Source organism: Acidimicrobiales bacterium (assembly GCA_041394265.1).
Taxonomy (GTDB): Bacteria; Actinomycetota; Acidimicrobiia; order Acidimicrobiales; family SZUA-35; genus JBBQUN01.
The window spans coordinates 4,132,037-4,187,563 of record JAWKIO010000005.1 but is presented as its reverse complement, the minus strand read 5'-3'; the positions used below and the strand labels follow the sequence as shown (position 1 = coordinate 4,187,563).

56 protein-coding genes (1 of these 56 running past the window's edge) are annotated in these 55,527 nt (G+C 66.1%); 23 read left to right on the top strand and 33 right to left on the bottom strand.

Annotated elements, in window-relative coordinates; translation table 11 throughout:
* From R2733_20200 to R2733_20170, 7 genes are all read right to left on the bottom strand, one after another.
* Window positions 1-536: the 5' portion of an acyl-CoA dehydrogenase gene (locus R2733_20200; protein ID MEZ5378834.1), read on the bottom strand. It extends 526 nt beyond the left edge of the window; 536 of the gene's 1,062 nt are visible here — the first part of the coding sequence; its start codon is at window positions 534-536; its stop codon lies beyond the left edge, outside the window.
* The gene (locus R2733_20195) at window positions 533-1,690 is read right to left on the bottom strand and encodes an acyl-CoA dehydrogenase family protein (protein MEZ5378833.1); all 1,158 of its coding nucleotides are present in this window, start codon (window positions 1,688-1,690) and stop codon (window positions 533-535) included. Before R2733_20195 ends, R2733_20200 begins: the two co-directional genes overlap by 4 nt.
* A 119-nt stretch (window positions 1,691-1,809) precedes the next feature.
* Window positions 1,810-2,694 (bottom strand): LLM class flavin-dependent oxidoreductase, encoded by an 885-nt coding sequence (locus R2733_20190; GenBank protein MEZ5378832.1) that lies wholly within the window; start codon window positions 2,692-2,694, stop codon window positions 1,810-1,812.
* A 94-nt stretch (window positions 2,695-2,788) separates the two neighbouring features.
* On the bottom strand, window positions 2,789-3,586 hold the full coding sequence (locus R2733_20185; GenBank protein ID MEZ5378831.1) for a TauD/TfdA family dioxygenase: 798 nt from the start codon (window positions 3,584-3,586) through the stop codon (window positions 2,789-2,791).
* 631 nt (window positions 3,587-4,217) lie between these two features.
* On the bottom strand, window positions 4,218-4,469 hold the full coding sequence (locus tag R2733_20180) for a hypothetical protein (protein ID MEZ5378830.1): 252 nt from the start codon (window positions 4,467-4,469) through the stop codon (window positions 4,218-4,220).
* Window positions 4,466-5,131 carry a hypothetical protein gene (locus R2733_20175; protein ID MEZ5378829.1) on the bottom strand — a complete coding sequence of 222 codons (666 nt, stop codon included), beginning with the start codon at window positions 5,129-5,131 and terminating at the stop codon, window positions 4,466-4,468. The genes R2733_20180 and R2733_20175 overlap by 4 nt, the downstream gene beginning before the upstream one ends.
* Window positions 5,132-5,257: 126 nt before the next feature.
* Window positions 5,258-6,151 (bottom strand): hypothetical protein, encoded by an 894-nt coding sequence (locus tag R2733_20170; protein ID MEZ5378828.1) that lies wholly within the window; start codon window positions 6,149-6,151, stop codon window positions 5,258-5,260.
* Window positions 6,152-6,261: 110 nt separating this feature from the next.
* On the opposite strand from R2733_20170, the gene R2733_20165 reads away from it, so the two are divergent.
* Entirely contained in the window at window positions 6,262-6,768 is a 507-nt protein-coding gene (locus R2733_20165) for an FxLYD domain-containing protein (protein MEZ5378827.1), read from the top strand.
* 304 nt (window positions 6,769-7,072) lie between these two features.
* Window positions 7,073-7,363, top strand: coding sequence for a hypothetical protein (locus tag R2733_20160; GenBank protein ID MEZ5378826.1), 291 nt, complete (start codon window positions 7,073-7,075; stop codon window positions 7,361-7,363).
* 29 nt (window positions 7,364-7,392) lie between these two features.
* Here the strand turns inward: R2733_20160 and R2733_20155 are convergent, their stop codons facing one another.
* The 7 genes from R2733_20155 to R2733_20125 form a co-directional block, all read right to left on the bottom strand.
* Window positions 7,393-7,677: a hypothetical protein gene (locus tag R2733_20155; protein ID MEZ5378825.1), complete on the bottom strand. Its 285-nt coding sequence runs from the start codon at window positions 7,675-7,677 to the stop codon at window positions 7,393-7,395.
* A gap of 118 nt (window positions 7,678-7,795) precedes the next feature.
* On the bottom strand, window positions 7,796-8,188 hold the full coding sequence (locus R2733_20150; protein MEZ5378824.1) for a Rid family hydrolase: 393 nt from the start codon (window positions 8,186-8,188) through the stop codon (window positions 7,796-7,798).
* A 55-nt stretch (window positions 8,189-8,243) separates the two neighbouring features.
* Window positions 8,244-9,242 carry a phosphotransferase family protein gene (locus R2733_20145; protein MEZ5378823.1) on the bottom strand — a complete coding sequence of 333 codons (999 nt, stop codon included), beginning with the start codon at window positions 9,240-9,242 and terminating at the stop codon, window positions 8,244-8,246.
* Window positions 9,242-9,628, bottom strand: a complete 387-nt coding sequence (locus R2733_20140) for a DUF6285 domain-containing protein (protein ID MEZ5378822.1) — start codon at window positions 9,626-9,628, stop codon at window positions 9,242-9,244. Before R2733_20140 ends, R2733_20145 begins: the two co-directional genes overlap by 1 nt.
* Window positions 9,629-9,736: 108 nt before the next feature.
* Window positions 9,737-10,063, bottom strand: coding sequence for a hypothetical protein (locus tag R2733_20135; protein MEZ5378821.1), 327 nt, complete (start codon window positions 10,061-10,063; stop codon window positions 9,737-9,739).
* A 122-nt stretch (window positions 10,064-10,185) separates the two neighbouring features.
* The gene (locus R2733_20130) at window positions 10,186-11,475 is read right to left on the bottom strand and encodes a hypothetical protein (protein MEZ5378820.1); all 1,290 of its coding nucleotides are present in this window, start codon (window positions 11,473-11,475) and stop codon (window positions 10,186-10,188) included.
* A gap of 302 nt (window positions 11,476-11,777) precedes the next feature.
* Window positions 11,778-16,061 carry a carboxypeptidase regulatory-like domain-containing protein gene (locus R2733_20125; GenBank protein ID MEZ5378819.1) on the bottom strand — a complete coding sequence of 1,428 codons (4,284 nt, stop codon included), beginning with the start codon at window positions 16,059-16,061 and terminating at the stop codon, window positions 11,778-11,780.
* Between the two features lie 433 nt (window positions 16,062-16,494).
* Here R2733_20125 and R2733_20120 point away from each other — a divergent pair, with 433 nt between their 5' ends.
* Window positions 16,495-17,211 carry an HNH endonuclease gene (locus tag R2733_20120; GenBank protein MEZ5378818.1) on the top strand — a complete coding sequence of 239 codons (717 nt, stop codon included), beginning with the start codon at window positions 16,495-16,497 and terminating at the stop codon, window positions 17,209-17,211.
* A 128-nt stretch (window positions 17,212-17,339) separates the two neighbouring features.
* Window positions 17,340-17,474, top strand: a complete 135-nt coding sequence (locus R2733_20115; GenBank protein MEZ5378817.1) for a hypothetical protein — start codon at window positions 17,340-17,342, stop codon at window positions 17,472-17,474.
* 286 nt (window positions 17,475-17,760) lie between these two features.
* On the opposite strand, the gene R2733_20110 is transcribed toward R2733_20115, so the two are convergent.
* Complete coding sequence (locus tag R2733_20110; protein ID MEZ5378816.1) at window positions 17,761-18,108, bottom strand: hypothetical protein; 348 nt, start codon at window positions 18,106-18,108, stop codon at window positions 17,761-17,763.
* Between the two features lie 226 nt (window positions 18,109-18,334).
* Here R2733_20110 and R2733_20105 point away from each other — a divergent pair, with 226 nt between their 5' ends.
* On the top strand, window positions 18,335-19,366 hold the full coding sequence (locus R2733_20105) for a phosphotransferase family protein (GenBank protein ID MEZ5378815.1): 1,032 nt from the start codon (window positions 18,335-18,337) through the stop codon (window positions 19,364-19,366).
* Between the two features lie 452 nt (window positions 19,367-19,818).
* Window positions 19,819-21,069 carry a DUF222 domain-containing protein gene (locus R2733_20100; protein MEZ5378814.1) on the top strand — a complete coding sequence of 417 codons (1,251 nt, stop codon included), beginning with the start codon at window positions 19,819-19,821 and terminating at the stop codon, window positions 21,067-21,069.
* A 180-nt stretch (window positions 21,070-21,249) separates the two neighbouring features.
* Here the strand turns inward: R2733_20100 and R2733_20095 are convergent, their stop codons facing one another.
* The 6 genes from R2733_20095 to R2733_20070 all read right to left on the bottom strand — a co-directional run bounded on the left by R2733_20095 (window position 21,250) and on the right by R2733_20070 (window position 26,291).
* Window positions 21,250-21,441 carry a hypothetical protein gene (locus R2733_20095; protein ID MEZ5378813.1) on the bottom strand — a complete coding sequence of 64 codons (192 nt, stop codon included), beginning with the start codon at window positions 21,439-21,441 and terminating at the stop codon, window positions 21,250-21,252.
* Window positions 21,442-21,583: 142 nt separating this feature from the next.
* Window positions 21,584-23,206, bottom strand: coding sequence for an alpha-glucan family phosphorylase (glgP, locus tag R2733_20090; GenBank protein ID MEZ5378812.1), 1,623 nt, complete (start codon window positions 23,204-23,206; stop codon window positions 21,584-21,586).
* 23 nt (window positions 23,207-23,229) lie between these two features.
* Window positions 23,230-24,261: a 2-oxoglutarate and iron-dependent oxygenase domain-containing protein gene (locus tag R2733_20085; protein MEZ5378811.1), complete on the bottom strand. Its 1,032-nt coding sequence runs from the start codon at window positions 24,259-24,261 to the stop codon at window positions 23,230-23,232.
* 70 nt (window positions 24,262-24,331) lie between these two features.
* Entirely contained in the window at window positions 24,332-25,045 is a 714-nt protein-coding gene (locus R2733_20080; protein MEZ5378810.1) for an endonuclease/exonuclease/phosphatase family protein, read from the bottom strand.
* 29 nt (window positions 25,046-25,074) lie between these two features.
* Window positions 25,075-25,815, bottom strand: a complete 741-nt coding sequence (locus tag R2733_20075; GenBank protein ID MEZ5378809.1) for an RES family NAD+ phosphorylase — start codon at window positions 25,813-25,815, stop codon at window positions 25,075-25,077.
* A complete protein-coding gene (locus R2733_20070) occupies window positions 25,812-26,291 on the bottom strand; it encodes a hypothetical protein (protein MEZ5378808.1) in 480 nt (159 codons plus the stop codon). The genes R2733_20075 and R2733_20070 overlap by 4 nt, the downstream gene beginning before the upstream one ends.
* Window positions 26,292-26,450: 159 nt before the next feature.
* On the opposite strand from R2733_20070, the gene R2733_20065 reads away from it, so the two are divergent.
* The 3 genes from R2733_20065 (at window position 26,451) to R2733_20055 (ending at window position 29,211) form a co-directional block, all read left to right on the top strand.
* Window positions 26,451-26,843, top strand: a complete 393-nt coding sequence (locus R2733_20065) for a hypothetical protein (protein ID MEZ5378807.1) — start codon at window positions 26,451-26,453, stop codon at window positions 26,841-26,843.
* A 135-nt stretch (window positions 26,844-26,978) separates the two neighbouring features.
* Window positions 26,979-28,613 (top strand): DHA2 family efflux MFS transporter permease subunit, encoded by a 1,635-nt coding sequence (locus R2733_20060; protein MEZ5378806.1) that lies wholly within the window; start codon window positions 26,979-26,981, stop codon window positions 28,611-28,613.
* Window positions 28,614-28,623: 10 nt separating this feature from the next.
* Window positions 28,624-29,211, top strand: coding sequence for a TetR/AcrR family transcriptional regulator (locus R2733_20055; GenBank protein ID MEZ5378805.1), 588 nt, complete (start codon window positions 28,624-28,626; stop codon window positions 29,209-29,211).
* 17 nt (window positions 29,212-29,228) lie between these two features.
* On the opposite strand, the gene R2733_20050 is transcribed toward R2733_20055, so the two are convergent.
* Window positions 29,229-29,633, bottom strand: a complete 405-nt coding sequence (locus tag R2733_20050) for a nitroreductase family deazaflavin-dependent oxidoreductase (GenBank protein ID MEZ5378804.1) — start codon at window positions 29,631-29,633, stop codon at window positions 29,229-29,231.
* 37 nt (window positions 29,634-29,670) lie between these two features.
* On the bottom strand, window positions 29,671-30,381 hold the full coding sequence (locus R2733_20045) for a BON domain-containing protein (protein ID MEZ5378803.1): 711 nt from the start codon (window positions 30,379-30,381) through the stop codon (window positions 29,671-29,673).
* A 176-nt stretch (window positions 30,382-30,557) separates the two neighbouring features.
* Here R2733_20045 and R2733_20040 point away from each other — a divergent pair, with 176 nt between their 5' ends.
* Window positions 30,558-31,688, top strand: coding sequence for a protease inhibitor I42 family protein (locus R2733_20040; GenBank protein ID MEZ5378802.1), 1,131 nt, complete (start codon window positions 30,558-30,560; stop codon window positions 31,686-31,688).
* A gap of 68 nt (window positions 31,689-31,756) precedes the next feature.
* Here R2733_20040 and R2733_20035 read toward each other — a convergent pair whose 3' ends face one another.
* The 4 genes from R2733_20035 to R2733_20020 all read right to left on the bottom strand — a co-directional run bounded on the left by R2733_20035 (window position 31,757) and on the right by R2733_20020 (window position 35,521).
* Window positions 31,757-32,911, bottom strand: coding sequence for a hypothetical protein (locus R2733_20035; protein ID MEZ5378801.1), 1,155 nt, complete (start codon window positions 32,909-32,911; stop codon window positions 31,757-31,759).
* Window positions 32,912-33,024: 113 nt separating this feature from the next.
* Entirely contained in the window at window positions 33,025-33,843 is an 819-nt protein-coding gene (locus R2733_20030) for a hypothetical protein (protein MEZ5378800.1), read from the bottom strand.
* Window positions 33,843-34,166, bottom strand: coding sequence for a hypothetical protein (locus tag R2733_20025; GenBank protein ID MEZ5378799.1), 324 nt, complete (start codon window positions 34,164-34,166; stop codon window positions 33,843-33,845). Before R2733_20025 ends, R2733_20030 begins: the two co-directional genes overlap by 1 nt.
* Window positions 34,163-35,521 (bottom strand): cytochrome P450, encoded by a 1,359-nt coding sequence (locus R2733_20020; GenBank protein MEZ5378798.1) that lies wholly within the window; start codon window positions 35,519-35,521, stop codon window positions 34,163-34,165. Before R2733_20020 ends, R2733_20025 begins: the two co-directional genes overlap by 4 nt.
* Before the next feature lie 91 nt (window positions 35,522-35,612).
* On the opposite strand from R2733_20020, the gene R2733_20015 reads away from it, so the two are divergent.
* The 9 genes from R2733_20015 (at window position 35,613) to R2733_19975 (ending at window position 46,548) form a co-directional block, all read left to right on the top strand.
* A complete protein-coding gene (locus tag R2733_20015; GenBank protein MEZ5378797.1) occupies window positions 35,613-36,446 on the top strand; it encodes a hypothetical protein in 834 nt (277 codons plus the stop codon).
* Window positions 36,447-36,571: 125 nt separating this feature from the next.
* Complete coding sequence (locus tag R2733_20010; protein MEZ5378796.1) at window positions 36,572-37,603, top strand: ABC transporter ATP-binding protein; 1,032 nt, start codon at window positions 36,572-36,574, stop codon at window positions 37,601-37,603.
* Complete coding sequence (locus R2733_20005; GenBank protein MEZ5378795.1) at window positions 37,600-38,709, top strand: ABC transporter ATP-binding protein; 1,110 nt, start codon at window positions 37,600-37,602, stop codon at window positions 38,707-38,709. Before R2733_20010 ends, R2733_20005 begins: the two co-directional genes overlap by 4 nt.
* A complete protein-coding gene (locus R2733_20000; protein ID MEZ5378794.1) occupies window positions 38,706-39,656 on the top strand; it encodes an ABC transporter permease in 951 nt (316 codons plus the stop codon). The genes R2733_20005 and R2733_20000 overlap by 4 nt, the downstream gene beginning before the upstream one ends.
* Window positions 39,657-39,666: 10 nt before the next feature.
* The gene (locus R2733_19995; GenBank protein MEZ5378793.1) at window positions 39,667-40,641 is read left to right on the top strand and encodes an ABC transporter permease; all 975 of its coding nucleotides are present in this window, start codon (window positions 39,667-39,669) and stop codon (window positions 40,639-40,641) included.
* A gap of 114 nt (window positions 40,642-40,755) precedes the next feature.
* Window positions 40,756-42,495 carry an ABC transporter substrate-binding protein gene (locus tag R2733_19990; GenBank protein ID MEZ5378792.1) on the top strand — a complete coding sequence of 580 codons (1,740 nt, stop codon included), beginning with the start codon at window positions 40,756-40,758 and terminating at the stop codon, window positions 42,493-42,495.
* A gap of 179 nt (window positions 42,496-42,674) precedes the next feature.
* Window positions 42,675-44,597 (top strand): NADH-ubiquinone oxidoreductase-F iron-sulfur binding region domain-containing protein, encoded by a 1,923-nt coding sequence (locus tag R2733_19985; protein ID MEZ5378791.1) that lies wholly within the window; start codon window positions 42,675-42,677, stop codon window positions 44,595-44,597.
* Between the two features lie 27 nt (window positions 44,598-44,624).
* Window positions 44,625-45,410: an NADPH-dependent F420 reductase gene (gene npdG / locus R2733_19980; protein MEZ5378790.1), complete on the top strand. Its 786-nt coding sequence runs from the start codon at window positions 44,625-44,627 to the stop codon at window positions 45,408-45,410.
* Between the two features lie 67 nt (window positions 45,411-45,477).
* Window positions 45,478-46,548, top strand: coding sequence for a Vms1/Ankzf1 family peptidyl-tRNA hydrolase (locus R2733_19975; protein ID MEZ5378789.1), 1,071 nt, complete (start codon window positions 45,478-45,480; stop codon window positions 46,546-46,548).
* Window positions 46,549-46,561: 13 nt separating this feature from the next.
* On the opposite strand, the gene tsaA is transcribed toward R2733_19975, so the two are convergent.
* Window positions 46,562-47,008, bottom strand: coding sequence for a tRNA (N6-threonylcarbamoyladenosine(37)-N6)-methyltransferase TrmO (gene tsaA, locus R2733_19970; GenBank protein ID MEZ5378788.1), 447 nt, complete (start codon window positions 47,006-47,008; stop codon window positions 46,562-46,564).
* A gap of 14 nt (window positions 47,009-47,022) precedes the next feature.
* Window positions 47,023-47,973, bottom strand: a complete 951-nt coding sequence (locus tag R2733_19965) for a PfkB family carbohydrate kinase (protein ID MEZ5378787.1) — start codon at window positions 47,971-47,973, stop codon at window positions 47,023-47,025.
* A gap of 428 nt (window positions 47,974-48,401) precedes the next feature.
* Here R2733_19965 and R2733_19960 point away from each other — a divergent pair, with 428 nt between their 5' ends.
* Both R2733_19960 and R2733_19955 read left to right on the top strand, forming a co-directional pair.
* Window positions 48,402-48,596: a hypothetical protein gene (locus R2733_19960; GenBank protein ID MEZ5378786.1), complete on the top strand. Its 195-nt coding sequence runs from the start codon at window positions 48,402-48,404 to the stop codon at window positions 48,594-48,596.
* Window positions 48,580-48,921, top strand: a complete 342-nt coding sequence (locus R2733_19955) for a type II toxin-antitoxin system PemK/MazF family toxin (protein ID MEZ5378785.1) — start codon at window positions 48,580-48,582, stop codon at window positions 48,919-48,921. Before R2733_19960 ends, R2733_19955 begins: the two co-directional genes overlap by 17 nt.
* A 115-nt stretch (window positions 48,922-49,036) precedes the next feature.
* On the opposite strand, the gene R2733_19950 is transcribed toward R2733_19955, so the two are convergent.
* The gene (locus tag R2733_19950; GenBank protein MEZ5378784.1) at window positions 49,037-50,263 is read right to left on the bottom strand and encodes an IS256 family transposase; all 1,227 of its coding nucleotides are present in this window, start codon (window positions 50,261-50,263) and stop codon (window positions 49,037-49,039) included.
* Window positions 50,264-50,683: 420 nt separating this feature from the next.
* The gene (locus tag R2733_19945; protein ID MEZ5378783.1) at window positions 50,684-51,235 is read right to left on the bottom strand and encodes a DUF6174 domain-containing protein; all 552 of its coding nucleotides are present in this window, start codon (window positions 51,233-51,235) and stop codon (window positions 50,684-50,686) included.
* 818 nt (window positions 51,236-52,053) lie between these two features.
* On the opposite strand from R2733_19945, the gene R2733_19940 reads away from it, so the two are divergent.
* The gene (locus R2733_19940) at window positions 52,054-52,359 is read left to right on the top strand and encodes a methyltransferase (protein ID MEZ5378782.1); all 306 of its coding nucleotides are present in this window, start codon (window positions 52,054-52,056) and stop codon (window positions 52,357-52,359) included.
* A 211-nt stretch (window positions 52,360-52,570) separates the two neighbouring features.
* Here the strand turns inward: R2733_19940 and R2733_19935 are convergent, their stop codons facing one another.
* Window positions 52,571-53,800, bottom strand: coding sequence for an IS256 family transposase (locus R2733_19935; protein MEZ5378781.1), 1,230 nt, complete (start codon window positions 53,798-53,800; stop codon window positions 52,571-52,573).
* A gap of 139 nt (window positions 53,801-53,939) precedes the next feature.
* Here R2733_19935 and R2733_19930 point away from each other — a divergent pair, with 139 nt between their 5' ends.
* Window positions 53,940-54,296, top strand: a complete 357-nt coding sequence (locus R2733_19930) for a hypothetical protein (GenBank protein MEZ5378780.1) — start codon at window positions 53,940-53,942, stop codon at window positions 54,294-54,296.
* Between the two features lie 287 nt (window positions 54,297-54,583).
* Here R2733_19930 and R2733_19925 read toward each other — a convergent pair whose 3' ends face one another.
* Complete coding sequence (locus tag R2733_19925; protein ID MEZ5378779.1) at window positions 54,584-54,964, bottom strand: hypothetical protein; 381 nt, start codon at window positions 54,962-54,964, stop codon at window positions 54,584-54,586.
* Window positions 54,965-55,527: the final 563 nt, after the last annotated feature.

Below are 55,527 nucleotides of genomic sequence, written 5' to 3'. Positions count from 1 at the left end.
TCGAAGGTGAGCGAGTCGCGCGGTTCGCCGGCGAGCGAGGTCTGCGGCTCGACCTTCGCCTGCTCCGCTGCGACCGACACGACATGGCCATCGACCAGCACCGCCAGTCGTTCCGCCGCTCGTCCCCACGGGACCATGTGCACGGTGCCGCTGAGGGTGCCGTCGTCGGCGAGCGTGAGGCGGTCAGCTCGGTGGCCCGGTGCGACGGTGACGATGCCCTCGGGGATCGCCAGACCGGCTGATGCCAGCAGCCAACCGCCGAGCATGCCGGTCTCAGCGGCCGGGATCGGTGCGGCGTGGTAGCCGACGAGCCGCAGCACCTCGAGTGCGTCGAGCAGCGAACCACCCGAGCCACCCGCCTCCTCGGGAATCGAGATCCACGGGAACCCGGTCTCGGCGAAGGCCGACCAGATCTCGGGCGCCGACCCTAGCTCCTCGGCCCGTTGGATGGCCTCGTGCGTGCAGAGCCGGGCGAAGAGCCGATCGGCGGTTTCGGTGATCAGTGCGTCGACGGCATTCAGGTTGGTGGTGCTCATGACGGCAGCCCCTGGAGTCCCTTGCTGGCGACCGATCGCAGGATCTCGATCGTTCCGCCTCGAATGGTGTTGCCCGGACCCGTGAGAACGCACTGGGCGAGCAGCCGCTCGAACAGCGACGACGACTCCAGCGACAGCTCGGTGTCGACCAACTCGACGAGTCGTTCGATCGTCTCGATCTCGAAGCGGGTGCCCATCTCCTTGACCAGCGCGGACTCGACGGTCGGCGCCTCGCCCGAGTCGATCAGTCGAGCGACCGACAGCGACAGGTTGCGGATCCCCCACCACCGAGCCGCCAGTTCGCCGAACAGTCCGACCACCCGGCTGTCGAGGTCGGTGCCCTGTACTTCACGCAGCAGCTGCTCGACCGTGGAGAAGGTCGACAGCCAGCGGTCGGGGCCACCCCGCTCGTAGGCCATCTCGGTGGTGTTCTGGTTCCAGCCCATGCCGGGCGTGCCGACCACGTTCTCGTCGGGGACGAACACGTCGTGGAACGACACCTCGTTGAAGTGGTGCTCGCCGTTGAGGAACGGGATCGGGCTGAGTTCCAGGCCGGGCGTGTTGTGCAGGTCGATGAGGAACTGGCTGAGGCCCTCACGCTTGTTGCCCACTTCGTCGAGCGGCTGGGTGCGGAGCAAGCAGATGAACCAGTCGTTGGTGTGGGCGTTGCTGGTCCAGATCTTGGTGCCGTTGACGATCCAGCCGCCGGTGTCTCGCTCGGCCTTGGTCGTGACCGAGGCGAGATCGGAGCCGGAGTCGGGCTCGCTCATCCCGATCGAGAACCCGAGCTCGCCGGCGCAGATCTTGGGCAGGAAGCGGGCCTTCTGCTCGTCGTTGCCGAACTTCAAGATGACGTTGCCGGTCTGGCGGTCGGCCACCCAGTGGTAGCCGACCGGGGCGCCCCATCGCAGCATCTCCTCGACCACGATGAAGCGGTCGACGGCGTTGCGGTCGCTGCCGCCCCATTCGGTCGGCAGGGCCATGCCGACCCAGCCCCGCTCGGCCATCTTCTTGGAGAACGCCGGGTCGTGGGCGGCCGACATGCCGAGGCCCGGTTCGTGGGAGCCCGGCGGCAGCTCCTCGGCGAGGAATGCCCGGACCTCGGCCTGGAGGGCAAGCTCCTCAGCGGTCAGTTCGGTGGGTGTGAATCGCATCGTCTGTCATCAGAGCGCACGATCCGCACGGTGTCGAACCGCTCCGTCGTTTGGCAACTTTGGTGCTGGGAGCCTCGTTTTGCTGTCGCCAGCACCAAAGTTGCTTGGGGTTCGGCGGCTCAGGGGAGGATCGCCGGGGCGAGGACGTCGAGTGAGTCCGGGGTGTAGGGCGTGAGCAGCACCCGGTCGAACCCGAACCGCTCGAGATCGAACAGTGCGTTGGCGACTCGATCGGGCTCACCGATGAACCGCCCGAGGAACGACCCTTCGAGATCGCGCTGCAGGGTGACGAGTCGCTCTCCGTTGCCGCACCCGACCTGGATGAAGGTCGACAGCGCCGCGTCGGGGTTGGCGCGGCGGACCCGCTCGACGAGGTCGACCACGTGGGCGTCGTCGATCGATGCCAGGTCGCCGTAAGCCAGCGTGCCGCCACGAGTGACTCGACCCGTGATCTTCACCTCGACCCGGGACACCAGCGCTGCGCAGAGAGCGATCGAGCGGGGGCCGCCGAGCGACGCGGTCAGCGTTGGTGGGGTGTCGACCGGCGGACCAATTGGGCCGATGTCGATCTGGTAGTACGTGCCGCTGAAGCGACAGTGGCGAGTCTCGAGCAACGTCGACACGATCTGCAACGCTTCGGCGTACCGCTCGACTCGTTCGCCCGGCGGCGGGTAGCGCAGCCCACTCCCCTCCACCTCGGGTTGTGACCAGCCGGCGCCCAAGCCGAGCTCGAACCGGCCGCCCGATGCCTGCTGCACAGCGAGACCGGCGTGGGCGACATCGACGGGCGAGCGCAGCAGGTTGTTGGCGAACGCCGAGGCGATGCGGACCGTAGAGGTGGCCGCAGCCATCGCCCCGGCCGCCACCCAGACGTGCGGATAGGTGCGGCCACGATCGGCCACGTGATCGGCGACGGACACGACGTGCCAGCCTTCGTCCTCGCGGACCTGGGCCCAGGCGGCCGGATCGATGCTGCTGTCGACGAGATTGGCAACGAACTCCACGGACTCCCCTTCGCCTGTCGGTCGGCGAGCCGAGTCTGGCTCAGCCTCGACGGGCGTGGCGAGATGGTGGGGTCTGCTCTGCGGCGCGATCGCCTCAGGCGGCGGTGTGCCGGTTGTCGGAGTGCAGTGGAACGCTCGGCGCGCCGTAGGCGGAGTCCTCGGTCCAGAGCCACAGTCGCCACAGGGTGCGACGCTGGTCCTCGTAGGGCTCACGACCGTGGAGCACCCGGTAGTTGTCGATGATCAACGCCTCACCGTTGCGCAGCTTCGGGTGTTCGACACGCTCGGCGGCGGCGTCGAGGAGGTCGTACCACCGTTCGATCATCGCCAGGTCGGCGACGGGGTTCGAGCTGTCGAGGCACGGGCGGATGTGTTCGACGTTGGCGGTGACGAGCATGCGGCGGCCTCGGTCGGTCGTGCTCACGATCGGTCGGATCAGCGGCTGCATGCCGGGGTCGGTCTGGTCGACCGGTGTGGTCGCCAGCCGCGCCGCCAACGGTGCGTACTCGGGGTCGTCGATCATCAGCTCGAACAGCTTGTAGCCGTCGACCAGAATCGAGGCCCCGCCGACCTCGCTCTGCCACTGGCAAAGCAGGACCACGGCGTCGGGGTAGTGCTGACCGTAGGAGTAGCCCGAGGTGTGGCACTGCGACCGAGTGGCATTGGAACTCCCCGACGGGCGCTGCCCTCGGTCGCCGGCGTCGCTGACCTTCACACCCGACGGCACCGCGAGGAGCGTCCGGTTGAAGATCGAGAACCCGACCGCCCGGGCGTCGGCTTCACTCAACCCGGCCCGGGTCAGGATGGCGGCGCCGTCACGCTGCACCAGTCGCAGCGCCTTGGCGGGATCCGACGTACGTTCCGGGGTGACACCGACGGTGGCGAGGTCCATGAGCAACTCCTTCAGCGTGGGACCCGGAGCCGGGCGACTCGTATACCGCCGAACGATTCGGGGCCGGGTCCCACGCAAGAAGTGAACCTCGGGGACTTTTCCGGTTCGTGTGTCGACGATGAACGTCACGAAACACGAATCTGGCGTGGATCTGACGTCCGTTGCGGCCTCGTCGTCCCCCTGGTCTCCTCTACGTGAGTACCGCGAACGACACCATGGTGTCGCAGTTGCCGGCGGGCAGCGGAGGCGGGCCGGGTCTCCTCTACCAGAGCGCCGCGAACGACACCCTGGTACCGCAGACGCCGGCGGGCAGCGGAGGCGGTCCGGGTCTCCTCTACCAGAGCGCCGCGAACGACACCCTGGTACCGCAATTGCCGGCGGGCAGCGGAGGCGGGCCGGGTCTCCTCTACCAGAGCGCCGCGAACGACACCGTGGTACCGCAATTGCCGGCGGGCAGCGGAGGCAGTTCGGGTCTCCTCTACCAGAGCGCCGCGAACGACGCCCACGCACCGCAATTGCCGGAGCGCAGCGGAGGCGGACCTGGTCTTCACTACGTGGGTGCCGTGAACGGCACCGTGGTACCGGAGATGGCTGTGACCGGCCCGGGCGATCGGGCCGGGGCTGTGCCAGGTCAGTCGATGGCCGGGGGCTCGATCGCCGACCGCAGTTGCGGTGGCAGGTCGTCGAGCGCCGTCTCGCCCGCCTCGGCGGCCTGGAGGTCGGCGAGGCGGATGCGAAGCTGCCGGGCGTAGGTGCGCTGATCGCAGCGAGTCGCTCCTCGAGCAGCCAGCACAGCGGCCGCAACGGCGGGGTGGCGGACGCCACCTTGTTGCAGACGTTCTGCCAGGTGCTCGAGCAGGTGCTCGCGGTTGAGGGAGTTCATGCCAACCACCGGAGGTCTCCGATCTCGGAGTAGGTGCTGTCGGTTTCGGCCAGACGCCGAAGCTTGCGCCGCATTCTCGCATCGATCTGGCGCACGTTGGCCGGTTGCAGACCGAACTCGTCGGCGACCGTGTTGGCCGGGCTCGGATCACCGGCGGCGTTCTGCACCCGGTATTCGGTGTGCACCGCGGCGTCTCGGGCACTGCCGACCAGGGCAATGGCCTCGATCAGCTTGGCCACCGCCGGGTCTCGCTCGGCCACCACCGCCAGGGTGGCGTCGACCTCGACCACGAGCGACGGAGCCGCAACTGAAGCCGCCGAGCGGTCACGATCGAGGTCGTCGATCTCGACCGCTCGGTGACCGAGGTCGGCGTAGACGATCCGCTCGATCGCCTTGCGGGCCCAGACCCACGGGAGGGCGCCGCCCTGCGGATCCCACGAGCCGGCATCGTGGAACAGGTGCAGGGCGATGTCGACGACGATGCCCTCGATCCGACCGTCGTCGGTGAGGACCTCGCGCCGACCGGCGCCGGCGATGATCGAGCGGGCGACCTTGGCCAGGTCGTCGCCGAAGTCTTCGACGAGTGACCAGACCGCTGCGGGGTCGCCCGTGCCGAGTCGGCACATGGTCTCCTCCAATCGGAGGCGTCGGGTGGGGTGCATGGATGGGCTCCTTTTTGGGATGCGAACGGTGGCTGCCGGGAGTGGCAACCGCCGAACATCCATCATGACGAGGGCCTATGACATTGATGATCGAGTGGTGATCGACTGGCGCCTCGACCTCGCCCCTCAGCCCTTGGCGACGAGCTCGACCTTGCGGATCGTGAAGTCCGGGATCTCATTGGTGCCGCCGGCGGCAGTGTCGTAGCGGAACGTTCCCGTCGCGGTTGCCCACACCTTCAGCAGGTCGTCCTGATCGGCGTCGGCCAGACCCTCGGCACACACCGATGGGTCGGCCCGGAAGACGCCGTCACCGTCGTACTTGTAGCGATAGCGGACACCGAGGTTGTTCGGGTCCCACGAACCGAGGAAGGCACACTCGCCCGTCCTCGAGTCCCACTGCCACGGGATCACGAACATCACGAGGCAGCTGCCGGCGAAGCTGTCGGTGTCTCGCAGTACGGCGTCCACATCACCGGGTGTGCACTCGGCGTCGAGCTTCTCTGCCTCCGTACGGCTTCGCAGCGGCTCGGCGCAGGCCGTGACGGCGTCGATCAGTTCGGCCCGTGTCCCGACGGCCTCCATCTCGTCGGTGTGGTCGACGTAGCTGGCGATCAAGCCGGTGCCGGCGCCGGCCTCCGCGCAGGCTCGTGGCAGCTCGACATCCCAGGCGGTCTGCGCTGCCGCCTTGATCTCCGGGTCGAACCGCAGTCGGAGCTCTCGTAGCTCCGCCTCTCCGGCGGCGACCTCCCCCTCGAGTCGTTCGACCGTTTCCCGCAACTCGCCGGCCGCCTCCTGCTCCGCCTCGAGCGAGGCCGTCGCCGTGTCGAGCTCGTCTTCGAGCGATTCAATCGTCGCCGTCGACGTGTCGAGTTCGACCTGGACCTCAACGATCTCTGCTTGCGCAGCGCGTAGGTCTGCTGCTGCAACGTCGGGTTCGGTCGTGTCGGCTCTGCATCCGGCGAGGAGGACGATGGCGCCGGCGAGCAATGCCGGTCGGTACATGCGCTTGTTGAGTCTCATGCCCCTCCGTGGGGCGTGGCTGTGACGCATGGGTGCAAGGCCGCCCGACCGAGTTGTCACAGCTCGTCGCCATAGGGGTGCGCAACAACGACGAACCCAAGGAGCGCATCATGAGCGACCAACCACTTCCCCCACCGGCACCGGGCCAGGGGCCGATCCCACCGCAGCAGATCATCATCCAGCAGAAGAAGGGCGGCACCTGGTGGAAGGTGCTGCTCGTCCTCTTCGGACTGCTCGTACTCGGCACGGCAGGGTGCGTCGCCCTGATCGGTGGCGCCGCGAAGGAGGTGTCCGACTCGATCGACGAGGCCGAGGATCAGCGGGCCGCCGATGAGGCGCTCGTCGAGGACAACGCCGTCGTGACCGCTTGTGTGCTCGCCGAGTTCGGCACGGCAACGGCGACCGTCGAGTTCACCAACCCGCTCGACGAAGAGAAGGGCTACGTCTCGATCGAGGTCGGCTTCCTCGACGACGAAGGCACTGTCGTCGGCTCGGGCACGGTCGTGTTCGAGAACCTGTCACCGGGCCAGAAGGCGGTCGGCGAGGCCACCGCCTTCGACCTGGCCGACGGGACCACCAGCGTCAACTGCGAGGTCACCGACGGGACGGTGTTCTGACCGTGTCCTGCGCCTCGTAGCGAGATCTCGGGTGTGTGGCCCGTGCGGCGGCCGGGCCACACACCCGAACCTATGTTGCGAATGAAAGTATTTACAAGTATTTGACCGTATTTTGAAGATATTGAGCTACGTTGTCGGAGCCGGACTCACCGTGGGTGCGCCTTCCCCAGCGACACGGACACAAAGCGAGCAATCAATGACCACCGACGAACACACTGCCGCCTGCACCGCCCTGGGAAGGTTCATCAGCAGCGGTCTCCACACGATCGATGAGTAGGACCTGGCGACCCACCTTCTCCGTTGGATGAACCCCGATCCGCAAGAGTCCAACCGCCGGTCCAGACTCGCAAGGGCTGCATCAGCGATCGAGTACGCCGAGGTCTTCTCACAGGTCGACAAGAGTCCCAATGACCTGATCGCCGAACTACGCACCCGGTCTGAGTTGGCAGGGCGGCAGGAACTCGAAAGTACAATCGCTGCGACATCGATACGTGAGCTGACGCCCGAGCTGCGATCGATCATCGAGCGTCGGGAGACCCAGGATCTCGAGGGGCCTGCATACGTCGTCGAGCTACTCAGCGCTCTCGACTCCTGAGCCGCACCAGACTGCGAGCTCGTTGTCGATCAGTGCATGGCGGCGACCCAGGCGCCGAGCATGACCATGGTGGTGAGCTGGCCGAGCAGGAGTTGTCGGCCCAACGTGACGATCTCGCCCCGCACGGCCGTGATCTCGAGCTTCAATTCGCTTCGTAGCTCGACGCCCAGGGCAGCGACGTCGTCCTTCGTAGCGAGCCGGTCGTAGTCGATTGGTGGCATGGCTTCCATCGCGATCTCGGCGAAACGCCTGTTGGAGAAGACGCGCTCGAGTTCCTGCCGCAGGTCGAGACGGTCTTTTTCGGTGGCGGCCATTTTGGGTGCTTCCTTCGGATGCTGCAAGGAGTTCGACGGGAGCACCAGCTCCGATGACGCCAGTCTGCCCGCCCGGTATGACACGGGCGAGCAGATCGGCGTTCGACCCCGAGGCGCTTCAGCCGTCGAGGACGGCGGTCGCCTTCACCTCGACCCGGGCACCGGGCTGGGCCAATCCGGTGCAGCCGATGGCGGTCCATGCCGGATAGGGCTCGCCGATCGCGGCGTCTTTGGCTTTCATGAAGGCGCCCATGAGTGACATGTCGGTGTGATACGAGGTGAGCTCGACCACATCGGCGATCGACCCTCCGGCAGCGACGAGCGTGGCGTCCATCAAGGAGAACACCGCTGCGAACTCCTCGGCCGGATCGTCGGGTATCGGCGCCCCGGCAGGGGCGCCGACGATGCCCGACAGGTAGACGGTGTTGCCCACCTTCATGGCCGGAGCGAAGTGGAACCGCTCGTAGTAGGCCTCTTGGCCGGCGGGAATGATCGGCGTGCGGTCGCTCATCTGCGAGATGTCAGCACCTTTGCCGTGGGGCCGCAAGCGACCTCGAACGAGCGAGCTATCGGCCGGGACGAAGCAGCATCAACGTGTCGTACTCGAGTTCACTGCGTCGTCGACCGGACGCCGCCATCACGATCGAGCGATGTCGACCCTCGAGATGGGCGCGAGCCTGGCCCGTCAACGACACGCCCCACCGCACGGTGGCGAGCAGCCGCCACCAGTCGAATCTCGTCTGGTCCCACTGGCCGCCGCCACGTTCGTACGCCGAGCGCAGCACGTCGATGCCGGCGAGGCCGCCGACGCGGTGCTGGTTCTCACTGAAGCGCCACATGCGAAGACATGGCCACACCAGGTCTTCCATCGCATCGCCGAGGTGGCACGTCTCCCAGTCGAGCACTGCGGCCAGGCCGTCGTCGTCGACGATGATGTTGCCCACTCGGATGTCGCGGTGGACGATCACAATGGACGCCGGCTCGTCGGGCGCGCTGTCCTCGAGCCGGCGCAGGGCCATCGAGAACGTCGGCGACGGTTCGACCATGGTGTCGATCGCCTCTCGCAACAGACCGAGCGCGGTCATGACCGGGTCGGCGTTCTCGGGCCGGGGCAGCAGCTCGGGAGCGAGGTCGATGTCGATCGAGTGGAGCCGTGCCATCGCCGTGCCCAGCTGATCGACGATCGTCTCACCCAGTCCGAGCGAGTCGACCTTGCGCATGATCTGCCGTGGGATCGAGACACCGTCGACGGCGGTGCTGATGAAGAACGGGCCCCCGACTGCCGAGGGGTCGGTGCAGACGTGGTGGATCTTCGGCGTGCGCACGCCTGCCTGCTCGGCCAGGGTCCGCACGCCCGCCTCGACCGCCACGCCGATGATCTCGATCTCCTCGGTCTGGTTCATGGTGAACGACAGACGTTCGGTCCCGCCGGGACGCACGGCGTCGAAGAGGGCGTTGACTCGACGGGCGCCGGCCGATACCGGCGCAAAGCCCTCGACGGTCACCGGCGCTCCTTCGACCTCGCTCAACCATCGCTCGAGGCGGTGCTCGATCGGCTCGTCCATCAGTCCTCGCTCCAGTCGGCATACCCCGGCTTGGCGATCTCGAGATCGGCGATCACGCCTTCGAGGAGCCCGTTCCAGATCAGCTCCTGTGTGGCCGGATCGTCCAGGGTCCTGCTTCGTAGCACCTGGCTCAGCGTGGCCCGGGCCGAGGCCAGATCGACGGGGACGTCGTCGACCGACATCGCCCGCAACATCTCCCGGACCGTGACGAGCTCGGCTTCGTTGGACCCCACGCCGATACGAAGTTCCCGCTCGACGATGCTGACCAGGCTCGCCGCCACCCGGGCATGGTGTTGTGTCGCTCCGGTGAGCGCCGGCACCACGTCGTTGCGCAGCGTCTCGGCCACCACCGACAACAGATCGGCGGCACTCGGTTCGTTCTGCATCGGCGGACAGTACCCGACGCCTGCTCGCGTCGGCCAAGCCTGAGCCGGTCGTCTCCATGAGCTGCGCATCACCCCCGAGTTCCGAGCCGGCCCCGGCGATGGCGAACGTCAGTTCAGGGCGGCGACCCAGGCGCCGAGCATGACCATGGTGGTGAGCTGACCGAGCAGGAGTTGCCGACCCAACGTGACGATCTCACCCCGCACGGCCACGATCTCCGTCTTCATGTCGCCTCGCAGCTCAGCCATCTCGCCTCGCAACACCGCCATCTCGCCTCGTAGCTCGACGCCCAGGGCAGCGACGTCGTCCTTCGTGGCGAGCCGGTCGTAGTCGATTGGTGGCATGGCTTCCATTGCGATCTCGGCGAAACGCTTGTTGGAGAAGACGCGCTCGAGTTCCTGCCGCAGGTCGAGACGGTCTTTTTCGGTGGCTTTCATTTTGGGTGCTTCCTTCGGATGCTGCAAGGAGTTCGACGGGAGCACCAGCTCCGATGACGCGAGTCTGCCCGCCCGGTGTGACACGGGCGGGCAGATCGGCGTTGGATCAGCGATCGAGCCGGTCAGCCTCGGGCGGCGAGGATCGCCTTCACCACGTCGATGGCGGCGGTGTTGTTCACGTCGAACAGGACCGTCTGCCAGGGCGACTCGCCCTCGGTCCGCACGGTCACGCCCGCTGCCTCCATGCCCGCGTGGAGCGCCTCGGCTTCGGCGTCCCGCTGGGCGATCTGCTCGGCGGTGAACTCGCTGCCGGGTTCGGGTGCGATCATGATCGTGTCGTCCTCGACCTCGACTATCGGCGCCTCCTCGGCCGGCGCTTCGTCGGTGCTGACCACGACCTCATCCGGGTCCACGGGCTCGGCCTCGACGGCTTCGACCGACCCTCCTTCGCTCGGCGCAGTGCTCTCGCCCGACTCCACACCCTCACGGGCCTGGCCTTCGACGCCCGCGGTCGCTTCCGGCATCGGGGTGTCGTCGACCATCATCGTCTCACAGCCCAGGCCCGGCTCGACCGGGTAGAGCTCTTCGAACACGGCGTTGACCTTCTCGTTCAACGCCTCATCGTCGTAGTCCCACTCGATCCACTCCCAGCCGAGCTCGTCGCTCTGACGGGTGTAGGCGACGCCGGCAGCGTCGAAGGCAGCAGCGAGCTTGTCGTTCTCGGCCGTCATCTGCGCCAGTTCCTCGGCAGACGGGGGCTGCGGCGGGTAGAGCTCGGCGTAGGCGGCGTCGACTGCTTCCTGCGCCGCGGGGTTGTCCCAGTCCCACTCGAGCGACTCCCAACCGTTGTCGTCGGTCGTCCGGGTGTAGCTGACCTGGGCGGCGTCGAGCGCCTTGGCGATCACGTCGTTCTGGTGGCGGACCTCGTCGAGGTCGGCCTGGCTCGGCGGCTCGACCGGGTACCTGGTGTCCCAGTAGCTGTTCATGACCGACGAGGCGACCATGTCGTTGTAGTCGAACTCGACGTAGCGGAAGCCGGAGTCGTCGGTGGTCACCGTGTAGGCCACGCCGTAGCTGTCGAACAGCGCCACGATGGCGTCGGTGTCGGCATTGGCGGATGCCAGTTCTTCCTCGGTCGGGACGTACGGCTCACCGCCGAAGCCGCAGTCGATCGCGATCGCCGCATCGGCCGCGACCTTGGAGTCGGACGACGCCATGGCTGCCATCGTCTCCGCTCCCCCGACACCTGGAAGGTGCAGCGCCTGCTCGGCCCGGGCGGCGGCCCCGGCCTCGGCCGAGATGACGCTCGACCTCGGCGAGTCGTTCGTGATCCACCATGCGCCCACGCCGCCACCGGCGACGACGGCAACGGCCGCCGCTGCTCCCATCACCTTGATTCGTGACTTCTGCATGACCCTGTCTCCTGCGATGTGGTTGTCCGGTCGTTCCGGAGTCTCGGCGAGTTGCCGTTCGAGAGCTGAGACGGTGGACACTCGAATCGAGTTCCCCACCGTCGCAACAAATAGTTCGAACGACCTATCGGCCGATCCACTCAGGTCTTGCGTTGTTCGTGCCTGGCGACCGAAAACGGCACCGTGCCACCACCGATGTCATGGACAGGCGGTGTTCCGACTGCGATTCCGACTCGGGCGCCGAGATCTGCGGCTGGCCGGCGTCGATTCGCTCAGCCAGCCGCAGCGGACCACGGCTCCGATCAGCTGCTCGGCTGATACGGGAAGCGGGCTTCGAACTCGTGCCCTGCCGCCACCCAGCGAACGACCAGATGTCGATCGAGGCCGGCATCCATCGTGGCGAGCCAGTAGTTGAACCCGACCGGGTCGGGCGTGCGACCGAGCACGTTCGTGTAGACGATCTCGAGGAAGCGCCGGTTGGTGAGGCCACCACCGTACGTCTGCTGGAACTCGGTCGAGTTGGCGAAGCCCCAGGCGACGTCGTCGTAGTTGATGCCAGAACGTGATTCGACCAACCAGTACTTGGCCCCGGCCAGGTCGGGATCACGATCGAAGAACGCCCGGTACAGCCGCATGGTGTCGGCGTCCCGGTCGGGCACGTAGTCCCTCGACTCGATCACCTCCGCCAACGACGTCGCATCGTTCAGCGGCAGATCGCGTCGCACGGGCGCTGCCGTCGTCGTGGTCGTCGCCGGACGGGTGGTCGTCGTCGTGGTCGGCTGGGTCGTCGTGGTCGTCGTGGGCTGCGTCGTCGTCGTGGTGGGCTGGGTCGTGGTGGTGGTTGGCTGCGTGGTGGTGGTCGTCGTGGCTGCCGGGCAGGTGATCTCGAGCGTCACGGTGCCCGTATCGGTGTCGACCGCATCGCTCACCCGGTACTCGAAGGTCTCTGAGCCGCAAGACGAGCCGTCGGGGGTGTAGGTGAAGCCTCCGTCGGATCCGACCACGACGGTGCCGTGGGCTGGGCCGGTGACGAGCTCGGCGGTCAGTGCGTCGCCGTCGACGTCGCTGTCGTTCGAAAGGACGCCGGGGGCCGGTGTGACGAACGGATCGTTCACCGAGGCGACCGAGTAGGAATCGTCGACCGCAAGGGGCCGATCGTTGATACTTGCCACGCTCACGGTGACGATGGCTGAGTCGCAGGCCGAGGCGCTGGTACACACCTGATAGGTGAAGGCGTCGACACCGTGCCAGTGCTCGTTCGGCGTGTAGCGAACGGTGCCGCCGGCCAACACGTCGAGCGTGCCGTGGTCAGCCGAGGTGACGATGGTGACCACGGGATCGGCCAGGTCGACGTCGTTCGCAAGCACATCGACCACGACAGCGACGTCTTCATCGGTCGAGGCGGCATCGGCGTTGGCGACGACACCGGCACCGGGTGTCACCTCCGGTGTGGAGCCGTCGAGTGTCAGGACCACGTTGTCGATGGTCGTCCCGTCGCCGATCTCGAACACCGTCGGGGTGTCGCCACCGTGGACGAACGTGACGTCGCTGGCGTAGACGTAGACCTCGGCGGTGTAGGCCCCCGCGGGTACGAGCACCGACCACAGGCCATCGCCGCCCGGGAAGTACTGATACGTCTCGCCGGTGTCGACGTTGCGAACGGTGACCGCGCCGCCCTCGCTCGGTGCGCCATCACCATCGAGGACCACGCCGGAGATCGTGCCGGTGGCGCCGTGGGCGACCTCGATGTCGATGTCGACGAGATCGGTCCGAGCCACGTCGACCGCGATCGCCGCCGAGCGGTCGACGGTGTCGCCGTAACAGGTGGCGGCGACGCCGACCTGCTCGCCGGTGACGATGTGGTAGCTGCCCGGATCGACCGACAGCTGATAGGTGCCGTCGGCCCCGGTGTAGGCCCAGTCGACGACGTTGTCACCGTCGACGGGGACGGTGGTGATGGCCAGGTTGGCGACGGGATCACCGTTGACGTCGGTGACTGTCCCCGACACCTCCGTCTCCGGTCCCACGCTCGCGTCGATGTTCGTGATCGAGCCGCCGGCCGGCACGACGACCGCCAGCGCGCCAGCCCGGTCGAGGGCGTCGTCGTACCACTCGGCGCCAACAGCGTCGCCGTCGAAGCGGATGTCGTAGGACGCCGAACCGAGTCCGGAGAGTGTGTAGTTGCCGCCGCTGTCGGTCATTGCGACGGCCACGGCGAGACCGCTGTCGTGTCGGACTGCGGTGACCTCTGCGTTCACCATGCTGGCACCGAGTTCGTTGGTCACGCGACCCGAGATGGTCCCGTTGGGCACCAGCTCGATGTCGAGCCCGCTCGTGGCGCCGCTGACCACGACCGCTGCGCCGTCGTCGAGGTACGACTCACCCCACGTCGGGCTGGGCCGATCATCGATCACACGGATGACGTAGGAACCGGTCGGCACGCCGTAGATGGCGTAGGTGCCGACCGAGCTGGTCGATGCCGTGTCGATGATCGCACCGTCGCCATCGAGCAGCTGCACGGTGAGATCCGGGGCGACCTCGCCGTTCGGACCGGACACACGACCGCTGAGGGTGTAGCCGTGCGCCAGTTGGACGTCGAGGGTCGTGACGGACTCTCCCGCGGGGACCGTGACGATCTGGGTCGACGGGGCGAACCTGGCGCTGGGATCGGCGAAACCGAGTGCGAAGTCGCCGGGCGAGGCCCACAGGTACTCATAGTGTCCCTGGGCGTCGGTCTCGACGTTCGACCAGGACCCGCCCACGCGGATGCCGGCGATTGGATGACCGTCGGGACCGCTCACGGTGCCAACGATCGACGGCAGCTTGGTCAGTGCGAAGTCGACACCCTCGGCGCCGACGCTCCCCTCGACCACCGCGTCGCTGACCGCCGACCCGTAGCCGACGCTGCCGCCATTGGCGCGAACGATCGTGTTGCCGCCCAGGCCGAGCTCGACCGAGTAGGTCCCATCGGGGCCGGTGACTCCCTGTCGTGTCCAGTAGCCGAGCTCGTGACTGGCGGTGATGTTGACACCGGCGATCGGCTGCCCCTGGCTATCGACGACGGTGCCGGTGACGGCAACGGTCGCCGCCGGCTCGGGCAACACGAGGTCGACCCCGGTCGCCGGTTGTCCGAGCGCGGTGGCAACGTTCGAGACAGTCGCCACACCGACGGAGCCGTCGGACTGGTTCGATACCTCGTACGTCCCGTCGGCAAGGCCACCGATGACATAGGTACCGTCGGCACCGGACGGATGCGAGCGAGCGCCCGAGACGCCCCCTGCGGTGACCGTGACACCGGCGACCGGTGAGCCACCATCGTCGAAGACTTGTCCGGTGATGACAGCGCCGACGGCGACGGTGACGACGCCGAGATCGGTCGCCAGCCCGTCGGTCACTGTCAGGCCGTCGGTGACGTCGAGCGGAAGGTAGGCGGTCGGGAGCGGGGCCACACTGCCGATGTGCAGGCGCGGATAGGTGCGGAGCTGCAGTGCGAGCAGTTCGAACGAGCCATCGGTCGCGCTGTAGGTGTAGTACTCGGGGAAGTACGGCGAGTCGCCGTAGAGGCCGACCATCATGTCGGCCACCGGTTCGCCGTCGTCGCCGATCAACGTGCCGGTCAGTGAACCCATGCGGTCGAGCTGTTGGTCGACGACCCCGGTCGAGCCGGCGGCGAGCGTTCCCGCAGTGACGCCGGCCACCGAGTGGTAGCCGACCGGCTCACCGCCGAAGTCGACGGTGTACGTGGACGGCATCAAGCCGTCGATGCGGTAGCTGCCGTCGGGTCCGCTCACTGCGCCCCAGCTCCCGGCGAACGAGTAGGCACCGGTGGCGACGACGTCGACACCGGCGACGGGTGCGCCGTCTCCGTCAGTTACGACGCCCGTGATGGCGACCGAGGCGCTCAACACGGCGTCGATGCCGACGAGCTGCCGACCGCGCTCGATATGCAGAGCATTGGCCGGGGTGAGATAGCCGTCCCAGTACTGAGTGGTGAAGCCAGGGGCGGTGAACTCGAGGATGTAGTCGCCGTAGGCCAGCCCGGGCAGGGTGTAGCGCCCGTCGGCGCCGGTGGTCGTCGACGACCACCGCAGCGAATTCCAGTTGGGCGCAGCCGCGTCAGCGACCCATATCGACTCGTTCGACGGGCGACCGCCTTGCGATGTCAGACGGGCGCGAACGGTTGCGCCCTCGATCGGGTCGCCATTCGTGTCGACCAGCTGCCCGCTGGCAGACGAACCCGAGCGAAGCTGCCAATTCAGGGTCGTCACCGAACCGGCGGTGACGGCGACGTTGCTCGTCGGATGCGACGGTTCGCCGCCGTGCAAGATCCGCTCGTAGCGAGGATCGACGTATTCGACGTTGTAGCTACCTTGCGCCACGTTGGCGAAGGTGAAGTCGCCGTTGCCGTCGGTCGTGGTGCTGTCGAGCGGTTCGTCGGGTGCGAACGCCCACAGGTAGACGGTGACGCCATCCGCAGGTGCGCCTCCGGGGGCGATGACGGTGCCGTCGATCTCGCCGGTCGATATCGACGCACCGGCCGGGGTCGTAGCGCCGACGGCAAGCACTGTCACCGCAGCGATGACCATTGCCAGGATCGAGTAGGCGAATGCTCGCCCCCGCCCGATCGTCGACCGTCGCGAAGGAGAGGAAATCGATGCCGCTGCCATACCCACGCCAGTCGGCAGCTGCGACTCGTCGCAGATGATCCATTGGGATCAATCGTGGCGGGCGTCAGCCAAGAGCCTGTAGCTCTCGGCGATTGGTCGACGAGGCGACCGCGAGCGACCTGCATCGGCGAGGAGACTCGTCGCGCACTAATCTTGGCCCGTGGCGACGGACTCGTTGGATGACCAGCTGCGGAATGCTGCGTTCCAGTTTCTCGCGACGAGAACTGACGCTGGCCGCATACCGATCAGCTGGAGGGCGTTGACGCAGGAGTGCGTGGTCAACGGCGAGCTGATCACTCTCGCCGGAGCCTCGGGAATCTGGAAGCCAAGGCAGATGGCATTGCCACTTTCAATGACGACGGCGCCAATCAAGGGAAGCCGACCCGCTCCCTATGACGACGAGTTCGACTCCGACGGTCTCCTCACGTACCGCTACCGAGGAACAGATCCGAACCATCGGGACAACGTCGGCCTTCGTCAGACCATGATCCACGGCAAGGGCCTCATCTACCTGCACGGACTCGAGCCAGGCTGGTACCAGGCGACGTGGCCCGTGTTTGTCATCGAGGACCACCCGTCCGAGCTTGCTGTGAAGGTCATGATGGCGGATCCCGGCAACTTCACCTCGACACTCGACCCTGGCACCGTCGATGTCGCCGAGCGGCGCTACTACGAAGTCGTCACTAGGAAGCGACTTCACCAGGCCGAGTTTCGTCAGCGAGTACTTAGGGCATATCGCCGGTCATGCGGTTTCTGCAGTCTGAAGCACACCGAATTGTTGGACGCTGCACATATCAAGCCAGATGGACTCGGTGGCTCGACTGCGACGTCCAACGGACTGGCGCTGTGCAAAATCCATCACGCTGCTTTTGACCAACAGATCGTCGGCATTCGACCCGACCTCGTCCTCCAGGTCCGACAGGACGTGCTCGACGAGGTGGACGGTCCCATGCTACGTCACGGCCTTCAGGCGCTTGACCAACAGAAGTTGCTCGTACCGCATCGTCCGTTGGACCGACCCAATGTCACCGCGCTCGAAGAGCGGTACGAATCGTTTCTCGCTCGCTAGGTGCAGGTACCGGACGATCGAAGTTCCTCCGCTTCATCCCACAGTGCCCGGGCGCCGCACCCGGACTCATCCTCGACCAGATCGTCAGCAGGTCGGTCGAAACTCGCGCCGGACTGAAGTTCTCTCCGATGGCTTGGAAGCCCACGGTGTATCGGAGCTACATCGACACGCTCGCTTCGTGGGCGGCGGCGCTCGGCGTCGAGCCGACCGACGTGGAGGAGTGTCTGTTCCGGGCCGACGCCACCGGCCAGTGGGGTGCGTGACCACGCTGCGGCCGATCTGTCCCCTGACCTCGAGCCGAGCGCGAGCGTCAGCCCACCGACCCGCTCACACCGACTCCTGGCCAGCGGAACCTCTTGCGCCTGAATCCCAGTTCTGTCTCCGACCAGCGCTGCTCGCGCTGCTTCTTCGGCTCTCCAGGAGACTCCTGAGGGTTGGCTGTTGTCGAGCCAGTTGCTGAACCGCACTGCACAAACGACCGTCGGCCATTCGCGAAGGGTTCCGCCGGCGATTCACTCAGCGCAGCGGATCCTCTCTTGCTGATGCGGGTCAGACGACAGCGGTGACCCAGGCCCCGAGCATCACCATCGTCGTCAGCTGTGCTGCGAACAACAGGCGAGTCATGTTGGCCAGGTCCGACTTGATGTCGCCCCGGAGTTCGGCCACCTCGCCCCGGAGACCAGCCACCTCGCCCCGGAATTCGGCGATCTGGCCCCGGAGGCCGGTCATCTCTCCCCGCAGCTCCTGCGACAACGCAGCGAGATCGTCCTTCGTGGCAAGGCGGTCGTAGTCGATAGGCGGCGTGGCTTCCATCGCAATCTCGGCGAAATGTGGATTCGAGAACACACGCTCGAACTCCTGGCGCAGATCGAGACGTTGCTTTTCGGTGATTCCCATTGTGGGCGCTTCCGTGGTGACTGGCAAGGCATGGGGAGCACCGGCTCCAATCGCACCATCATCACCAAGGCCCGGCCGGGCAGTGGGCCGGCTGCGGATACCGACTCTCGATTCGAGCCGGGCGAGCGTCTTCCGTAGGATCGGCGAACCGCAACTCGCCTCGGCCGGACTTCCGCTCGGCGAGCGCGGCTGATCTCACCGCTCGCCACGACGGCAAGGGGCCTTCATGCAATCACCCGACGGACTCGATCTCACGGCCTTCGGTGCGTGGGCAGCGGCCAACGGCATCGAGCTGGTTGGCCCGCTATCGGCGTCACGGGTCGAGGGTGGCCACTCGTGTCTCACCTACCTCGTCGACGACACCGCCGGCACTCGGGTCGTCGTGCGCCGACCTCCGCTCGGTCATGTGCTGCAGTCGGCTCACGACGTGGTCCGTGAGCACCGCATCGTCGCCGCCCTGCAAGACACCGGCATTCCCGTCGCCCCCGTCCTCGGCGTCTGCGACAACACCGACGTCATCGGCGCTCCGTTCTTCGTGATGGCGTTCGTCCCCGGCGGCGTGCTCAACGAAGGAGCCGACGTTCCCCGCATCCTCCCCGGCAACGACGAACGGCGCACGGCGGGCTTCTCGTTGGTCGACGCGCTCGCCGAGCTCCATCGAGTCGACGTCGACGAGGTCGGCCTCGGCGACCTGTCACGCCGAGACGGCTACCTCGACCGTCAACTCCGCCGCTGGGAGCGGCAGTGGAACGCGTCCAAGACCCGCGAGCTCGACACGATGACCGAACTCCACGAATGGCTGGTCGCAAACCAACCCGCTCCGTCGGACGAGGTCCGCATCGTCCACGGCGACTTCCGTCTCGGCAACGCCCTGCTGAACCACGACGGCACGGTGGCGGCCATGCTCGATTGGGAGCTGTGCACCCTCGGCGAGCCGATGGCCGACCTCGCCTACCTCCTCCGGTCGTGGATCGAGCCCGGCGAGCCCATCAGCTCGAGCACCGAACCACCGACTCGTGTCGGCGGCTTCCCCACCCGCCAGGACCTCACTGATCGCTACGCCGAGCGGACCGGACGCAGCATCGAGAGCCTCGACTACTGGATGGCCTTCAACGCCTGGCGCTCGGCGGCGATCGCCGAAGGTGTCCTGCGCCGCTACATGGACGGCAACATGGGCGAGCAAGACCAAGACCTCGACGCGTTCCGACTCGGCGTCGAGATCTCGGCCCAAGCGGGACTCGACGCCGCTCGAGGCTGACCGGAGGCCGTCGTCGGCGACCTCAACCACAACCTGGGCGGGCGGCACTACTACGGGACCAACAAGGGCCGGGCGCAGCTTCGGGACGCCATCGCTTCGGCCGAGATGTCGTGCCTCACCGAGACCGTATCCCCTCCGACCATCTCGATGACCCGCCGATCGATCACGTGTGCGCCGCTCCCCCGGCGGGCCGGTCGGTGGTATCGAGCGCCGAGGGCTGGCGCAAGACGCAGCCGACGGACTCGTGCTGAGCGATCACTCGGGCGTCGCCGCGACCATCACACTCTCGTAGCTGAGCGTCGCCTGGGGGCTGCCCACGGGAGTCGAGGTCTGCGCGCTGACTACGGACGTTGACCTTCATGCTCGCTTGCTTCTCTCTATAGTCCATCTACTTCATAACAAATAGCTGTGTCAGTGTTGTTTACAGTACACATGTTCGATATCCTTGACCCATGATCCTTGGCGGGACCAACAACACGGCGGACGGATCCGGCGACCTCTCCGGGCTCTCACGCGCCGAACTCCATGAACGGATGCTGGCCGCCGAAACCGCCGCTCGGCAGGCCAAGGCCGACTACTACGAGCTCTGCGCCGAAGCGAAACGCCGCAAAGGCCCGTCGATCCATCAGCACCGCAACGAAGCGTTGTGGCTCGCCGACTCGTTGCGCATGGCGAAGGGTGCTGCCGGAGCGGTGTTGAACCGTGGCTCACTGCTGTTCAGCACCCATCCCGAACTCGGTGCAGCGTTCCGCGACGGACGCATCGGGGAACACCACCTCGATTTGTTCTGGCGGATCTGGAACAAGCCATGCCTACGGCCGTTCCTCGCCCGCGACCTCGACGGGCTGATCAGATTCGCCAGCTACCCGTGGTACGAGTGCCGGGCACTGTTCGCCACATGGGAAGAGCTGGTCGACCCGATCGACCCCAACGACCACGCCGCCAAGGCCTACGCGGATCGGTCGATGGTCACCACCGACCCCGTCCAACAACAAGTCCTGTTGGAGGTCCTCACCACGACTGCGGTGTACGCCACCGTCGAACCCGCACTCAAGGTCCTGGTCGACGAACTGTTCGAAGCCGACTGGGCCGACGCACGAGCACGCGTCGGTGACGACGCCACCATGGACGACCTCCTCCGCACCGACACCCAACGGCGACACGACGCCCTCTTCCGACTCATCCGCAACGGCATCGGTGCCGACCCATCCACTACCAACGTGTGCGCCGACATCGTCGCCGACCACCAGACCTTGGCCGACGAAGCCGAACAACGCGACGCCGCAGCCAGAGGCGAAGAGCCTGTGCGTCGGCCCCTCACGTCCGAAGAAGTGATGGAACGGGTCACGACCCGCCGCTGCCACACCACCCACGGACGCTCGATCGCACCGGCCGATGCGCTCGATTTCGCCATCGCCGGACGCGTGCAACTGTTCGTGATGAACACCGCCACCCGCGACTTCACACGATCCGAGAAACAACGACTCTTCGGCCGGGACCAACGCATCGGGGCCCTCATCCGAGACCGACACTGCCAATCACCAGGCTGCGACACCTCAGCCGTGCACTGCCAAGCCGACCACACCATCCGACACACCGACGGCGGCCCCACCGTGCCCACCAACCTCACCACCGTCTGCGCCCCATGCCATCGACACAAAACCCGGCTCGAAAACCTCGGACTCTGGCCCCCGAGTACCTGACGCAACTGAATCACCCGGCACCCCGCCCCAGGCGGGGCCATTGCCGCGCCCGGAGGTCAGATCGAGGGCCATCCCGGCCTGTCGGCTTCGGGTGGACGGCGAATGCTGAGCGCGGAACTCGTAGCGCCGAAGGTCGACACAGGCCACTCGCATGCCCTGTGCAAGCGACAGCAGCCAGGGTCAGCGGAGATCGATCGCCTCGGATCCTCTGTGGTTGCTCTCGACTGCAGCCTGCGTCCCGCTGTCGCCCGCAGCGCTGTCGATCACGCCGGCCCGCTCGAGCAGGCTCGACACGGGCGCCAGGGGGACGCGGGCGGCCGGCTTGGTCCTGGCGATCGAGTACAAGCTGTCACTTCGGGCGGTGGCGGCCATGGCGTCACTCCGGTTCAGACGAGATCGTGCGGGCTACGACCTCTACTCAAGCCGATGCCGTCGCCCCCCCGCACCCGAATCCTGTGAACCGGAGAACACGAAGCGCTGACGCGTTTCTGACGTGCGACCTCAGGCCGGCGAATCAGACAGCGTCGGGGCGATAGAGCTTGGCGTAGTAGTCGTTGAGCATGCGCTTGACGGCGAACTGCTCACACGTGGTCTCGATGCTGCGCCGCATCATCTGTTCCCAGGTGGCGGGGTCGTCGTAGTAGGTGGGCAGCACCTTGCCGAGCATGACCTCATAGAGCGAGGCGAGGTCGTTGGCATCGAGCTCGGCGTCGTCGTCGGACTCGAAGCCGTTGCCGATCTGCCAACCGTTCTCGCCGTCGATGCAGGCTTCGGGCCACCAGCCGTCGAGGATCGAACAGTTGAGGACGCCGTTCATCGAGGCTTTCATGCCGCTCGTGCCCGAGGCCTCCTGGGGTCGACGGGGGTTGTTGAGCCAGACGTCGGATCCACGGGTGAGCATGCGGCCGATGTTCATGTCGTAGTTCTCGAGGAACACCACGGCCTGTGGGTATTCCTTCATCATCGACACGATGTTGGCAACGATGCCCTTGCCGGTGTCGTCGAGGGGGTGGGCCTTGCCGGAGAAGACGATCTGGAGTCGACCGTCGGCGAGGTAGGGCTCGATCCGCTCCCGCTCGGTGAAGATGAGGTCGCTGCGCTTGTAGGGCACGGCACGCCGGCTGAAGCCGACGAGGATCCGGTCCTCGCGCAGCACGGCGCCGGTTCGCTCCTCGATGAACTCGAGCAGTTCCCGTTTGATCTCGTTGTGGACTGGGAGCAGCGGCTCGCCGGCTTCGTAGGCGGCCGTAATTCGATCGTCGACCCAGGTCGGCTTGTGGATGCAGTTGGTGATACCGACGATCTCGCTGCGCCCCGACACGTGATGCCACATCGAGTTGGCCGTCTCGGCGTGGAGCATGGCGACGGCGTTGGACTTGCGTGACACCCGCAGCGCCGCCACGGTCATATTGAACGGGTCGCCACCGATGCGGGTCATCTGCTCCTGGGTTTGGCCAAGGAACGCGCCCATGAACTCCATGGTGCGCAGGTCGTGACTCTCGTTGCCCTGGACGACCGGCGTGTGCGTGGTGAACACAACGTCGTCGCGGGTGCGACGCCACGCCTCTTCGAACGACAGGCCGGACGACTTGTGTTCCTCGATCAGCTCGAGGGCGGCGAGCACGGCGTGGCCCTCGTTGAAGTGGTAGACGTCAATGTCGATACCGAGCTCCCGCAGGGCCCGGACACCGCCGACACCGAGCACGATCTCCTGCGCCAGCCGCTCCTCCTTGAACCAGCCGTAGAGCTGACCGCAGATCCAACGGTCGTCGGAGTGGTTCTCGGGCAGGTCGGTGTCGAGCAGGTACAGCGGCGAGTTGCCGGCGGCCTCGGTCTTCCAGACCTTCACCTTGACGTCGCGCTGACGGATGGTGACGTTGACCGTCACGCCCGTGTCGTCGAGGTCGTACTCACGGTTGGTGTAGCTGTCGTAGGGCTTGCCGTCGTCGCCGACGTACTGGTCGGTGTAGCCCTGCTTCCACTTGAGACCGAGACCGATGATCGGCAGGCCCTCGTCGTGGGCGCCCTTCAGGTAGTCACCGGCGAGGATGCCGAGCCCACCGGCGTACCACTTGAGGTCGTTCTCGAGTGCGTATTCCATGCAGAAGTAGGCGACGCGAAGCTCTTCAGTGCTCATGGCCGGAACTGTATTGCCGGCGGTCATCGATCGGCGGCCACGACTCGTGACGCTTCGCGTTCGGCGTGTTCGTTGAGGTCGAGGCCTCGGGAGCCGGCGAGTTTCTGGGCGAGGTGTTCGGCGACGGTGACGTCGTCGTACTCGCTCGACCCGTCGGCGAACCGGCACGGATCGAGAGTGGAGACGATGGCGTCGGCGTTGCCGTCGTGGAAGAAGGCGGCGGAGCGGCGGCCGATGAGCTCACCGGCGGCATTGCGGGGAGGGACGACTCGGTGCAGTGTCGAGCGCCAACGATCGTTGGTCCAGCGGGCGAGCAGGTCGCCGAGGTTGATCAGCAGCTCACCCTCCTCCGGCTGGACCGGACACCAGCTGCGCCCCTCGGGCAGGATCTCGAGCCCGGCGACCGGGTCGGCCCACAGCACGGTGACGATCCCATAGTCGGAGTGCGCCCCCATGCCGAGTTGGCCCTCGACCAGCTCGATGCCGTCGGGGATCTGGTAGTTGTTCATCCGCAGCACGTCGATCGAGTGATCGGTGAACGAGTCGAAGAACGCATCGTCGAGCCCGAGCGCCAGGGCGAAGACCGAGGTCATCGTGCGGGCCACGGAGCGAGCAGCCTCGAACCATTCCTCGACGCCGGGACGGAAGCCGTCGACGTCGGGCCACAGATTGGTGGCGTAGATGACGGGATCGAGATCGAGTCCGGGATGGTCGTCGATCGAGGCGCCGACGTTGAACGCTTCGAAGAGGTCTTCGGGCGACGCCAGCCCGAGGCTGTAGCTGAGTCGTTCCGAACGAGGAGGCGAGTAGCCCCGGTTGATCTCGGGCCGAGCGACCATGTGCAGTTTGGCCTCGATGGGTTGGGAGAAGAAGTCGTCCATCGCCGAGGTCAGGCTGTCGATGGTCGATGCGGGAATCCCGTGGCCGACAAGGCGCATGAAGCCGAGCCCCCGAGCCGCGACGTCGACCTCGTCGGCAATCCGCTGTCGAGCGATCGGGTCGCCCGTGAACCAGTCGGAGAGGTCGATCAGCGGCACATCGATGGCGTGAGTCACGGCGTCAGACACTATGGAGAGCCTATGACACGCCGGTTCCGGCGGCATGACGACACCATTTCCGGGACTTCTACCCAAGCTCGAGTTCGCAGGCCGCTCCGTCGTGATCGGAGAGTCGAGCGCCGGTCACGTCGTTGGCCCATCCCCACACCCTGCGCGCAGTGAGATCTCGCGAGATGGCAATGTGATCGATCCCCGGTCCTCGCCCTCCTTCGATGTGGCCAGAAGTCACCACGTCGAGCGGTGCGAAGGCTCGGGTGAGCGCAGCGGCTGCGTCCTTGCGGCCATACGAGACTCTTGGAACCTGCTGGTTGAAGTCGCCGGCGATCACGGTCGGCCCGTCGAACCCGCCGATCAGCTCCTCGAGTCGCCCGAGGAAGTGGATGTGCAGCTCCCACGGCTTGCGCTTCTCGCCGGTCGGATAGCTCACCTCGGCCATGTGCCACGGGATGCAGACGCCGATCACCCGCAGCGGGCCGAGTGGCGTTTGGGTGGTTCCGGAGATGAACCTCGTCCCGTCCAGTCCCTCGATGCCGACGCGGTCGATCTCGGTCCATTCGTTCTTCGACCAGACCAGGACTTTGCGCTCGTCCTCACCGAAGTGCGTTCCCTTCGGCGGCTCGCACCAGAGCAGGTGGCCCTCACGGGGAGGCATCGAGGTCCTCGCTTCGGTCAGCACCATGACATCGGCGCCGAGTCCGAAGACGTAGTCGAGCGCTTCCGCGCCTCGTGGTGTCGATGGCTTCTTCCGCTCGAGGTTCCAGGTGACCAGCCGGGTCGTCATGGTTGAACCGTAGAAGACGCGGATCGGACTCAGCCGATCGCACCGGTCACGAAGCCGTCCAGCTGCTGCACCACCAGGTCGAGCACCAGCTCGAGCCCGGGACCGACCATGAGGTCCGATCGTGTGACCTCGGAGCCCCAGCGGGTTGGAGGCGCGGTCGTCCTGTCCCCGTAGACGACGCACACCTCGGTCAGCGGCGGCACCAGTAGGGCGCGCGTCGTGGGCGCAGCGACAGTCGAGACGATCTCCGCGACTCGCGAGTTCCAGACGATGCCGGCGAGCGATCTGCCGCCGGGCTTGAGCGAGCGAATTCGGTACGCCCACTCCTGCGTGCAGCGATAGTGCTCACTGCTTGAAGACACCAGGCTCCGACGGTCGATGCCGAGGCGCTCGAGTTCCTGGTCACGCAAGTCGGCGACGAGTAGCCGTTCGGGAAGTTCGACGGATCGCAGTGTTCGCCCCACGAGATCCCGTCCCGCGACGACTTCTCGATTGGCGGCTGTGAAGCCGTGCAGCACAGTTTCGAGGAGGGCGCCGATCGGATTGCGAGCGAGATAGAGGTGCGGTAGTGGCTCGCCGTTGCCCCCGCTGCGAAGGGGCGAGAAGCGCCCGTTCCCCTTGCCCGAGCTGTTGAAGATGTCGTCGTGCTCGACCGACCCGACGTTGTGCCAAATCTCGCCGGCGTCGATGGAGAGCGTACGGACCGATCGAAGCGCGCCAGGGTCGCCGACCGGGCACCGCGCTTGGTCACGACACTGCGCCGCCGTCAACGGTCGTTCGCTGCTTCAGCCTGGTCCACGGCTGCCGCGAGCACGCGCTCGGGGTTCACCGCCATGACGACGGCGGGAACCTGGTCACTGAGCCACGAGCAGGGACTCATGATCCACGACCATTGCTGCCAGTCATCGAGTCCCGTCGCAGCGAGCACCTCGAGGACCGGCTGCCACTCCGGAACTGGGTCGAGAGCCTCGTCGAGGAGCACCGCGGGCACCAGAACCTCGCCCCCATTGTTGATCGAGAGCAGGCGATGCCGCTCGACGGCACGCCGTAGCCAAGCGTGAACAGCGGCGGCAGAGGTGCCACGGCCGCGTGCAAGCTCAGCGACGGTGAACGCGCCCGTTGCGACGAGCGCGACGCGCGACTCACGGATCCGAATGGCGTTGAGCACGCGGGCTTCGATCATCGGAGAGGCCGGTCGACTCACTGCCTCATCGATCATGGACTCGGCGTACACCGGAACCGCCATCTCCAACCTCCGTAGAAACCGTAGAAGTTCCCTACAACTTTATCGGCTTCTACCGCTGCCGTCATGACCCGTCGTTCCGAGGAGTGCACGGTCGGGCTTCCTCGGACTGGGCGTATCCGCCCGTGGCCTGGCCATTCGGCCCATTTGTAGGGTGTGACGATGGTCAGTCTCGACGAAGCCATTTCGATGATCACGGCAATGCCGGAGGTATCCGAGGGCAGCCGGTATCGCATGCGGACCTGGTTCGTCGACCAGAAGGCGTTTGCGTGGGAGCGGCCGTTCACGAAGGCCGACATCGGCCGGTTCGGTGACAAGCCGATCCCGAGCGGGCCGATTCTGGCCCTGATCACGGAGGACCTGTCGGAGAAGGCGGCCATCCTCGCCGCCGGCAACGACGGCTTCTTCACGATCGCCCACTTCGACAACTTCCCGGCGGTGCTGGTGCAGCTGGCCGCAGCCGACCCGGCCGAGCTGCGGATGGCGATCACCGACGCCTGGCTGGCGTGTGCGCCCGAGCAAGTGGCCCGAACGCACCTCGCCAACGAGCGCTGACGCTCGCCACCCGCTCGCCCTGACGAGGGTGTGACGCACGACCCAAACGTTTTGCCTCTCGAACTATTCCTTCGGCACCGATATTCGATACGGTCCGGTTTCGTATCGAAATCACCCCCGTCAGAAGGCCGAGACATGGCAACAACGAACCCCACAACGAGACCGCTCGATGACGACGTCGATCCGGCCGTGCACGAACGGCGCTGGCTGATCCTCGCCGTGCTGTGCATGAGCCTGCTCATCATCGTGATGGACAACACGATCCTGAACGTGGCGATCCCGTCGCTCTACACCCAGCTCGGCGCGACGAACTCCGAGATCCAGTGGATCATCGACTCGTACGTCCTGGTCTTCGCCGGCCTCCTGCTCACCACGGGCAGCCTGTCGGATCGTTTCGGCCGCAAGGGCGCCCTGCAGCTCGGCATCGTGCTGTTCGGCATGGGTTCGGCGGCGGCAGCGATGTCGGAGACGGCGACGCAACTGATCGCCACCCGAGCGTTCATGGGCATCGGCGGTGCGCTGATCATGCCAGCCACGCTGTCGATCCTCACCAACGTCTTCCGTGACCCGAAGGAGCGGGGTAGAGCGATTGCGGTGTGGGCCGGCTTCTCCGGCCTCGGCGTTGCGATCGGCCCGATGACCGGCGGCTTCCTCCTCCGTCACTTCTCGTGGCATTCGGTGTTCTGGGTCAACCTGCCGATCGGTCTGGCGGCGCTCGTTCTCGGCGCCTTCCTCATCCCCACCTCGAAGGACCCGGAGCAGTCGACGCTGGACCCGATCGGCGCCCTGCTCTCGATCGTCGGTCTGGCCAGCCTGCTGTTCGGCATCATCGAGGGTCCGTCAAAGGGCTGGACCAGCAACGAGGTGATCGCCGGGTTCGCTGTCGGCCTCACTGCCCTCGTCGGCTTCATCACCTGGGAGCGCCACACCGACCACCCGATGCTCGACACGAGCGTCTTCAAGAACGCCCGGTTCTCCGCCGGCAGCGCCACCATCACCATGGTCTTCTTCGCCCTGTTCGGGTCGCTGTTCCTGATGACTCAGTACTGGCAGCTGATCCACGGCTACTCGCCGCTCGAGGCCGGCATCCGGCTGTTGCCGCAAGCCATGACGATGATGATCGTCGCTCCCACCTCGGCCCGCATCGTCGAGAAGCTCGGCACGAAGCGAGTCGTCCTCATCGGCCTCGGGCTGATCATGGTGGGCCTGAGCCTGCTGTCGACGGTCGCCCCCGACTCGCCCTACCCGGTGGTCATCTCGTTCCTGATCGTCATGTCGTGCGGTATGGGCATGACCATGGCCCCCGCCACCGAGGCCGTCATGGGCTCACTCCCCCGTGAGAAGGCCGGGGTCGGCTCGGCGATCAACGACACGACTCGCCAGGTCGGCGGCGCCCTCGGCGTTGCCATCATCGGATCAGCCGTGTCGAGCGTCTACACCAGCCGCATCATCGATCTGGGCAGCCGGTTCGGACTCGACGCCCAGACCGATGCCACGGCCCAGCTGTCGCTCGACGCCGCCCAGAAGGTGGGCGCCGGGCTGGGCACCAGCAGCGCCGACTTCATTGCCGGCGCCAACCAGGCGTTCGTCGACGCCATGTCGGCCGGGCTGCGGATCTCGGTCGTGGTCGTCGGTCTCGCCGCCATCGTCGCCTGGAAGTTCCTGCCGTCGCACTCGACGAGCCCGGCAGCCTCACCCGAGGAACGACTGGTGGCGCCGCCGGCGTTCGAGGATTTGGACCTCCTACGCCAGCCGGTCGCCGGGAACTAGCATCCACACCGTGGCTGCGAGCACGACATCACCCCGGCGAGGGCGGCCCCGCTCGGCCGAAGCCGACACGGCCATCCTCGCCGCGACGCTCGAACTGGCGGGCGAGGTCGGCATCGGCGGCATGTCGATGGACGAGCTGGCGTGCCGAGCGGGGGTGTCGAAGGCGACGATCTATCGGCGGTGGGCCAACAAGGAAGCCCTCGTGCTCGATGCGCTCGCCACGGCGATGAGCCCGTTCGACGACGTCGACACCGGCAACCTCCGCGACGACCTCGTCATCTACGTCACGGAACTGGCCCGCCGGAAGAAGGGCGGGAAGATGGCGAACATCCTCCCCCACCTCATCGAAGCCAGCAGCCACGACCCGGCGCTGGCCGACTCACTCGACGCCTACGTGCAACACCGCCGCCGCCCCCTCCGCCAGATCTTCGAGCGGGCGGTGGAACGGGGCGAACTGGCGGCCGATGCCGACATCGAGGTCTTGATCGATGTCACCATCGGCCCGTTCGTCTATCGGCATCTGCTCACTCGTGAGCCCCTCGATGCCGACTTCGTTCGTCGCCTCCTCGCGGTGATCGTGCCTTCCCCTCCGGCTTGAGGCACGATCGACGTCGACTACTTGCGAGTGATCGAGAACGCCGGGATGACCCGGGGCGCCGCCGACTCGATGTATTCGCCGAACTGCGGCATGAGCTCGGCCTGGCGCCGCAGCCGGGCCTGACCTTCCTCCTCGGGCAGTTCGACAACATCGGCCGTGAACGACTCGGTGCCGTACTCGACCGTGATCTCGGGGGTCGCCTTGAGGTTGTGGTACCAGTCGGGGTTGTCGGGGGCGCCGGCCTTGGAGGCGAAGACGGTCAAGCCATCCTCGTTGTCGAGCGCCACCAGCGGGATCTCCCGCAGCTGGCCCGACTTGGCCCCGATCGTGTGGAGGATCACCAGCGGCGCATCGCCGAACTGGGCGACCTTGCCACCGTTCTCTCTGAACTCTGCAATGACTCGAGCGTTCCAATCGTTCATGTTTGAAACATAGCGACTGGCACCGCCCGAGCACCCCTCAGCCGACGAAGGCCGTCTCGTCGTACTCCTTCGGCCGGACCGTCAGCTCGGCGCACAGCGCCTCGACACCGGGGGCGTGGCTGACCGCACCGATGACGGCTCGCTTCTCTCGGCCGGACTCGACCGAGCCGGTCAGCGTGACGTGGCTACCTTCGACCACGAGGTCGATGTGGTTGGCCGCATGCTTGGCGTGGCGCATGAGCGCCGTTTCGAGTGCCGCTCGGACCGTCGCCGGGTCGAGCGGCAACTCGGCCACCGCAATCTCATTGGTGACACCGCGAACACCAAGAAGATGCGAGACCAGGCGTTCGGCTTCGAGCCGCTGCCTGGCCGTCGGCACCGTGCCCCGAAGGGTGACCCAACCGTCGAGGACCTGATGGGTCAGGTCCTGCTCGGGCACCAGGGCGTCCCAGGTCAGCACCTGGTCGACGGCGACTCGCAGCTCGGCATCGGGACGGCTCGAAGCAGCCGGCAGCTTCACGTCGATCTCGCTCACGATGTCGTGAACGCCCTCGACGGACTCGACCGTGTCGAGCACCACGAGCTTCTGGGCCACGCTCGGCACCGTGCCGACGATGGTGACCACATCATGGTCAACCGTGACGGCCAGCTGGCTGCTGTCGATCAGCGCATGCCAATCGAGTTCGGCCACGATCGACGCCTGCAATCTGGCGTCTCGGCGGGCCTGTTCCTGCTCACGCACGTTCATGGCGAACCTCCCGGTGGTGCTGCCTGCAGGCAGCGTCGCGCCCCACCATCACGGCGGTGCCAGATCGGGATCAATCCTCGATCAACCGCCGGCCCGGCCGCGATTGAGTGGATGTTGATGGTCCGGACAGCTGCCGGTCATCCCTCGGGCCGACGCTCGCGGGAAAGGAGCCTGCCATGACCACGCACCTGTCCCCCTTCCCCCGCCGGGCGCTCGCTCCGCTGCTCGCCCTGGCGCTGTTCTTCTTGGGACTCACCGGCTGCGGCGGCAGCAGTAGCGACGGCGGCGAGACTGGTGCGGTGTTCACCGACACCGACTCCGGGAGCGAGATCACTCTCGACACTGGCGACCGGTTCACCCTGCAGCTCGCCTCCAATCCGACCACTGGGTACTCATGGGCGATCGACGACACCACACTGCCGAACGGCCTGACCCTGGTGTCGTCGACCTACCGAGCCGACGACACGAGCGGCAACGTCGTCGGTTCGGGCGGCGTCGAGGAGTTCGTGTTCGAGGCGATGGCCTCCGGCTCGGGCATGTTGCGGCTCAGCTACGTCCGCCCGTTCGACGACCCGGTGGTGCCCGAGCGAGTGGTCGAGTACATCGTGCGCATCGACGGCACCCCGTGGCCGCCCGCCACGACCTCGACGCCCGGCACGACAACGGCAACGGCGCCGCCCACGACCACGACCACCACGAGCACGACGACCACGGAAGCGTCGACAACGACCACTGATCTGTCGGCCTACGAATCGGCGGTCTGGCCATGGGCAGGCGCCACCGACGGACCGGGAGCGCAGCGGTTCACCGATCCGACCTCTGCCGCCACCAGCTTTGCCGTCGACTTCGTCGGCTTCACCGATCCGGTGGTCGGCGAATTCATGCAGGGTGACAGCCGCTCGGGTGAGATCGAGGTGCGGAACCGGGTCGATGGCCCGGCCACGACCGTGTTCGTCCGCCAGCTCGGCGCCGATGACACCTGGTGGGTGCTGGGTGCGGCGAGCGGCAACATCGTCATCGATCAGCCGGGCGCGCTCGACGCACTCACCGGCGAGATGACGGTGGTCGGCCGGGCCCGGACCTTCGAGGGCAACGTCGAGGTGCTGCTGCGGGCGGATGGACTCGTGGAGCCGATCGTCTCCGGCAACGTGACCGGGCGGGGCGACGGCGAGTTCGGCGACTTCACCGAGACCTTCGCCGTGCCGACGGTCGACGCCCGCGGCGGCGCTGCCGTCTTCCTCGCTCGTAGCGCCGAGGACGGCAGCGTCTGGGAGGCCGGCGTCATCCGGGTCCTGTTCGCCGAGTAGCCCAGACGCGGCAAGGGCGCCAGGTGGTTGGAGGAACCTGGCGCCCCTGGGCTGGGCACTCCTTGCGGTCAGTACCGCAACGTGGCCGCCACCGGGCCGGGGCCCGGGACCAGGGCAGCGTCGACCGCATGGACTCGGCCGCCGTGACGGAGCACTTCGGCCACGGTCAGGTCATAGAGATCGCCGACGCCGGCCGAACCGGCGGGGCGGTCGATGACGACCCGGTCCCGCAGGTCGAGCTCGCCGAGGTGCTCGACACCGAGGGGCACGATCACCGTGTCGACCTTGCCGTCGATTGCAGCGAGCACGGTCTCGTCGAGGGAGCTCACCCGATTTTCGACCGCAGCGCTGAACACTTCGGTGTCGTCCATCAGCTGCTGCTCGATCAGGTCACTCACGATGTCCCAGGCCGCATCGCCCAACTGCTGATCGGTCAGGTGATCCGGGTTGCCGACGACATCGCGTGGCGCCAGCCGGTCGAGATGGCAGACCTTGCGGAACTCGTCGAGGAGGCGACGCTCGCCGGCGAGCACGATCGGTTCGGTCCCGCCCTCCACCAACGGCCGAACGTAGCCGTCGACGATCCGGCAGAACCGGGTGCGTTCGTCATCGGTCGTGTCCTTGATGCCGCCCTGACCGTGCATGGTCATCGCCACGCCGCCGGCGCCCGCTCGGCTCGATGCATGGCTCTGGAGTTGGCGCTCACGGTCGTCGAACCGTAGAGCCTCTTCGAGCGAGGTCGGCACGTCGCCGAGACCGATGCGACGCAGGCCCTCGGCGCGGTTGCCGCGCAGGAGCCGCACGTCGTGTTGGCTGAGGGACAGCACCCAGTAGTGATCGCTGTGGGCGACGGCCGGCACGAGCGGTCGGAGCTGGAAGCGGTCGGCAATGACGCTGCGGGGTTCGGGCGCATGCGCAAGCCGGTAGTGGCGCAGCCCGTCGGCATCGAGGAAGACCGCAATGCCGGATCCGGCCCCGGTCCAGAAGGCCGCGTCGCCGACCAATGCGGTGGCCGGAGCGAGGAACTCCTCCGCATCCGGGCGCCGCATCCCGAGGTCGACCAGTTGGTCCCGGGCCCGGTCGAGGAGCTGACGCAGACGGATGGGATCCTGGGCTCTCGCCGGTGCACCGGGCGGATGAGTGGGCATGAAGACCGAGAGGTGGTGGCCGGTCGTAGTGCGTGCGAGTTCGCGGAGACCTTCGGTTGTGACGGCATCGAACACTGGTCGCTCCTTGCCTCGTGACGCCGCAGGCGGCGTCGATGTGCTGCGATCGTCGCGGCGCGACCTCAACCGGGTTGTCCCCGGTGATCAACACCTGCTCAACGTTCGAGCAGTCAGAGGGCGTAGGTGGCGACCGTGCAGCCGACCGAGAAGATCGGGATCGGCTCGTAGAGGTGGACAGTCCCCTTTGCACCGGAGGCGGCCGCACTCACGGCGAGGAACGTCCGGATCTCGAACCCGCCTTGCCCGGCCTCTGCATAGATCGACAGGTCGTCGTAGTCGAGCAGCGCGTCTCGGTCGTTGCGGGCCCAGCGGTCGAGGAAGTCGCGGTCCCACTCGACGTTGATCTTGCCGGAGTCGGGAGTGGCCGGCCAGTGAGAGATACCACCGGTGCCGATCAGTGCGATGCGCTCGGGCACCGAGTCGGCGGCACGGCGCATCGCCTCGCCGAACGCCCACGCCCGATGCAGTGGCGCCAGCGGTGGCCCCTGACAGTTGATGTTGGCCGGGATGACGGGGAGGTCGTAGCGAGGCGTGAGGAAGTGCAGCGGCACCATGATCCCGTGATCGAACAGCCACTCCTCGGCGTAGGCGATGTCGGTGCTCTGCATCACCTCGGTGATGAACCGCTGCGAGAGGTCTCGATTGCCGGGGACGGTGACCTTGTCGATGCCCAGCCAGCCGGTGTCCTCGATCGGCCCCCGGTACGAGTCGGCCATGCCAAGCGCGAACGACGGCATGTTGTTCATGAAGAAGTTGGCGAAGTGCTCGGCGGCGACGATGACGAGTGCGTCGGGCTGCGACGCCTCGAGCGCGTCGCGCATGTCGTCGAAGGCCCGGTAGACGTTGTCGCGGGCGATGGGGTCGGCTTGGTCGGCCCGGCCGATGATGCCGGGGGCGTGACTGCACACGCCGGCGAAGACGAGGGGCATCAGCTGATCACCTTCTGTGTTGGGTCGGTCGTCATGGCGTAGACGCCTTCACGGACCGGACCATGTTCGATGATGCCATCACGCATCCGCTGCAGATAGTCGGGCCACTCGATCTGATGAAAGGCGGCGAAGTGCATGAGGATCTGGCCGTTGACGCCGAAGTGGAACAGCAGGCCGATGTCGGGTTCGACCAAGGCGCCGATCTCCTCCTCGGTGAGGTCATACGGTTCGAGGACGGCACGGCGGTCGTTGGTGTACGCCTGCTGCAACGCTTCGGACCGGTTGATCTCGAACAGGAACTTCTGGACGGCGTACAGGGTCATGCTCGTGCTCCTTCGGGCTGCTCGTCCCACTCGAGGTGCAGGGCGTTGGGGCCCCGGAACGTGATGTTCGGGAAGTAGTCGAAGTGCTGATCGTCGGCGAGGCGCAGCGACGGCAAACGCTGTGACAGCAGTTCGAGCACGATGCGGGCCTCCATGCGAGCGAGTCCGGAGCCGAGGCAGAAGTGGATGCCCTTGCCGAACGAGATGTGCCGCCCCGCCTCCGGACGGTGGATGTCGAACACACCGGGTTCGGGGAACAGGTCGGGTTGGTGGTTCGCTGCGGCGAAGTTGAGGAAGAGTCGGGTGCCTGCCGGAAGCTCGACCCCGCCGAGCGTGGTGTCCTGGGTGGTGATGCGGCGCCACGAGACCTGGCTGGACTCGAACCGCAACGTCTCTTCCACTGCGGCGGCCGCCAGCGAGGGGTCGGCGCACAGGGCGTCCCACTGGTCTCGCCTCGGGAGCAGGCACAACAACGCATTGCACATCAGTGCCGTGACCGGGTCGTGACCGGCGAACGAGATGCCGTAGACAACCGACTCGACCTCGCGGTAGCTGATACCCGTGCCGTTGCTCGGGTCGGGATCGGCGTCGTGTGCGTCGAGGAGTTCCGAGGTGAAGTCGTCGGCTCGATGGTCACGTCGACCGGCAACGAACTCGCGGCAGTAGCGCCAGTAGTCGAGCATGCCCTCGGCGATCGCCGTCTGTTCGGCCGCGGTCGGCTGTCCCCACGAGAAGGCCTTGCGGTTGCCACACCAGCTCTTGATCATGGCGTCGTCTTCTTCGGGGAAGCCGATGAAACGAAAGACGATCTCGGCCGGCAACGGGAAGGCCAACGCCTGAACGAACTCGGCCGGGGAGCCGCCGGCGATCATCTCGTCGAGCAGCCGGGTGGCCCGGTCACGCATGTAGCCCTCGAGCGACTTCAGCCGACGGTTCGAGAACCCCTGACGGGTGTAGACCCGGATGCGAGCGTGATCCGGTTCGGGCCGGTTCGACATGACCGCCTGCGGATCGAAGTCCGGGGCCGCCAGCACTGCGCCGGCTTCGGGCGCCAACGGGAACAGCGGGTCCTGCACGTTGGTCGACGCAAAGATGTCGGGGTTGACGAAGACGTGCTCGATGTCCTCCATCCGGGTGACCACCACATGGCCCAGCTCCTCGGCATAGAAGACGGGATGCTCGTCACGCAGCGCAGCGGCGATGGGATAGGGATCGGCCAGATAGTCGGTGTCGAGCGGCGACCACGACGCGTGCATCGGACAACCGGCGGGCGCCCCGGCCACCACGGTGGGCGCCTGGTGATAGGAGTTGCCCTCGGCGTTCGTTGCCGCCGCGCGCTGGGTGGCGTCAGTCATTGCGTGGTCCCCTTCGATCGCTCGACGATGCTAGATCGCTTGGCGCGTGTGTGCCTTGCGGGCGAGCTCGCCACCGCGGATGATGCAGGCCATGGCCACGACCCTCTCCCCCGACCAGATCGCTGCCCAGGCGGCCGCCCACGAGCGAGCCCGGCTCGAGGTTCGCTCGATCGATCCGGTGAGTCGGACCCATCCCGGCGTCACGCTCGACGACGCCTACGCCATTCAGGCGGCATGGATCGATCTGCAGGTTGCGGGCGGCGCCGAGATCAAGGGGCACAAGATCGGGCTGACGAGCCGGGCGATGCAGCAGGCGATGAAGATCGACGAGCCCGACTTCGGCGCGCTGATGGACTACATGTTCATCGAGTCGGGCTCGACGTTGCGGGCCGCCGACTATGTGGATCCGAAGATCGAGGTCGAGTTCGCCTTCGTACTCGCTCACGACCTCGTGCCCCACGATCTGGGGCGTGACCTCACGGCCGACGATGTCTACGCCGCCACCGATCACATCGTGGCCGCACTCGAACTCATCGATGCCCGTTCGTATCGGGTGCACCCCGACGACGGCCGCACCCGAACGGTGTGCGACACGATCTCCGACAACGCCGCCAACGCAGGGATCGTCGTCGGGTCGGTGCCGGTCACGCCCGACGAGGCCCGCAGCGGACGACTGCGGTGGGCCGGCGCCATCTGCTCCCGCAACGGCGTGGTCGAGGAGACCGGGCTGGGTGCCGCCGTACTCGGCGATCCGGTGATCGGCGTGGTGTGGCTGGCGAACCGGTTGCAGGGCCTCGGCATCCCACTGACGGCAGGCGAAACGGTGCTCGCCGGCTCGTTCACCCGGCCGATCGACATGCGGGCCGGCGACCACTTCGAGGTCGACTACGGCGAGCTGGGAGTGATCACACTCGACGTCGACTGACCCTGCGGTCACGCGACCGCAATGTGTGTCTTTTGACAAACGTGACCGGAGACGACCAGCATGGCCATGCTTCGAGCGTCGGGGGACGGCTCGTGGCGAGGAACCCAGACAGTCAGGGGACAGTCATGGACGATGTCGTACTCCGGGTGCGCGATTTGCGTACCCAGTTCCGCACTCGGGCCGGCACGGTCGATGCGGTGGCCGACGTGAGCTTCGAGGTGCGTCGGGGCGAAACCGTCGCGTTGGTGGGCGAGTCGGGCTCGGGCAAGAGCGTCACTGCGCTGTCGATCTTGCAGCTGCTGGAGAGCACCGGCTCGATTGCGAACGGCTCGATCGAGTTCGACGGTCGGGAGTTGGTCGGTCTGTCGGAGAAGGAGCTGCGGGCGATACGAGGCCGCGACATCTCGATGATCTTCCAGGACCCCTCGACCTGTCTCGACCCGGTCTTCACGATCGAGGACCAGTTGGTCGAAACGCTCACGATCCATGGGCGGAGCAAGTCCGAGGCCAAGGTCCGAGCCCTCGAACTGCTCCGGCTCGTGCGCATGCCCGATCCCGAACGGCGACTCAAGGCCTACCCCCACGAGCTTTCCGGCGGCCAACGCCAGCGCGCGATGATCGCGATGTCGCTGGCCCTGAATCCGAAGTTGATCATCGCCGACGAACCCACCACGGCCCTCGACGTCACCGTCCAGGCCCAGATCCTCGATCTCTTGCGCCTCCTGCAGGACGAGACCGGGGCAGCGGTGCTCTTCGTGACCCACGATCTCGGCGTCGTTGCCGAGATCGCCGATCGGGTGGTGGTGATGTACGCAGGACAGGTCGTCGAGCAGGGGTCGGTGCGCGATGTGCTGAAGGATCCTCAGAACCCCTACACCTCGGCGCTGCTCGCCTCGATGCCCGGCATGGTGGCGGGCTCGGGTTCCCGGCTCACCCCGATCGAGGGCGTGGTGCCGAGCCTCTTCGACATGCCGGCCGGGTGCCGATTCGCACCCCGCTGCGCACATGAATGGGCTGCGTGTCAGGAGCCACCACCGCTCGTGCCGTTCGGCAACCAGCGCGAGAGCCGATGCTGGCTCCGAGTACCCGAAGCGGTCGCCGAACGAGAACGAGATGCCGTCGGCGGCACGATCATCGGAGCGGGGGGTCGACGATGACCGAACTCGATCTCCGCTCCGCAGCGACACCCCCTTCGGGCGGCGACACCCCGCTGCTCGAAGTTCGGGATCTGCAGAAGCACTTCCCGATCCACAAGGGCCTCCTCCAACGCACGGTCGGCCATGTGCGCGCCGTCGACGGAGTCTCGTTCGACATCGCTCGCGGTTCCACGCTTGCCCTGGTCGGCGAGTCCGGATGTGGCAAGACCACGACCGGCCGAGTGATCCTGCGCTTGATCGAGGCGACCGGAGGCAACGTGCGCTTCGACGGCACCGACTTGGCGTCGCTCGACAAGCACCAGTTGCGCGAACTCCGCAAGCGCATCCAGATCATCTTCCAGGATCCGTACAGCTCGCTCGACCCCCGCATGACCGCAGCCGACATCGTCGGTGAGGGTCTCGAGATCCACGGCATCGCAACCGGCCAAGCACAGCTCGATCGAGTGGCCGATCTGCTCGAACGAGTCGGGCTCTCTCGACGAGACCTCCGCAAGTTCCCCCACCAGTTCTCCGGTGGTCAGCGCCAGCGGATCGGGGTGGCTCGGGCGCTTGCGACCTCGCCGGATTTGATCGTGTGCGACGAGGCGGTGTCGGCACTCGATGTGTCGGTCCAGGCGCAGGTGCTCAACCTCCTCAAGGATCTTCAAGCCGAACTCGGGGTGTCGTATCTGTTCATCACCCACGACCTGAATGTCGTGCGCTACATCGCCGACCGGGTGGCGGTGATGTACCTCGGCCAGATCGTCGAACTGGCCGACACCGAGCAGTTGTTCACCGACCCGCAGCACCCGTATACGAAGTCGCTGCTGTCGGCGGTACCGATCCTCGACCCCGATGTCGCTCGCTCCTCCAAGCGCCGTCATCTCCAGGGCGACGTTCCCAGTCCGTCGAACCCGCCACCGGGCTGTCGTTTCCACACCCGATGTCCCGAGGCGGTCGACGCCTGCGCACGGCATGACCCGGGCGTTGTCACGCTCTCCGATGGCCGGATGGCTCGAGAGTGTGCGGTGTATCTGCCGCAGGCCTACGGACTGACACCCGACGAGTTCCGGGCCCAGCCAAAGCGCAACGCTGCCGACTTCGCCGACACAGGAGCTGTCACATGATCGAATACATCGCTCGACGCATCCTGTCGGGCCTCCTCGTGCTCTTCCTCCTGTCGACCTTCCTGTTCTTCGTGATGCGAGCCGTTCCCGGCGATGTCGTGCGGCTCCAACTCGCCGACGCCGGCTCGGTGACCCCGGAGCGAATGGCCGAGATGGAGGCCGAGCTCGGTCTCGACAAGCCCGCGGTCACGCAGTACTTCGTGTGGCTCGGCAATGCCGTGCGCGGTGACCTCGGCAACTCTCTGTGGGAGAAGCGTCCCGTCACCGAAATGATCGCCGAACGGTTCCCGGTGACCGCCGAACTCGCCGTGCTGTCGATCGTCGTGGCCGTGGCCCTCGGCATCGTGGTCGGCGTGGCGTCCGCCGTTCGCCGGGGAACCAAGACCGACGACGCGCTTCGGGTGTCGTCGGTCATGGGACTGTCCATTCCGAACTTCTTCCTTGCGCTCCTCATGATCACGTTCGCCTCGTCGTGGTTCAACTGGGTGGCTCCGCTCGGCTATCAGCGGCCGTGGGAGAATCTGGGAGCCAACCTCCAACAGATGGCCATGCCCGCCGTTGCGCTCGGTGTGTCGGTGGCAGCCGCCATCGCCCGCCTCACTCGCTCGTCGATGCTCGAGGTCCTCGGCTCGGACTTCATTCGCACGATCCGGGCCAAGGGCGCCACCACCCGTCTCGTCAACTACAAACACGCGCTGCGCAACTCGCTGGTCCCGATCCTCACCCTGATCGGCCTCCAGTTCGGCGCCCTGCTCGGCGGCACCGTCATCCTCGAGTCCATCTTCAGCCTGCCCGGCATCGGCTCGATGGTGTTCCGCGGCGTCCAGCAGCGTGACTATCCCGTGATCCAAGCCGGAGCGATCCTCTTCGGCGGGCTGTTCATCGCTGTGAACATCGCCGTCGACATCGCCTACGGCTGGATCGATCCCCGTATCCGGAAGAGCTGAGGAGTCATTCATGGCCACGTCGACCAAGCCCGACCCGATCAACGCCAACTCGAACGTCCTCGACGATGCGGCCGACGACGTGACCGTCGTCGCCACGGAGCGAGTGCGCGACGACGACACCACGGCACTCGGCCGGTGGGGCCGTTTCAAGCGGAGCTTCCGCCAGTTCCGCAAGGACCAACCGCTCGGCATGATCTCCGCCGGGATCGTGATCTTCCTGCTGCTGTGCGCGATCTTTGCCGGGCTGATCGCTCCCTACTCGCCCACTGCCACCCAGCGAGGACGCGAGTTCAAGCTCGCCGCGCCGTCGCTCGACCACCTGTTCGGCACCGACCACCTCGGGCGCGACATCTTCTCCCGAGTGCTCTACGGCGCTCAGATCTCGTTGATCGTCGCCACCGCCACCGTGATCATCTCGACCGTGATCGGCACGCTCCTCGGCGCCATCTCCGGCTACTTCGGCGGCAAGCTCGACATGATCCTCCAGCGCATCGTCGACGCCATCATGTCGATCCCGGTGCTGATCTTGGCCTTGTTCATCGTGTCGCTGCTGGGTTCGAGCATTGCGAACGTCATCCTCGCCCTGTCGATCATCTACATCCCGCGCTTCAGCCGGATTGCCCGAGGGGAAATGCTTCGAGTCCAGAGCGCCGAGTACGTCACCGCGGCCGAAGCGCTCGGCGCTCCACCCATGCGGGTCATCATGCGCCACGGCATCCCCAACATCGTGGCCCCGATCATCATCCTCGCCAGCTTGACCTTCGGTCAGGCGATCGTGGCCGAGGCCGCACTCAGCTTCCTCGGTGTTGGCGCCCCGATCACCGAACCCTCTTGGGGCCAAATGCTGTCCATCTCTCGTGAGTACATGACGATCGCCTGGTGGACCGTGGTGTTCCCCGGTGCCGCACTCAGTCTTGGTGTGCTCGCCTTCAACCTGCTCGGCGACGCCCTGCGCGACCACCTCGATCCCAAGCTCGTGCGCTGAACCGGCGCATCGAAAAGCAACATCCACCTAGCAACCACAACAAGCGAGCAAGTACCGAACAGATCACTGCACACAACCGTGGACGCACGTCGTTCACAAGGGGGAGAACACATCATGCAAACATCAACTCGATGGCCTCGATGGGTCGCCGCCATGCTGGCGCTCATGCTCATCGCCGCATCCTGCGGCGGCGGGAGCGATGACACCGCCGACGGCGATGGTGACAGTGGCGAGGAGACGACCGAGACCACCTCGTTCGACGAAGCCGCCGCCGCCGAGCAAGACCGCACCGGCGAAGGCGAGACCGACGAGACGGACGATGCTGCCACCACCGACGAGGGACCCGTCATCGGTGGCACGTTGGTCGTCAGCGGCAACTCCGACATCGCCAACCTCGATCCGATCACATCGTCGTCGTTCAACACCCAGTACCGACTCGACAACGTCTACCAGCGGCTGATCTCGTTCGAGACCGCACCCGACATCGGCTACACGACCCGAGTGCTCCAGCCCGAGCTGGCAACCGATTGGGAGATCTCCGACGACCTGCTCACCTACACGTTCAATCTGCGTGAAGGCGTGAAGTGGCACAACGTCGCTCCGGTCAACGGGCGCGAGTTCAACTCGGGCGACGTGAAGGCCACCCTCGAGGCGATCCTCGCCGAGGGCCACCAGGCGGCGCTGATGACCGGCGTGACGTCGATCGAGACTCCCGACGACTACACGGTCGTATTGAACCTGGAGGCGCCATTCGCCCCGCTGCTCAACAACATGGCGAGCCACTTCATGTGGATCCTCCCGGCCGAGGCGTTCGAGGAGGGCTATGACCGGACCAACACCGTCATCGGGACCGGGCCGTGGATGATGACCGAGCACGAAGTCGACGTGCGGACCGTCTACGACCGCAACCCCGACTACTGGAAGACCGACGACGACGGCAACCAGCTGCCCTACATCGACCAGATCGAGGCGCTCGTCATCAAGGACACCCAGCAGGCGATCGCCGCGTACAAGGCCGGTGAGATCGACATCATGACCAACGCGATGTCGCCCGAGCTGCGAGAGCAACTCATGAACGACGTCCCCGACGGCCAGTTCATGGAGTGGATCGATGCCGGCATGGGTCAGGTCGGCGTCAACATGGAGCGTGAGCCGTTCAACGACCTGCGGGTCCGCCAGGCCATCTCGATGGCCATCGACCGCCAGGGCATGGGCGACACCATCCGCGGTGGCGGCACGATCCCGAGCAACGTCTCCCCCGCACTCGCCGACTACTCGATCTCCGAGGCCGAGCGCACCGAGCTCCTGCCGTACGATCCCGACGCAGCCGTCGCGCTCCTTGCCGAGGCCGGCTACCCGGATGGACTCGACGCGACACTCATCGCCAGCGACGCCTACGGGCCGCAGTACGTGGCGCAGGCCGAGTGGCTCGTCGAAGACCTGAAGGCCATCGGCATCAACGTGACGTTCGAGCTCCTCGACTACGCCACCTACTTCGGCAGCCGCTGGCCCGACAAGGAGTACGACCTCCAGTTCGGCCCGCAAACGCCGTTCCTCGAGCCCGACGAATGGCTTCGCCTGCAGATGGGATCCGAAGGCGCCCGCAATTGGTATGGCATCAGCGATCCGGCGCTCGACGAGATGCTCGCCGAGCAGCTGACGATCGTCGATCCCGGAGAGCGAGCCGAGAAGATCAAGGAGATCCAGGTCTACGCCCTGGAGAACCTGATGAACCCGATCCCGGTGTGGACGACCCTGACGCAGTGGACCTACTCACCGCGACTGCAGGGCTTCTACCGCCACGGTTCCTACGGCTACGCCAACCTCGACCGGGCCTGGTTGGCCGAGGGCTGATCTCGCCCAATCGGTCGATCCGACGACTACGGCCGGCCCTGACCCGATCTCGTGATGAGGTCGGGCCGGGGCCGGTGTCGCATCCACCACCCGGAAGGCGACTCGCGTCCAACTCCTCGTTTCCGTCGGCTCGCACCTGGGCAACACCAGGTGCGACCGCGAACAGAGGAGCCTCGATCATGCACGAGATCCACCGACTGCTACCGACGACCGCCGTGACGACGCTGGCGGGCTACCTCGACGGCGGCGGTGGTCGCGGCGTCGACACGGCCCGTCGACTGACGCCGGCCGAGGTAATCAGGCTGATCGAAGGATCGGGGCTTCGGGGTCGTGGCGGTGCGGGTTTCCCGACCGGCAAGAAGTGGCGAACGCTCGCCACGCTCGAAGACGCCGTCGACGAGCCCATCCCGGTCGTGGTGAACGCCGCCGAGGGCGAGCCGGGCACCTTCAAGGACCGTGCGCTGCTTCGCCTCGACCCCTACTCGGTGATCGAGGGCGCAGCGATCGCGGCCCATGCCATCGGATCCAACGAGATCATCATTGCGATCAAGGCCTCGTTCCGCGAGGAGACGCTGCGGCTCATGGCCGCCATCGACGAGATCAACGCTGCCGACTGGATGCCAGGCATGACCGTTCGCATCGTCGACGGTCCGAGCGAGTACCTCTTCGGTGAGGAGACAGCCCTGCTCGAAGTGATCGACGGACGACCGCCGCTCCCACGGATCGCTCCCCCGTTCCGTCGTGGCATCAACGAGTCCAACGCCAACCCCGGGTGGGGTGCCGACGGGCGGCGAGGTGACGGGCCTGGCGGATTGGTCGACAACGTCGAGACCTTGGCGAACGTGTCCGGGATCCTGGCCAACGGCGTCGACTGGTTCCGGGAACTCGGCACCGAGGCGTCCCCCGGTTCCATCATCTGCACCGTCACTGGTTCGACGCCGTTCCACGGGGTTGCAGAGTTCCCCATAGGCACGACCGTTCGTCAGGTGATCGACGAACTTGGCGGCGGCGCACGGTCAGGGCATCGCATCACGGCCGTGCTCAACGGTGTCTCCAACCCGCCGTTGACCCCCGACCAGCTCGACACCCCGCTCACCTACGAGGACATGTCGGCCATCGGATCTGGGCTCGGTTCGGTCAGCCTGATCGTCGTCGACGACGCCACCTCGCTCACCTCGGTGGCCGCTGGTGTCGCCCGGTTCCTTGCCGTCGAATCGTGCGGGCAGTGCGAGCCGTGCAAGCGGGATGGCCTCGACCTTGCCGAGTCGCTCAGCGATACCAGCGCCGACGGCGCGGGTCTGGGCGACGAACGAATCGACGAACGGCTTGACACAGTGGCCCGGGGCGCCCGCTGCGCCCTTGCCGGGCAGACCGAACGGGTCGTCGGTCGCCTCGTCGAACTGGCAAGGCGCACCGAGACGCACCCCACCTCGGCGAGCGAGCCCTATCTCGTCGCCCCGGTGGTGGAGATGACGGGACGGCAGGCGGTCCTCGACACCGCCCATGCGACGAAGCGGTTCGACTGGACCTACCCGGAGGACGGTGAGTTCTCCTCGGCCTGGCCCGTGCAGCGGCTGGCCGATCAGCCGGTCGAGATCAAGGCACCACGCACGGCAGAGTCGACGTCGCCGAGCACCGAGCTGGGCGAGACGATCAACTCGTCGGCGGCCGACGCCGGCTCGTTCCAGTCGGTGACCGACCTCGGGCGACAAATCAACGACGAAGTCGGTGCACTCCGACGAGTCGCACCGGAGGAGCGCGAGCAGCTCCTGCACGAATTACGGCGTGACATCGAACGCTACGAGCGTGCGATGGAGGGTGTCGTCTTCCCGGCGCTGGAACGACTCGATCCCGACGAGGGACCCGAGATCACCTGGTACCCCGCGCAACACACGAAGGCAGCCAAGCAAATCGTCGCCGACCTCGACCTTGGATCGACCCCGTTGTCCTCGCGTTTGGTCGACCAGCTGTGCGCCTCGATCACCGTCTCGATCGACGAGGTCGAGGAGGGCGTCCTGCCCCGGCTGCGCGCCGAACTGGTCGACGACCAGCTCGAGGCCGACGCCATTTCCACGGGGGTCGACCAACTCATCGAACCCTGACCCAGCCACGACCACTGGAGATTCCTCATGGCCGATCAGATCGCCCTCACGGCCTTCGGCATCGCCGACCCCGACACCGGCGACCTCGTGGCACCTCCGCCGATGCGTCGACCGGAGGATGTCACCCCTCATCGTCGCCCCTCGGACGATGTGCTTGCGCAGCCGATCGGCATCATCGGCGGTACCGGCCCCGCCGGCCAGGGACTAGCGGCCCGTCTCGCCGCCAACGGGCAGGCCGTGTTCATCGGCAGTCGCAAGACGAAGCGAGCTCGCCGAGTCGCCGACGAGGTGAAGGCCGAACTCGGCGACGATCGGTCCGAGCGGGTCTTCGCCGGCACCAACCGGCAGGCCGCAGCCGCCGACTTCGTCGTGCTGGCGACCAATGCCGACCACACGGTCGAGGCCGCCGGCGTCCTGGCGTCGGTGCTCGCCGGCAAGATCGTCGTGTCGATGGCGGCGAGTGTGGCACCGTCCGGTCGGGGCATGCGCCCCGTCCTCCCGTCGTGCGGTTCGATCGCCGAATCGGTCGCCGACGTGCTCGTCGGCAGCCGCGTCGTCGCCGCCCTCCAGCACGCACCGGCGAAGGCACTCGACGACATCGAGCGACCCTTCCCAGGGGACGTGCTGGTGTGCGGTGACGACGATGAGGCCGTGTCCGACACCATCAGCCGACTCGGCGTCATCGAGGGGGCAACGTTCTACGACGCCGGGTGCCTCGCCAACGCCGTGGCGCTCGAATCGATGACCGCAGTACTGCTGTCGATGAACCGGCGCTATCACCGACGCCTGTCGCTGCGCGTCGTGGAAGGCTGAGCGCGAGCAGGCGAGCGGATGCCACGCCTCACGTTTCCGTTGGCGGGTGAACGGGTATGCCCTGCCCATGCCGCAGACTCACGTGAACAATCCGATTACCAACGACCAGTTCGTGCTGGATGCCTATCGAGCCGCCGGCGTGCCCATGGCGACCGTGTACCTCCCGACACCGAGCGCCAGCCAGAACGCCGACCAGGAATTCGACATCCGACGCAAGAATGCCGTCGCCCTCGTGCGGGATCAAGCGCCCGATCGACCTCAGCTGGCGGCACGCGTCGAAGAGGCGCTGGCTGGCTTCCGCCACCAGGAGGGTGCGTCGTTCGTCGCCGTCGTGACCGAATCGGACGTCGTCTTCAAGCGCACGCAGGTGCGTCCGCTCACCAGCACGGCGGTGCACGTCGGCCTCGTTCCCGCGCTGCTTCCGCTACTCGCAGCACAACAGCACGACATCGAGCACCTTGCGGTCCTGATTGACCGGTCCGGCGCCGACGTCATGAACCGCGCCGGTGTCGGTGATCCGATCGACGTCACCGAAGTCGTCGGCGAAGAACTACACCTGCACCGGAGTCATCCCGGTGGTTGGTCGCAGCGACGCTTCCAACAGATCGCCGAGAACGCATGGGAGTCGAACGCGAAGGAGGTCGTTGACTCGATCATCGACGAGTTCCCGACCACTGACCTCGTCGTCGTTGGTGGCGACGTGCGTGCTGTCGGGTTCTTCACCGATCACCTTCCTGCCCGGCTCAGCCCGCCGATCCAGGTGGACGGGTCGCGCCAAGCCGGCGCCGATGCCTTCCTCGACCGAGCCGACGTTGCCCTCCGCACCGTCGCGGCCGAGCGGCTCACCGATCAGTTCAACCGACTGCGCAGTGCGCTCAGCGCCGGGCACGCCACGAACAACAGTGGCGAGGTGCTGACGCTCCTCGCTCAGGGTCGGATCGACACACTCTTCGTCGCCAACGACTTCTCCGAGCCGGATCGGGCGATGGGAAGTGTCGGCCTCGGGAGCGGTGAGGTCACCGTGCCCCGCAACGATGGGGCGGTTGCGCTCGCAGCCAAGACCGCAGCGCAGGTGATCGTCACACCTCGCTACGTTGCCGACATGGGTGACGGCATCGCCGGTATCACCCGCGGCTGACTCGCCTGGTCGTTCACCAAACGCCGCGAGCCGGCTTGATGTCGAGGACCGGTGTGCCGTCGATCGCTTCCAGGCCGTCGACCTCGACGACGTTGGCGTCGATCGCCACGATGCGCACCGGGTGGATACCGATGGGATTCGGTCGTACCGGCGAACGCGTGCTGAACACGCCTCGTGCTCGCTGCTCCGGATCGCTGCGTGGGTGCACGACGAGGAGGTCGCGCCTCGACCGGTGGAGCCAGGTCAGTACGATCACCTGCATGCCGACGTCGAGCCCATCGAGGCCGTCGACGACGCCGGGATCGAGAACCAACGTTGCGGCAGGAGCTCCGTCGCCGCTCTGCTTCGGCGCAGCTGCGGTGTCGGTCAACGAGGATGCGACACGACCGATCGGTCGCAGGATGAACGCTTCCCCGTCATCCGCCGTGCCGTTGGCTCCCGTCGGTTGCTCGTCGACCATGTCGGTCACCCCCGTCACGGAGCGTAGCGGTCGGCTCCCACATCGTTCAGCTGATCGGTGGCTGCAAGCGCTTCGTCGACCGCTGCTCGGTCGGGCAGCATGAGGCCGGTCGACGCCACCGAGAGGGCACTGGCGACGTTGGCGAAGCGTGTCGCCGGCGCCCAATCCCGCCCCTCACTGCGCGCAACGGCGAGCGCAGCAACGAACGCATCACCGGCACCCGTCTCGTCGCCGACCTCGACGGTGAGCGTCGGCACCTGCATCGAAACGTCGTCGCTCGCCAGTAGCGCACCGGTCCCACCGGTCTTGATGATCACCCGTCGAGCGCCGAGTGCCAGCAGTTCGTCTGCTGCGAGCTGAGGCCAGAGCGACGACGTGTCGCAGCGACCCACCAGTTGTGACGCTTCGAGCCGATCCGGTGTCAGGACCTCGGCCGCTGCCAAGAGTCGATGGTTGACCCCTTCGGGCGGTGCCGGGTCGAGGTACAGCGCCGCGCCGGACTCGACCACGAAGTCAGCCAGCCGGGCCAGCGCCGGGGCGGGCACCTCGGCCTGAGCGATGATGATGTCCCCCTCGCCCAGTCCAGCCACGCTCGGCTCGATGTCGGCCCAAGCCAGTGCGTCGTTCGCGCCGGGAGCAAAGATCAGCGATCGGTGCCGTCCCTCGACCAACTCGATCGCCACGAAACCGGTGCTCTGCCCCGCTCCGGTCGAGACACCGGTCGTGTCGACGCCATCGTCGCTGACCGCCCGCAGACAATCGCGACCGAATTCGTCGTCACCGACCCGCGCAACAAGTGCAACCTCGGCACCGAGACGGGCAACAGCTCGAGCAACGTTTGCGCCCTTCCCGCCAGGCTGGGCGAGATAGTGCTGTGCCAGCATCGGTGCCTGACCACTCGACCGCTCGACCTCGAACAGGTGCAGGTCCATATTGACCCCGCCTACCACCACGATGCTTCCCATGGCTCCAACCTGTGCCCTCGGGCCGGCGAACACCACGGCCCAAGGTCATCCGAAGGTACACACGCCGTCATTCACTCGAGGAGGCAGCCGGGAAAACGGAGACAGCCGGACCCAAACGCATTGCGGATGTGCTCGGCCACGACGGCACTCGCATGACCGATTTGGTGTATCGACACGTCGTCTCGCCAACGATCGACGACGCCGTTGCCATGGGCGACGCGCTCGCCTGAGGAACCCTTGCGGTGGGCACAAGTGGCGAGCCGAATAGGCTCCCGCCGTCGCGATAACAAAGCGTCACCAAACAACACATTGCGGGCATGCCCCATCCCGATATCAGCCGCACGTTATGGGGCGGCCAGCCACCTGTGCTTCGCCAACCCCGACAGTCCGATAGCCGTCCATCAACCGACCGGTGTATGCTGATTTGCATGCAAAGCACCAGCGTCCGGATCGACACCGCCACCCACGACGAACTCAAACGACTCGCCGCCGAACTCAACACCACTGTCGGCAACACTGTCTCCCTCGCCGTACGGGCGCTGCGTCAAGACCGAATCGGCAACGACCTCGCCAACCCACTACGAGACGACGAGATCGACTGGCTCGATGCTGACCTCGGGTGACGTCGTCGACCTCGAACTCGGCACACCCCAAGGCAGAGAAGCCGGATTCCAACACCCCGCCGTCCTCGTGACCGCCCAACGCATCCTCGACGCCGAACCCTCCGTCGTCCACGTCGTCCCGCTCACCAGCACCATCAGACCCTTCGGCTCCGAAATCACCATCGAACCCGACGACACCAACGGACTCGATGTCGTCTCTGCCGCCCAGTGTCAGCACATCCGAGCAATCTCCCCTGGCAGGATCATCGGGGCGCGGGGCAACGTCGGGTCTATCGTCCTGACACAAGTACGCGAAACCCTCGCCGTCCTTCTCGACATCCCCTGACCCGCTCGCCAGACGCAGTGCTGAGCGTCCCAAACCGTTCAACCGCTTGAACAGGATGGCCGTCACCGACAGAGTCCCGTGGAGTGGTGGGGTTCCGAGTGTGTTGCTCGGTGTGTCAGGCCTCGAGTTGGGCCCGTGATCGCTCAGTGTCGCGCACAGTGTTGAGGTCTGCCATCGACCCCTCGGTCATGTAGCGGCGAGCGACCGCCCATTCCGCGTGCTGATCAGCGAGCACGGCCCCGATGAGCCGGATCGCTGCGGCGTCGTTGGGGAAGATCCCGACCACGTTCGTGCGCCGTTTCACTTCCTTGTTCAGTCGTTCCAACGGATTGTTCGACCAGATCTTGCGCCAATGCGACGACGGGAACGCCCCGAACGCCAACACATCGGTCTTGGCGTCACGCATCGACAACGACGCTTTCGGGAACTTGGCCTCGAGCATGTCGGCGACCTCGTCCCAACGGGTGTTGATCTCCCCGGTGGTGCCGAGCGCGAAGATCGACCGGAACGCGGCCGCCACCATTTCTTGCTGCCCTTTCGGGACCTTGGACAACAGATTCCGGGCGTAGTGCACGCGACACCGCTGCCAGCTCGCCCCGCTGATCCCTTTGCGGATGGCGGCCTTCAGCCCTTCGTGGGCGTCGGAGATGACGAGGCGGACACCACCGAGACCACGTTTACGCATCGAGCGGAGGAACCGGAGCCAGAACGTTTCGTCCTCCGAATCACCGATATCGACACCCAGCACTTCGCGGTCACCAGCAGCGGTGATCCCGGTCGCGATGACCACCGCTCGGGACACGACCTGGCCGAGGGCGTCGTCACGGACGTTGATGTAGGTGGCGTCGAGATACACGTACGGAAACGAAGTGTGACCCAGGGTGCGTGTCCGGAACGCTTCGACTCGTTCGTCCAGACCGGCGCAGATCCGCGACACCTCTGATTTGGAGATGCCGGTGTCGATCCCCATCGCCACCACCAGATCATCGACCGCTCGGGTGGAGACGCCGTTGACATAGGCCTCCATCACCACCGCATACAGAGCCTGATCGATCCGTCGGCGGGGTTCGAGGATGCTGGGGAAGAACGAACCCTTGCGAAGTTTCGGGATCCCGAGTTCCAGATCGCCGGCCTTGGTCGACAAGGTCCGTGGCCGGGTCCCGTTGCGATGCGTGGTCCGGTCGATGCTGCGCTCGTAGGGGCCGGCGCCGATCTTTTCGGCCGCTTCGGCCTCGATCAACTGTTGCAGCGCCCATTGGGCGAGCTGGCGGACCAGATCGGTTCCTTCTCCGATCGAGATCGCGCCGAGCAGGCGGTCGATGTCAGACTGTTCAAGAGTCATCGGTGTGGTTCTCCATGGTGTGCACTTGGTCGTACACACCGAGCATCACGCCGGTGACTCACCCACAGGTGGACCCGCCCCGAAATCCCACCACGCCAAGGGACTCATACCCGTCACCGAACGCCGGCTTGAGAAGCCGTGCATCCGCGGATGCATTTCGTCACATTAAGTGACCATCTGTCGTGACCCGGTCACGTTCGGCGCATGAAATCCACCCGCGGATGCATCTGAAGCCCACCGACTGCCGCCAGCTGGCTGTCACCGACGCCAGCCTCCACGTCTCGAGCAGCGAACATGACTTGCAGTTGCTGGCGACAACGGCGCCCCCGAACGTTCGGCATTGACTGCTCCGACCCCATCACCGAACGCCGGGACGGCGGCGACATCGGTGCTGCCTTGGTTGCCGAGCAAACGAAGGTCTCAGCCTTGCCCGCGGAAGATCACGCGCAATGTCGATTCCTCATCGTCAGCATTGGCCAAGTCGAACCGGATCGCCTCCGGCACACCCAACTCGTCGAAGACCACCTCCAGAGTGTGCTCCCCGAACTCCGGGTCGCTGAACTCCTCGATATTGTCGGCCCACTCCGCGATCCGATCGTGCAACTCCTCGACCGTCCACTCGACCCCGAAACACGCCTGCGAATCCGACGGCGAATCGACCGACACGTTGCGCACAACACCATCAGCGACCACCGTCACCCACGAACAACCCTGTCGCCAGTAGTTCCGAGACTCCGAAACCTCGAGCCGGTACCCAGCGATCCCCGCCTCGGAACAGCGAACCCGCGCATCTGCCAGGGCAATCTCAACCGGCAGATCGTCGCCCTCACCGCTGGAATCCTGCAACTCACCATCGAGGGTCAGTTGTTCGCCCTCCGTAGAAGCTTGCGATGTCGGCGAACTGCACGCCGCGCTGAGCGTCACGACAGCCCCGATCAGGAGCAACCATCTGGTCATCGTCGACAACGTCATGCTCGTATCGACGTGTGATCAGTCAACATGGTTCCCGAGTGTCCCATACCACTCGTTGCTCAAGCGCCGAAGAACGTCCCAGACCGCCGGCTCGGCGACAAGCCTGCGTTTGAACGTGGGAGACATCAGTGAATGGACCGTTCGGGTGCTCGACGCTTGGGTGGAGGGTCGAAGCATTCCGGGCACGCTTGCGATCGTGCGTAGATCCAGTGGTGTTGTCGCTGCCGTAGCAACGCGCGCTGGTATTTCGGGGCGCAGGCCGCAGCGGGCGCGATCTGGTGGATCTCGGTGTTCATGTGTGGTGATGTACGTCGGCTCACGCTGGGTGGATGGGATCCGCGGCTGCTCGTCGGACCCGACGTGGCCTTCTTCGTGCTGGGTTCGTTGTGGGCGGCACTCACCGGGAGTCGTGCCGCGTCGGTGGTCGTGACAGTGTGGACGATCGGGGTCACAGCGTCTCTACTCGTGTACGGCTTGATCGAGCGCACCGCTGGCTGGGGTGTTGTCGCGATGACGGTCGCAGCGGTCGGCACCGCCGTCTCCGCCTTGACGGTTTGGCATGGGCGTCTACCAACAGAGTGGTTCTTCGTCGGCCCATTTGCGTTCCACCCGGCGACAGTGTCGAGCAAGGTAACAAATGTGCGACGAAGTCTCGCTCAGCTGATCGTATTCTGGACGCTGTTCTTCGCCGTGATACCGATCATCGTGGCCGCAGCTGAGCACCGCCTCAGAGTCTCATTGCCAGCACTGCAGGACCCAGCCTGCGCTTGGATTGGCTGGCTGGTCTTCACAGCGGGAAGCGCCTTGGGTTTGTGGTCGTGTCTCACGATGGCGTTGGTCGGCCGGGGCACACCGCTCCCAGCCGAGACCGCACGACGACTCGTCGCACGCGCCCCTACGGGTATGTCCGCAACCCGATGGCCGTCGCCGGCGCAGCCCAGACCGCGGCGATCGGCGCTGTCGTGGGTTCGTGGAGCGTGATCGCACTGGCAGCGGTTGGTGCGGTTCTCTGGAACCTCGTGATTCGGCCGGTGGAGGAGGCCGACCTCGCAGCCCGGTTCGGAGAGGACTACGACCGCTACCACAGCACCGTCCGATGCTGGGTTCCCACCCGTTCCTCCTAGCTTCGACCATGCTCGGCCACCGGTCGTCAAGCCACCGCCGCCGACCCACCACGGGTCGGCGGCCGTATCGCTCGGTCTGCCGGATAGCGCGTGGATCGGGTGAGTGATCGGACCTGAACGCCAACTCTGCGCGAATTTGGCTTCGGACTGATCCGGTCGCGACAGATGGAGTCCCGTCGGGTGGTGTAGGAGTGCCGTGCGATTCTGTTGGTCAGGTTCTTGGGGCTGCGGGCAATGACGTTAGCGGTTCTCCTTCATGGTCGACGAGTGGTTCGAGACTGCCGGCGGCGATGTAGCGCCGGTCGGAGGAGATCATTTCGTCGTTGATCTCGACCAGCAGCGCGCCGACGAGGCGGATCACCGATTCGGTGTTGGGGAAGATCTGCACGACATCGGTGCGTCGTTTCAGTTCACGGTTCAATCGTTCGATCGGGTTGTTCGACCAGATCTTGGACCAGTGCGCCGGCGGGAACCCGGTGTAGGCCAACAAGTCGGTCTCCATGCCCTCCAGCTTGGTAGCGACCTCGGGCGACACACCAGCGAGCTGGGTGACGACGTTACGTAACTGGGTGCGGGCCGACCCGGCGTCGGGTTGGGCGAAGATGGTGCGGATCAACGCCGCGATCATGAAGCGGTGCTGGTGCTTGGCGACCGACAACAGGTTCCTCATGGCGTGCACGCGGCAGCGTTGCCAACCGGCGCCTTGGAACACCCGCCGGATTGCTGCTTTCAACCCGGCGTGGGCGTCGGAGATGACGAGGCGGACACCCGTGAGGTTGCGGTCTTTCAAGCTCCGGAGGAACTCGGTCCAAAACGTTTCGTTCTCCGAGTCCCCGACATCGACACCGAGTACTTCCCGGTAGCCGTCGGCTCGGAGACCTGTCGCGATCACGACTGCTTTCGAGGTGACCTGGCCTGCTTCGCGGACGTGGACGTAGGTGGCGTCCAGCCAGACGTAGACGAAGCGTTGATGGCCGAGATCACGGTTGCGTAGCACGGCGACGTCGGCGTCGATGTTCTTGCAGATCCTGCTGACACTGCTCTTGGAGATGCCGGTGTCGCAGCCCAACGCTTTGACCAGGTCGTCGACCTTTCGGGTGCTGGTGCCGGTGATGTAGGCGGTCATGATCACTGCCCACAGGGCTTTGTCGATGCGGCGGCGGGGCTCGAGGAGTTCGGGGAAGAACGATCCTTGCCGGAGTTTCGGGATCCCCAGCTCGAGGTCGCCTGCGGGGGTCGATACCAGTTTCGGGCGGTGCCCGTTGCGGAGGTTGGTGCGGGCCAGGGTCCGTTCACCGGGTTCGGCGCCGATGCGTGCGGTGAGTTCGGCTTCGATGAGTTCTTGGATGGCATCGGTCAGAATCTCCGCCAGTGATCCGGCAAGGCCGGTCCCGGTGAGACGCGCCTCGAAAGCGGATAGTGCAGACTCGTATTCGGTCATCGTGCGATTCCTTCTCAGTTCGTTTAGTCACTTCTGAGAATCGCACGGTGGCCACCACACCCGAGGGGATGCCCCTCCGATGGTCAGGCCGATCTACACCACGAGACGGGACTCACCCTCGCGACATACTCTCCGTCACATGTATGCCGCCAACTTCGCAATCAGTCGACATCGGTGGGAGGGGTCGACCCGGCCCTGTGCGTACTCGCTTGCTCTCGGCGATGTCGCGTTCGCTGACTTTTCGCTCGACGACGAAGGACGCCTCTTCATCGTGAGGATCTCCTTCGATGGCTATGGGTGTTGCAGCCCAGACCCTTCCGCTATTGCATCAATGGATGCTGCCGATTCGCTCGATCTCATCACCCTCATGGATTCGGACGAGCAACTGGAAAATGACCACGTCCGAAAACTGCTGCGTAACTACTTCGAAGCGCACCGACTTGTGATCTGGGAAGAAGCGCTGATCGAGTGGGGCTTGGTTTCTGCTAGTCGATGACGCCGTGAATCGGCGGTAGCCGAACGTCAGCGCTCAGTGACTTGCCGCCTGGATCCACGCGATATCCGCACGTACGCGAGCGGCGCACTGCCCCGTATTGCTCAGCGCTCATGCCCCTCGTCCCTGCCCCATACCGCCGGCAGGGTGACGCAGAGCACGACATCCCAGAGTGCCGGCGGTCAAGCGTCGAAGCCGACGATTCGAGGTCGATATTCTGCACATCGCCAGACCAGAACTGGTTCATGCGACTACCCAGATTCTCCTGCAGGTGCCAACGCGCCACTGGGCTACAAGACGATGCGTTCCGGGTCTAGATCGTCCCAGCTCCAAACCACGCCGTCAGAATCTACGACCCACACGTCTTCCACGGCGGCACCGAAGTCCGAGACGAGCTCACAGAACAACCTCTCCCACCGACACTCAACAGCGAATCCTCGAAACAGTCGATTCGGCGCCTCCACGCTCGCCACAAGTAGGTTCCGGTCTTCTTCGTCCCACTGCTCATAGTCACTTTCGCCCGCCATAACCGTAAACAGACGGCCGACCAGGTTGGTGATCTGCGCGTACCCGGGCGCTACGGCAACGGAGTACCCCCGCTTGTGTGCCACTGCCGCCAGAACGGCAACGGGGTCAACTGTGTCCCTACAGATCACCATCGCCGACTTCATGAATCCCCCAAGACCACCTCGCACACCCAAACCGAAGACTCGCACACCCGCACTCAGTGCGACGAGCTGACCACCTCGCGAGTGACCCTAAACTCTCAGTGCATGCCGCTCCGGCATTATCCCCGAACGCCGGCAGCGTGTCGGCCCGTTCGGCTGCTATTCCGTTGTGGCGGGGAGCGCATCGAACGGCGACCTAGGCTGGCGTCGGGCGCCTGGGCGTTCGACGGGGGTGCAGCGTGGAGGTGGACTGGAATGACGTGCTTTGGGCCACGATGTTCGCCGTTGTGTGCTTCGTGCTCGCTGGCCTTGCTCGAAGGCTTGACGCTCGTCTTCCGGTCGTAACGATGAAGCAGCTGCAGCGCAGCTTCACTGTTTCGAACTTCTACCGTGTGCAGATCGAGTCCCTTCCGAGAGTTCTTACCGTCACGGGAGTCGGAGCGCTCCTGGTGCCCTGGATTGCCGCCGCGCTCGAATGACACCGACTCGCGGGAAACGCGATGCCGCTGCAGCCGAAACCGACCCAGCACCCGACCAAAGGGAACTTCCTGCCCGAACTGCACGTC

What these genes read in the sequence shown, in the direction of transcription:
- R2733_19960 (MEZ5378786.1), top strand. Translation starts at nt 48,402, where the DNA reads ATGCAAAGCACCAGCGTCCGGATCGACACCGCCACCCACGACGAACTC.
- R2733_20140 (MEZ5378822.1), bottom strand. Translation starts at nt 9,628, where the DNA reads ATGCAGAACGAACCGAGTGCCGCCGATCTGTTGTCGGTGGTGGCCGAG.
- R2733_20070 (MEZ5378808.1), bottom strand. Translation starts at nt 26,291, where the DNA reads ATGGCGGTTCCGGTGTACGCCGAGTCCATGATCGATGAGGCAGTGAGT.
- R2733_20105 (MEZ5378815.1), top strand. Translation starts at nt 18,335, where the DNA reads ATGCAATCACCCGACGGACTCGATCTCACGGCCTTCGGTGCGTGGGCA.
- R2733_20175 (MEZ5378829.1), bottom strand. Translation starts at nt 5,131, where the DNA reads ATGCACCCCACCCGACGCCTCCGATTGGAGGAGACCATGTGCCGACTC.
- R2733_20135 (MEZ5378821.1), bottom strand. Translation starts at nt 10,063, where the DNA reads ATGAAAGCCACCGAAAAAGACCGTCTCGACCTGCGGCAGGAACTCGAG.
- R2733_20145 (MEZ5378823.1), bottom strand. Translation starts at nt 9,242, where the DNA reads ATGGACGAGCCGATCGAGCACCGCCTCGAGCGATGGTTGAGCGAGGTC.
- R2733_20180 (MEZ5378830.1), bottom strand. Translation starts at nt 4,469, where the DNA reads ATGAACTCCCTCAACCGCGAGCACCTGCTCGAGCACCTGGCAGAACGT.
- R2733_19925 (MEZ5378779.1), bottom strand. Translation starts at nt 54,964, where the DNA reads ATGAAGTCGGCGATGGTGATCTGTAGGGACACAGTTGACCCCGTTGCC.
- R2733_20040 (MEZ5378802.1), top strand. Translation starts at nt 30,558, where the DNA reads ATGACCACGCACCTGTCCCCCTTCCCCCGCCGGGCGCTCGCTCCGCTG.
- npdG (MEZ5378790.1), top strand. Translation starts at nt 44,625, where the DNA reads ATGGCCGATCAGATCGCCCTCACGGCCTTCGGCATCGCCGACCCCGAC.
- R2733_20115 (MEZ5378817.1), top strand. Translation starts at nt 17,340, where the DNA reads ATGGCTTGGAAGCCCACGGTGTATCGGAGCTACATCGACACGCTCGCT.
- R2733_19930 (MEZ5378780.1), top strand. Translation starts at nt 53,940, where the DNA reads ATGTATGCCGCCAACTTCGCAATCAGTCGACATCGGTGGGAGGGGTCG.
- R2733_19985 (MEZ5378791.1), top strand. Translation starts at nt 42,675, where the DNA reads ATGCACGAGATCCACCGACTGCTACCGACGACCGCCGTGACGACGCTG.
- R2733_20185 (MEZ5378831.1), bottom strand. Translation starts at nt 3,586, where the DNA reads ATGGACCTCGCCACCGTCGGTGTCACCCCGGAACGTACGTCGGATCCC.
- R2733_19935 (MEZ5378781.1), bottom strand. Translation starts at nt 53,800, where the DNA reads ATGACCGAATACGAGTCTGCACTATCCGCTTTCGAGGCGCGTCTCACC.
- R2733_20030 (MEZ5378800.1), bottom strand. Translation starts at nt 33,843, where the DNA reads ATGCCCCTCGTCTTCGCCGGCGTGTGCAGTCACGCCCCCGGCATCATC.
- R2733_20060 (MEZ5378806.1), top strand. Translation starts at nt 26,979, where the DNA reads ATGGCAACAACGAACCCCACAACGAGACCGCTCGATGACGACGTCGAT.
- R2733_20120 (MEZ5378818.1), top strand. Translation starts at nt 16,495, where the DNA reads ATGACGACGGCGCCAATCAAGGGAAGCCGACCCGCTCCCTATGACGAC.
- R2733_20005 (MEZ5378795.1), top strand. Translation starts at nt 37,600, where the DNA reads ATGACCGAACTCGATCTCCGCTCCGCAGCGACACCCCCTTCGGGCGGC.
- R2733_20150 (MEZ5378824.1), bottom strand. Translation starts at nt 8,188, where the DNA reads ATGAGCGACCGCACGCCGATCATTCCCGCCGGCCAAGAGGCCTACTAC.
- R2733_20065 (MEZ5378807.1), top strand. Translation starts at nt 26,451, where the DNA reads ATGGTCAGTCTCGACGAAGCCATTTCGATGATCACGGCAATGCCGGAG.
- R2733_20170 (MEZ5378828.1), bottom strand. Translation starts at nt 6,151, where the DNA reads ATGAGACTCAACAAGCGCATGTACCGACCGGCATTGCTCGCCGGCGCC.
- R2733_20110 (MEZ5378816.1), bottom strand. Translation starts at nt 18,108, where the DNA reads ATGGGAATCACCGAAAAGCAACGTCTCGATCTGCGCCAGGAGTTCGAG.
- R2733_20010 (MEZ5378796.1), top strand. Translation starts at nt 36,572, where the DNA reads ATGGACGATGTCGTACTCCGGGTGCGCGATTTGCGTACCCAGTTCCGC.
- R2733_20130 (MEZ5378820.1), bottom strand. Translation starts at nt 11,475, where the DNA reads ATGCAGAAGTCACGAATCAAGGTGATGGGAGCAGCGGCGGCCGTTGCC.
- R2733_20155 (MEZ5378825.1), bottom strand. Translation starts at nt 7,677, where the DNA reads ATGGCCGCCACCGAAAAAGACCGTCTCGACCTGCGGCAGGAACTCGAG.
- R2733_19995 (MEZ5378793.1), top strand. Translation starts at nt 39,667, where the DNA reads ATGGCCACGTCGACCAAGCCCGACCCGATCAACGCCAACTCGAACGTC.
- R2733_19990 (MEZ5378792.1), top strand. Translation starts at nt 40,756, where the DNA reads ATGCAAACATCAACTCGATGGCCTCGATGGGTCGCCGCCATGCTGGCG.
- R2733_20050 (MEZ5378804.1), bottom strand. Translation starts at nt 29,633, where the DNA reads ATGAACGATTGGAACGCTCGAGTCATTGCAGAGTTCAGAGAGAACGGT.
- R2733_20100 (MEZ5378814.1), top strand. Translation starts at nt 19,819, where the DNA reads ATGATCCTTGGCGGGACCAACAACACGGCGGACGGATCCGGCGACCTC.
- R2733_20020 (MEZ5378798.1), bottom strand. Translation starts at nt 35,521, where the DNA reads ATGACTGACGCCACCCAGCGCGCGGCGGCAACGAACGCCGAGGGCAAC.
- R2733_20160 (MEZ5378826.1), top strand. Translation starts at nt 7,073, where the DNA reads ATGAACCCCGATCCGCAAGAGTCCAACCGCCGGTCCAGACTCGCAAGG.
- R2733_19950 (MEZ5378784.1), bottom strand. Translation starts at nt 50,263, where the DNA reads ATGACTCTTGAACAGTCTGACATCGACCGCCTGCTCGGCGCGATCTCG.
- R2733_20095 (MEZ5378813.1), bottom strand. Translation starts at nt 21,441, where the DNA reads ATGGCCGCCACCGCCCGAAGTGACAGCTTGTACTCGATCGCCAGGACC.
- R2733_19975 (MEZ5378789.1), top strand. Translation starts at nt 45,478, where the DNA reads ATGCCGCAGACTCACGTGAACAATCCGATTACCAACGACCAGTTCGTG.
- tsaA (MEZ5378788.1), bottom strand. Translation starts at nt 47,008, where the DNA reads ATGGTCGACGAGCAACCGACGGGAGCCAACGGCACGGCGGATGACGGG.
- R2733_19965 (MEZ5378787.1), bottom strand. Translation starts at nt 47,973, where the DNA reads ATGGGAAGCATCGTGGTGGTAGGCGGGGTCAATATGGACCTGCACCTG.
- R2733_20045 (MEZ5378803.1), bottom strand. Translation starts at nt 30,381, where the DNA reads ATGAACGTGCGTGAGCAGGAACAGGCCCGCCGAGACGCCAGATTGCAG.
- R2733_20080 (MEZ5378810.1), bottom strand. Translation starts at nt 25,045, where the DNA reads ATGACGACCCGGCTGGTCACCTGGAACCTCGAGCGGAAGAAGCCATCG.
- R2733_20000 (MEZ5378794.1), top strand. Translation starts at nt 38,706, where the DNA reads ATGATCGAATACATCGCTCGACGCATCCTGTCGGGCCTCCTCGTGCTC.
- R2733_19955 (MEZ5378785.1), top strand. Translation starts at nt 48,580, where the DNA reads ATGCTGACCTCGGGTGACGTCGTCGACCTCGAACTCGGCACACCCCAA.
- R2733_20025 (MEZ5378799.1), bottom strand. Translation starts at nt 34,166, where the DNA reads ATGACCCTGTACGCCGTCCAGAAGTTCCTGTTCGAGATCAACCGGTCC.
- R2733_20195 (MEZ5378833.1), bottom strand. Translation starts at nt 1,690, where the DNA reads ATGCGATTCACACCCACCGAACTGACCGCTGAGGAGCTTGCCCTCCAG.
- R2733_20125 (MEZ5378819.1), bottom strand. Translation starts at nt 16,061, where the DNA reads ATGGTCATCGCTGCGGTGACAGTGCTTGCCGTCGGCGCTACGACCCCG.
- R2733_20165 (MEZ5378827.1), top strand. Translation starts at nt 6,262, where the DNA reads ATGAGCGACCAACCACTTCCCCCACCGGCACCGGGCCAGGGGCCGATC.
- R2733_20015 (MEZ5378797.1), top strand. Translation starts at nt 35,613, where the DNA reads ATGGCCACGACCCTCTCCCCCGACCAGATCGCTGCCCAGGCGGCCGCC.
- R2733_19945 (MEZ5378783.1), bottom strand. Translation starts at nt 51,235, where the DNA reads ATGACGTTGTCGACGATGACCAGATGGTTGCTCCTGATCGGGGCTGTC.
- glgP (MEZ5378812.1), bottom strand. Translation starts at nt 23,206, where the DNA reads ATGAGCACTGAAGAGCTTCGCGTCGCCTACTTCTGCATGGAATACGCA.